49 protein-coding genes, 4 tRNA genes and 1 pseudogene (2 of these 54 running past the window's edge) are annotated in these 57,671 nt (G+C 44.6%); 37 read left to right on the top strand and 17 right to left on the bottom strand.

Annotated elements, in window-relative coordinates:
* The 5 genes from mltC to HOP38_RS14435 all read left to right on the top strand — a co-directional run.
* A protein-coding gene (gene mltC, locus HOP38_RS14455; RefSeq protein ID WP_124940294.1) for a membrane-bound lytic murein transglycosylase MltC crosses the window boundary here: on the top strand, window positions 1–630 show its 3' portion. The gene continues 504 nt to the left of window position 1, outside the view; only the last 630 of its 1,134 coding nucleotides appear in the window; the start codon falls outside the window, past its left edge; the stop codon is at window positions 628–630.
* A 125-nt stretch (window positions 631–755) separates the two neighbouring features.
* Window positions 756–831, top strand: a tRNA-Phe gene (locus HOP38_RS14450).
* 58 nt (window positions 832–889) lie between these two features.
* Window positions 890–965 (top strand) — tRNA-Thr (locus tag HOP38_RS14445).
* 7 nt (window positions 966–972) lie between these two features.
* Window positions 973–1,048, top strand: a tRNA-Phe gene (locus tag HOP38_RS14440).
* A gap of 55 nt (window positions 1,049–1,103) precedes the next feature.
* A tRNA-Asn gene (locus HOP38_RS14435) sits at window positions 1,104–1,179 on the top strand.
* Between the two features lie 259 nt (window positions 1,180–1,438).
* Here HOP38_RS14435 and HOP38_RS14430 read toward each other — a convergent pair.
* Window positions 1,439–2,761 carry a cation:proton antiporter gene (locus tag HOP38_RS14430; RefSeq protein WP_198558342.1) on the bottom strand — a complete coding sequence of 441 codons (1,323 nt, stop codon included), beginning with the start codon at window positions 2,759–2,761 and terminating at the stop codon, window positions 1,439–1,441.
* Between the two features lie 300 nt (window positions 2,762–3,061).
* On the opposite strand from HOP38_RS14430, the gene metH reads away from it, so the two are divergent.
* Window positions 3,062–6,739 (top strand): methionine synthase, encoded by a 3,678-nt coding sequence (gene metH, locus HOP38_RS14425; protein WP_198558341.1) that lies wholly within the window; start codon window positions 3,062–3,064, stop codon window positions 6,737–6,739.
* Window positions 6,740–6,803: 64 nt separating this feature from the next.
* Here the strand turns inward: metH and HOP38_RS14420 are convergent, their stop codons facing one another.
* Window positions 6,804–8,072, bottom strand: a complete 1,269-nt coding sequence (locus HOP38_RS14420) for an HlyC/CorC family transporter (protein WP_006075528.1) — start codon at window positions 8,070–8,072, stop codon at window positions 6,804–6,806.
* A gap of 104 nt (window positions 8,073–8,176) precedes the next feature.
* On the bottom strand, window positions 8,177–8,971 hold the full coding sequence (locus tag HOP38_RS14415) for a cytochrome C assembly family protein (protein WP_198558340.1): 795 nt from the start codon (window positions 8,969–8,971) through the stop codon (window positions 8,177–8,179).
* A gap of 172 nt (window positions 8,972–9,143) precedes the next feature.
* On the opposite strand from HOP38_RS14415, the gene ffh reads away from it, so the two are divergent.
* From ffh to rplS, 5 genes are all read left to right on the top strand, one after another.
* Window positions 9,144–10,523, top strand: a complete 1,380-nt coding sequence (gene ffh, locus HOP38_RS14410; protein ID WP_006075530.1) for a signal recognition particle protein — start codon at window positions 9,144–9,146, stop codon at window positions 10,521–10,523.
* A gap of 221 nt (window positions 10,524–10,744) precedes the next feature.
* A complete protein-coding gene (gene rpsP / locus HOP38_RS14405) occupies window positions 10,745–10,993 on the top strand; it encodes a 30S ribosomal protein S16 (RefSeq protein ID WP_031494887.1) in 249 nt (82 codons plus the stop codon).
* A gap of 20 nt (window positions 10,994–11,013) precedes the next feature.
* A complete protein-coding gene (gene rimM / locus HOP38_RS14400; RefSeq protein WP_031494889.1) occupies window positions 11,014–11,571 on the top strand; it encodes a ribosome maturation factor RimM in 558 nt (185 codons plus the stop codon).
* Between the two features lie 34 nt (window positions 11,572–11,605).
* Window positions 11,606–12,355, top strand: coding sequence for a tRNA (guanosine(37)-N1)-methyltransferase TrmD (trmD, locus tag HOP38_RS14395; RefSeq protein WP_038224311.1), 750 nt, complete (start codon window positions 11,606–11,608; stop codon window positions 12,353–12,355).
* Between the two features lie 42 nt (window positions 12,356–12,397).
* On the top strand, window positions 12,398–12,751 hold the full coding sequence (gene rplS / locus HOP38_RS14390) for a 50S ribosomal protein L19 (RefSeq protein WP_006074418.1): 354 nt from the start codon (window positions 12,398–12,400) through the stop codon (window positions 12,749–12,751).
* A 198-nt stretch (window positions 12,752–12,949) separates the two neighbouring features.
* Here rplS and yacG read toward each other — a convergent pair whose 3' ends face one another.
* From yacG to nadC, 8 genes are all read right to left on the bottom strand, one after another.
* Window positions 12,950–13,144: a DNA gyrase inhibitor YacG gene (gene yacG, locus HOP38_RS14385; protein WP_006074419.1), complete on the bottom strand. Its 195-nt coding sequence runs from the start codon at window positions 13,142–13,144 to the stop codon at window positions 12,950–12,952.
* 21 nt (window positions 13,145–13,165) lie between these two features.
* Window positions 13,166–13,906: a cell division protein ZapD gene (gene zapD, locus HOP38_RS14380; protein ID WP_031494891.1), complete on the bottom strand. Its 741-nt coding sequence runs from the start codon at window positions 13,904–13,906 to the stop codon at window positions 13,166–13,168.
* Between the two features lie 31 nt (window positions 13,907–13,937).
* The gene (gene coaE, locus HOP38_RS14375) at window positions 13,938–14,546 is read right to left on the bottom strand and encodes a dephospho-CoA kinase (RefSeq protein ID WP_088876263.1); all 609 of its coding nucleotides are present in this window, start codon (window positions 14,544–14,546) and stop codon (window positions 13,938–13,940) included.
* A gap of 2 nt (window positions 14,547–14,548) precedes the next feature.
* Entirely contained in the window at window positions 14,549–15,418 is an 870-nt protein-coding gene (locus tag HOP38_RS14370; protein ID WP_198558339.1) for a prepilin peptidase, read from the bottom strand.
* 42 nt (window positions 15,419–15,460) lie between these two features.
* Window positions 15,461–16,687, bottom strand: a complete 1,227-nt coding sequence (locus tag HOP38_RS14365) for a type II secretion system F family protein (protein WP_038224317.1) — start codon at window positions 16,685–16,687, stop codon at window positions 15,461–15,463.
* A gap of 10 nt (window positions 16,688–16,697) precedes the next feature.
* The gene (pilB, locus tag HOP38_RS14360; protein ID WP_198558355.1) at window positions 16,698–18,389 is read right to left on the bottom strand and encodes a type IV-A pilus assembly ATPase PilB; all 1,692 of its coding nucleotides are present in this window, start codon (window positions 18,387–18,389) and stop codon (window positions 16,698–16,700) included.
* Complete coding sequence (locus HOP38_RS14355; protein WP_198558338.1) at window positions 18,389–18,868, bottom strand: pilin; 480 nt, start codon at window positions 18,866–18,868, stop codon at window positions 18,389–18,391. Before HOP38_RS14355 ends, pilB begins: the two co-directional genes overlap by 1 nt.
* 241 nt (window positions 18,869–19,109) lie before the next feature.
* The gene (gene nadC / locus HOP38_RS14350) at window positions 19,110–20,000 is read right to left on the bottom strand and encodes a carboxylating nicotinate-nucleotide diphosphorylase (RefSeq protein ID WP_006074430.1); all 891 of its coding nucleotides are present in this window, start codon (window positions 19,998–20,000) and stop codon (window positions 19,110–19,112) included.
* Between the two features lie 135 nt (window positions 20,001–20,135).
* On the opposite strand from nadC, the gene ampD reads away from it, so the two are divergent.
* From ampD to lpdA, 5 genes are all read left to right on the top strand, one after another.
* Window positions 20,136–20,720, top strand: coding sequence for a 1,6-anhydro-N-acetylmuramyl-L-alanine amidase AmpD (gene ampD, locus HOP38_RS14345; protein WP_006074431.1), 585 nt, complete (start codon window positions 20,136–20,138; stop codon window positions 20,718–20,720).
* A gap of 384 nt (window positions 20,721–21,104) precedes the next feature.
* On the top strand, window positions 21,105–21,872 hold the full coding sequence (gene pdhR, locus HOP38_RS14340) for a pyruvate dehydrogenase complex transcriptional repressor PdhR (protein ID WP_006074432.1): 768 nt from the start codon (window positions 21,105–21,107) through the stop codon (window positions 21,870–21,872).
* A 56-nt stretch (window positions 21,873–21,928) separates the two neighbouring features.
* Entirely contained in the window at window positions 21,929–24,592 is a 2,664-nt protein-coding gene (gene aceE, locus HOP38_RS14335) for a pyruvate dehydrogenase (acetyl-transferring), homodimeric type (RefSeq protein ID WP_198558337.1), read from the top strand.
* 30 nt (window positions 24,593–24,622) lie between these two features.
* Window positions 24,623–26,488, top strand: a complete 1,866-nt coding sequence (gene aceF / locus HOP38_RS14330) for a pyruvate dehydrogenase complex dihydrolipoyllysine-residue acetyltransferase (RefSeq protein ID WP_198558336.1) — start codon at window positions 24,623–24,625, stop codon at window positions 26,486–26,488.
* Window positions 26,489–26,761: 273 nt separating this feature from the next.
* The gene (lpdA, locus tag HOP38_RS14325; protein ID WP_006074435.1) at window positions 26,762–28,189 is read left to right on the top strand and encodes a dihydrolipoyl dehydrogenase; all 1,428 of its coding nucleotides are present in this window, start codon (window positions 26,762–26,764) and stop codon (window positions 28,187–28,189) included.
* A gap of 101 nt (window positions 28,190–28,290) precedes the next feature.
* Here the strand turns inward: lpdA and HOP38_RS14320 are convergent.
* A pseudogene (locus tag HOP38_RS14320) lies at window positions 28,291–28,912 on the bottom strand (LuxR/HapR/OpaR family quorum-sensing transcriptional regulator).
* A 527-nt stretch (window positions 28,913–29,439) separates the two neighbouring features.
* Here HOP38_RS14320 and hpt point away from each other — a divergent pair.
* The gene (hpt, locus tag HOP38_RS14315; protein ID WP_006074437.1) at window positions 29,440–29,970 is read left to right on the top strand and encodes a hypoxanthine phosphoribosyltransferase; all 531 of its coding nucleotides are present in this window, start codon (window positions 29,440–29,442) and stop codon (window positions 29,968–29,970) included.
* 64 nt (window positions 29,971–30,034) lie between these two features.
* Here hpt and can read toward each other — a convergent pair whose 3' ends face one another.
* Entirely contained in the window at window positions 30,035–30,694 is a 660-nt protein-coding gene (gene can, locus HOP38_RS14310; protein ID WP_006074438.1) for a carbonate dehydratase, read from the bottom strand.
* A 232-nt stretch (window positions 30,695–30,926) separates the two neighbouring features.
* Here can and HOP38_RS14305 point away from each other — a divergent pair, with 232 nt between their 5' ends.
* The 5 genes from HOP38_RS14305 to hldE all read left to right on the top strand — a co-directional run bounded on the left by HOP38_RS14305 (window position 30,927) and on the right by hldE (window position 38,927).
* Window positions 30,927–32,573, top strand: coding sequence for a SulP family inorganic anion transporter (locus HOP38_RS14305; protein ID WP_088876255.1), 1,647 nt, complete (start codon window positions 30,927–30,929; stop codon window positions 32,571–32,573).
* 164 nt (window positions 32,574–32,737) lie between these two features.
* Complete coding sequence (locus HOP38_RS14300; RefSeq protein ID WP_038223002.1) at window positions 32,738–33,658, top strand: ABC transporter ATP-binding protein; 921 nt, start codon at window positions 32,738–32,740, stop codon at window positions 33,656–33,658.
* Window positions 33,659–33,663: 5 nt separating this feature from the next.
* Window positions 33,664–34,434 (top strand): ABC transporter permease, encoded by a 771-nt coding sequence (locus tag HOP38_RS14295; protein WP_006074443.1) that lies wholly within the window; start codon window positions 33,664–33,666, stop codon window positions 34,432–34,434.
* Window positions 34,435–34,525: 91 nt separating this feature from the next.
* Entirely contained in the window at window positions 34,526–37,375 is a 2,850-nt protein-coding gene (gene glnE, locus HOP38_RS14290) for a bifunctional [glutamate--ammonia ligase]-adenylyl-L-tyrosine phosphorylase/[glutamate--ammonia-ligase] adenylyltransferase (RefSeq protein ID WP_198558335.1), read from the top strand.
* A 121-nt stretch (window positions 37,376–37,496) separates the two neighbouring features.
* The gene (gene hldE / locus HOP38_RS14285; protein ID WP_198558334.1) at window positions 37,497–38,927 is read left to right on the top strand and encodes a bifunctional D-glycero-beta-D-manno-heptose-7-phosphate kinase/D-glycero-beta-D-manno-heptose 1-phosphate adenylyltransferase HldE; all 1,431 of its coding nucleotides are present in this window, start codon (window positions 37,497–37,499) and stop codon (window positions 38,925–38,927) included.
* Between the two features lie 65 nt (window positions 38,928–38,992).
* Here hldE and tolC read toward each other — a convergent pair whose 3' ends face one another.
* Window positions 38,993–40,306, bottom strand: coding sequence for an outer membrane channel protein TolC (tolC, locus tag HOP38_RS14280; RefSeq protein WP_038224336.1), 1,314 nt, complete (start codon window positions 40,304–40,306; stop codon window positions 38,993–38,995).
* Between the two features lie 236 nt (window positions 40,307–40,542).
* Here tolC and nudF point away from each other — a divergent pair, with 236 nt between their 5' ends.
* The 6 genes from nudF to parC all read left to right on the top strand — a co-directional run bounded on the left by nudF (window position 40,543) and on the right by parC (window position 47,459).
* A complete protein-coding gene (nudF, locus tag HOP38_RS14275) occupies window positions 40,543–41,166 on the top strand; it encodes an ADP-ribose diphosphatase (protein ID WP_088876252.1) in 624 nt (207 codons plus the stop codon).
* 9 nt (window positions 41,167–41,175) lie between these two features.
* On the top strand, window positions 41,176–41,622 hold the full coding sequence (locus tag HOP38_RS14270; protein WP_006074454.1) for a DUF1249 family protein: 447 nt from the start codon (window positions 41,176–41,178) through the stop codon (window positions 41,620–41,622).
* 28 nt (window positions 41,623–41,650) lie between these two features.
* Window positions 41,651–42,475 (top strand): 3',5'-cyclic-AMP phosphodiesterase, encoded by an 825-nt coding sequence (cpdA, locus tag HOP38_RS14265; RefSeq protein WP_198558333.1) that lies wholly within the window; start codon window positions 41,651–41,653, stop codon window positions 42,473–42,475.
* Complete coding sequence (gene yqiA / locus HOP38_RS14260; RefSeq protein WP_006074459.1) at window positions 42,475–43,062, top strand: esterase YqiA; 588 nt, start codon at window positions 42,475–42,477, stop codon at window positions 43,060–43,062. The genes cpdA and yqiA overlap by 1 nt, the downstream gene beginning before the upstream one ends.
* A 237-nt stretch (window positions 43,063–43,299) precedes the next feature.
* On the top strand, window positions 43,300–45,180 hold the full coding sequence (gene parE, locus HOP38_RS14255; protein ID WP_038224343.1) for a DNA topoisomerase IV subunit B: 1,881 nt from the start codon (window positions 43,300–43,302) through the stop codon (window positions 45,178–45,180).
* 2 nt (window positions 45,181–45,182) lie between these two features.
* Window positions 45,183–47,459 carry a DNA topoisomerase IV subunit A gene (gene parC / locus HOP38_RS14250; protein ID WP_006074464.1) on the top strand — a complete coding sequence of 759 codons (2,277 nt, stop codon included), beginning with the start codon at window positions 45,183–45,185 and terminating at the stop codon, window positions 47,457–47,459.
* Window positions 47,460–47,559: 100 nt separating this feature from the next.
* Here parC and degS read toward each other — a convergent pair whose 3' ends face one another.
* The 3 genes from degS to zapG form a co-directional block, all read right to left on the bottom strand.
* On the bottom strand, window positions 47,560–48,624 hold the full coding sequence (degS, locus tag HOP38_RS14245) for an outer membrane-stress sensor serine endopeptidase DegS (RefSeq protein WP_038222997.1): 1,065 nt from the start codon (window positions 48,622–48,624) through the stop codon (window positions 47,560–47,562).
* A gap of 241 nt (window positions 48,625–48,865) precedes the next feature.
* Window positions 48,866–50,233, bottom strand: coding sequence for a Do family serine endopeptidase (locus HOP38_RS14240; RefSeq protein WP_006074467.1), 1,368 nt, complete (start codon window positions 50,231–50,233; stop codon window positions 48,866–48,868).
* A gap of 115 nt (window positions 50,234–50,348) precedes the next feature.
* The gene (gene zapG / locus HOP38_RS14235) at window positions 50,349–50,807 is read right to left on the bottom strand and encodes a Z-ring associated protein ZapG (protein ID WP_038224349.1); all 459 of its coding nucleotides are present in this window, start codon (window positions 50,805–50,807) and stop codon (window positions 50,349–50,351) included.
* A gap of 140 nt (window positions 50,808–50,947) precedes the next feature.
* Here zapG and zapE point away from each other — a divergent pair, with 140 nt between their 5' ends.
* The 9 genes from zapE to HOP38_RS14190 form a co-directional block, all read left to right on the top strand.
* Window positions 50,948–52,051: a cell division protein ZapE gene (gene zapE, locus HOP38_RS14230; RefSeq protein ID WP_198558332.1), complete on the top strand. Its 1,104-nt coding sequence runs from the start codon at window positions 50,948–50,950 to the stop codon at window positions 52,049–52,051.
* A gap of 202 nt (window positions 52,052–52,253) precedes the next feature.
* A complete protein-coding gene (gene rplM, locus HOP38_RS14225) occupies window positions 52,254–52,682 on the top strand; it encodes a 50S ribosomal protein L13 (protein ID WP_006075739.1) in 429 nt (142 codons plus the stop codon).
* Between the two features lie 15 nt (window positions 52,683–52,697).
* Window positions 52,698–53,090, top strand: coding sequence for a 30S ribosomal protein S9 (gene rpsI / locus HOP38_RS14220; protein ID WP_006075740.1), 393 nt, complete (start codon window positions 52,698–52,700; stop codon window positions 53,088–53,090).
* Window positions 53,091–53,554: 464 nt separating this feature from the next.
* Window positions 53,555–54,145, top strand: a complete 591-nt coding sequence (gene petA / locus HOP38_RS14215) for a ubiquinol-cytochrome c reductase iron-sulfur subunit (protein WP_038224352.1) — start codon at window positions 53,555–53,557, stop codon at window positions 54,143–54,145.
* On the top strand, window positions 54,145–55,410 hold the full coding sequence (locus HOP38_RS14210; protein ID WP_006075655.1) for a cytochrome b: 1,266 nt from the start codon (window positions 54,145–54,147) through the stop codon (window positions 55,408–55,410). The genes petA and HOP38_RS14210 overlap by 1 nt, the downstream gene beginning before the upstream one ends.
* On the top strand, window positions 55,407–56,144 hold the full coding sequence (locus tag HOP38_RS14205; RefSeq protein WP_006075656.1) for a cytochrome c1: 738 nt from the start codon (window positions 55,407–55,409) through the stop codon (window positions 56,142–56,144). Before HOP38_RS14210 ends, HOP38_RS14205 begins: the two co-directional genes overlap by 4 nt.
* A gap of 88 nt (window positions 56,145–56,232) precedes the next feature.
* Window positions 56,233–56,868, top strand: a complete 636-nt coding sequence (sspA, locus tag HOP38_RS14200) for a stringent starvation protein SspA (protein WP_006075657.1) — start codon at window positions 56,233–56,235, stop codon at window positions 56,866–56,868.
* Window positions 56,869–56,874: 6 nt separating this feature from the next.
* The gene (sspB, locus tag HOP38_RS14195) at window positions 56,875–57,360 is read left to right on the top strand and encodes a ClpXP protease specificity-enhancing factor (protein WP_198558331.1); all 486 of its coding nucleotides are present in this window, start codon (window positions 56,875–56,877) and stop codon (window positions 57,358–57,360) included.
* 141 nt (window positions 57,361–57,501) lie between these two features.
* Window positions 57,502–57,671, top strand: partial view of a hypothetical protein gene (locus tag HOP38_RS14190; RefSeq protein WP_198558330.1) — the 5' portion only. The gene runs 82 nt beyond the window's last position; only the first 170 of its 252 coding nucleotides appear in the window; its start codon is at window positions 57,502–57,504; its stop codon lies beyond the right edge, outside the window.

Raw genomic sequence — 57,671 nt, 5'->3', positions numbered from 1 at the left:
TTTGCCGATTATCTCATTGCGAATAAATTAAAAACCAAAAACGTAGATTTTAAGAAAGCATACTACGTTGAGATCCCCATGGTAGCGGATCACTTTAAACAGCGCAGTTACCAGTATGCAGATATCGTACGCCGGGCTTCTAAGCGCTATGGCATCCCGGAAGATCTTATCTACGCGATTATAAAAACAGAAAGTAGTTTTAACCCTTATGCGGTGAGCTGGGCTAATGCCTATGGTTTGATGCAGGTGGTACCAAAGACTGCGGGTCGAGATGTGTTTAATCTTGTCAAAAACAAACCGGGAGAACCGACGCCAGAGTATTTGTTCAACCCTGAACAGAATATTGATACCGGGACGGCGTACTTCTACATTCTAAAAAATCGCTACTTGAAAGATGTTAGGCATCCACTGTCATTGGAGTACAGTATGATTTCCGCATATAACGGCGGGACGGGAGGAGTGCTGAAAACATTCCATAGTGACAGAAAGCGAGCGATGAACGACCTCAATTCGTTGCAACCAAATCAAGTTTATTGGGCGTTGACTAAAAAACACCCGAATGCCGAAGCGCGACGTTATTTGGAGAAAGTAACTAAATTCAAAAAAGATTTTAATGCTGGAAAAGGCTAATTTGTCCCGATCTGCGCAAAACGAATACGATTCGATGAAAAATGCAGCGCTTGAACGCTTTTTTGAAGTTTTTTTCAAAAAAGCGTTGACGGGAGACCGGAAAATCCGTTTAATAGCGCTCCGTTGCCCGGATAGCTCAGTCGGTAGAGCAGAGGATTGAAAATCCTCGTGTCGGTGGTTCGATTCCGCCTCCGGGCACCACAATTTGATATTGTTGGTGTTGATATAAATTAGCACGAGCAACGCAAAATAAAGTGTCGCCGACTTAGCTCAGTAGGTAGAGCAACTGACTTGTAATCAGTAGGTCACCAGTTCGATTCCGGTAGTCGGCACCATTTATTTGCCTCGATAGCTCAGTCGGTAGAGCAGAGGATTGAAAATCCTCGTGTCGGTGGTTCGATTCCGCCTCGAGGCACCATTATTTGGTGCTTAAGCAAATAGTGGTCTTAATGACCAGTGCTTACACAAATAATTCCCCCTTAGTTCAGTTGGTAGAACGGCGGACTGTTAATCCGTATGTCGCAGGTTCGAGTCCCGCAGGGGGAGCCACTTTAAAAAAGACCGCATCGAAAGATGCGGTCTTTTTGCATTTGCGCTCCTAAGCTTTGCAAGCTTGATGTCGCTGACCTAAGCAGTCCCGTTGTATGTCGCTACGAGTGCATGGTCAGTGGAGCCACTTATAAATAGGCCGTATCGTAAGATACGGCCTATTTTGCTTTTGATGTGTTTTAGTATTACTGCTTCACTACTATCTTCATAAAAAAGCCCCACCGATAAGGTGAGGCTATTGGTAGATATTAAAGACTCACTATTCTTGACGGGCGCTGGTTTGCTCTTGAGCCGCTTTCTTTGCCGCCATTTCCTTCTCTGCAAGCTTCGCTTTTTCAATCATAGGCGTAATGGTGGAGCCTTGGATAAGAATAGAGAAAACCACCACAGAGTAGGTCATTACAAGAATTATCTCTTTAACGTCGATAAGTTTGTCTTCGATAACCCAAATTCCCGATGGAATAGAGAGTGCCATTGCTAAAGCAAGACCGCCGCGTAGGCCTCCCCACGTTAAAATTCGAACTGACCAAGGGTTATAAGTGCGATAGCGTTTAAAGCCTACATAGGCCAGTGCGACACTTAAATAGCGTGCACCAAGAACCAGAGGAATAGAGAAGGCCATCAAAATCCAGTCTTCTTGATGGAATTGGAACAGCAGCATCGACATACCAATAAGTAAGAACAGTACGCCATTTAAAAACTCATCAACAAGCTCCCAGAAGTGGTCTAGGTGGTCTTCTGTTTCTTTTGAAAAGCCGATATAACGAGTCCAGTTACCGATCATAATGCCTGACACCACCATCGACAATGGGCCTGAAACATGAAGCACTTCTGCAAAAGCATAGCCGGCTGTTGGGATACCTATGGTAAGTAGTAGTTCCATAGAGTGGTCGTCGGTCGAGCTAATTAGGTAGTGGAATACTAAGCCTAAAACAAAGCCATATAAGATACCGCCCAGAGCTTCTTGTAAGAACAACATAGTCACGCTGCCGACAGTTGGTGTCTCACTGCCAAAAGCGATCGTAAAGAGAGTGACGAAGATAACCAGACCGAAACCATCGTTAAACAGTGACTCACCTTCAACCTGCGTTGAAACGCGTTCAGGCGCTTTGAGCTTTTTGACGATTGCCAATACTGCGATAGGGTCCGTTGGAGAGATAAGAGCACCAAATAGCAAGCAGTAGATGAGATCAAACTGAATGCCAATGACATTACAAAATCCATACAGCACAAAACCGATGAAGAAGGTCGAGAATAGTGTGGCACCGAGTGCGAGAACGGTGATTTCCCATTTCTGATCTTTTAAGTGAGGCAATTTAATACCCAAACCACCTGCAAAGAGTAAGAAACCAAGGATCCCTTGTAGAAGGAAGTCTTCAAAATCAATATCAGCTACGGTCTCTGTGGCAATCTCAGTAAGTTGAAACCAATCGTTTTGGCCAGCAATCAAGATGAGCAGCGACAGCATCATTGCACCAGCTGTGATGGCTATCGTAGTCTGCATTTTTCCTATCTTGCTGTTTACAAAGGCAATTAACATTGCCGCTGCCGACAAAAAACATAAAGTCTGATAAACGGACATCACTCCACCTAGTTTGTAAAAAAATGTTAATGGGATTTTGTGCTTCTCTTGCAGGAATATCAATCACTATTTTTGAATTCATTCCTCTTGTTTATAGATTAGAGCTTAATGAGGTAACTTGCGGATTTTTCTCATAACCGAAATGAAATTGTAGTCAGTGGATTGAATATAGAAGCGCTTGTGTCAGTCCTTTTAGTTAGATAACGTGGAAGATAATAAGACTAGAAAGATTTTTAGACGTCTAGATTTCTAAAAAATCTATGATACGATGACGGCATAAGCAAGGAATGAGGCAGTATCGTGGGAAGTAACGTAAGACAACAAATAGAGAGTCAGCTAAGGCAACGAATTCTACTGATTGATGGTGGTATGGGCACCATGATTCAGGGTTATAAGCTTGAGGAAGAAGATTACAGAGGTGAGCGCTTTGCTGATTGGCCGAGTGATCTGAAAGGTAACAATGACCTTTTAGTATTGACTCAGCCAGCACTTATTAAAGAGATCCATAGTGCTTATCTGGAAGCCGGCGCGGACATCTTAGAGACCAATACCTTTAACGCTACCACGATAGCAATGGCCGACTATGATATGGAATCGCTCAGCGAGGAAATTAACTACCAAGCGGCAAAGCTGGCTCGTGAAGCCGCAGATGAGTGGACGACTAAAACGCCAGACCGACCTCGCTATGTTGCTGGTGTACTTGGCCCAACCAACAGAACCTGTTCAATATCTCCCGATGTGAATGATCCTGGTTATCGTAATGTCACGTTTGATGAATTGGTAGAAGCGTACTCAGAATCAACACATGCATTGATCAAAGGTGGATCAGACCTCATCCTTATCGAAACTATCTTCGATACACTCAATGCGAAGGCGTGTGCTTTTGCCGTCGAATCTGTGTTCGAAGAGCTTGGCTATGAACTGCCAGTGATGATTTCGGGCACAATTACCGATGCATCCGGACGAACTCTTTCAGGTCAAACAACAGAAGCTTTCTATAACGCGTTACGTCACGTAAGACCGCTTTCCTTTGGCTTAAACTGCGCTTTAGGCCCTGATGAGCTTAGACAATATGTTGAAGAAATGTCGCGTATTGGTGAGAGCTTTGTTTCTGCTCACCCTAATGCAGGCTTACCTAACGCCTTTGGTGAATATGACTTGTCGCCAGAAGATATGGCAGAGCACATTGGTGAGTGGGCGCGCAGTGGCTTCCTAAACCTCGTTGGTGGCTGTTGTGGTACGACACCTGAGCATATTCGTCAAATGGCGAATGCCGTTGAAGGCGTCACTCCTCGTCCTCTACCAGAGCTACCTGTAGCTTGTCGACTATCAGGGTTAGAGCCACTGACGATTGAGAAAGACTCTTTATTTATTAACGTTGGTGAACGTACTAACGTAACTGGCTCTGCACGATTTAAGCGCCTTATTAAAGAAGAGCAATATGACGAAGCGTTAGAGGTTGCTCGTCAGCAAGTCGAAAACGGCGCGCAGATCATCGATATCAATATGGATGAAGGCATGCTTGATGCCGAGGCGTGCATGGTTCGTTTCTTAAACCTGTGTGCTTCTGAGCCTGAAATCTCTAAAGTACCAATCATGGTTGACTCATCAAAATGGGAAGTGATTGAAGCTGGCCTGAAGTGTATTCAAGGTAAAGGTATCGTTAACTCGATTTCCATGAAGGAAGGCAAAGAGAAATTTGTCGAGCAAGCGAAGTTAATCAGGCGCTATGGTGCAGCGGTTATCGTGATGGCGTTTGATGAAATTGGCCAAGCAGAGACACGTGAGCGTAAGCTAGAAATTTGTACCAACGCCTACAATATTCTTGTCGATGAGGTTGGTTTCCCACCTGAAGATATCATTTTTGACCCTAACATTTTCGCAGTGGCGACAGGTATAGAAGAGCACAACAACTATGCTGTGGATTTCATTGAAGCCGTTGCCGATATTAAACGTGACCTTCCACATGCCATGATTTCTGGTGGTGTGTCTAATGTCTCGTTCTCTTTCCGCGGTAACAACTATGTCCGCGAAGCCATTCATGCCGTGTTCCTTTATCACTGTTTTAAAAATGGTATGGACATGGGTATCGTAAATGCTGGTCAGCTTGAGATTTACGACAATGTGCCTGAGAAATTGCGTGAAGCGGTTGAAGATGTCGTACTTAACCGCCGTGATGATGGCACCGAAAGACTGCTTGATATTGCCGCTGAGTATGCCAATAAGGGAGTGGGCAAAGAGGAGGATGCCAGTGCACTTGAATGGCGCACTTGGCCGGTCTCAAAGCGTTTAGAGCATGCTTTGGTAAAAGGTATCACTGAGTTTATTGTTGAAGATACCGAAGAGGCGCGTGTTAATGCGTCTAAACCTCTGGAAGTCATTGAAGGGCCATTAATGGATGGCATGAACGTGGTGGGTGATCTGTTTGGTGAAGGCAAAATGTTCTTACCTCAGGTTGTAAAATCCGCTCGTGTTATGAAACAGGCGGTTGCCCACCTAGAACCGTTTATTAATGCAGAGAAACAAGCAGGTTCTTCAAACGGTAAGATCTTACTTGCGACAGTTAAAGGCGATGTTCACGATATTGGTAAGAACATCGTTGGTGTTGTATTGCAATGTAACAACTACGAAATCATTGATCTTGGCGTTATGGTGCCGTGCGAAACGATTCTTAAAGTCGCCAAAGAAGAGAACGTGGATATTATCGGTCTGTCCGGACTGATTACTCCGTCTCTTGATGAGATGGTCCATGTGGCAAAAGAGATGGAGCGTCAAGGCTTCACATTGCCACTGTTGATAGGCGGTGCTACTACATCCAAAGCGCACACGGCGGTGAAGATCGAACAGAACTACAGTGAACCCGTTGTTTACGTGAATAACGCTTCTCGTGCGGTTGGTGTTTGTACTTCACTGTTATCTGAAGAGCTTAAACCGGCCTTCATTGAAAAGCTTGATATCGATTATGAACGCGTGCGCGATCAGCACAACCGTAAAAAGCCAAGAACTAAACCGGTGACGCTTGAAGAAGCTAGATCAAACAAGGTGGCTATCGATTGGCAAAACTACACGCCACCAATTCCAGCGAAGCCGGGTGTGCATGTATTCGAGAACTTTGAGGTCGCAACACTAAGAAATTATATCGATTGGACCCCGTTCTTTATGACTTGGTCGCTGGTGGGCAAGTATCCTGCGATACTAGAGCATGAAGAGGTAGGTGAAGAAGCTAAACGATTGTTCCATGATGCCAATGAGTTGCTAGACCGAGTTGAACGTGAAGGCTTGCTAAAAGCAAGTGGCATGTGTGCCTTGTTCCCAGCGGCATCTGTCGGAGATGATATTGAAGTATACACTGATGAAACTCGCACCCAAGTTCGCAAAGTACTGCATAACTTGCGTCAGCAAACTGAAAAGCCTAAAGGGTTCAACTACTGTCTCTCTGATTATGTGGCACCAAAAGAAAGCGGTAAGCAAGATTGGATTGGTGCGTTTGCTGTAACTGGTGGTATTGGTGAGCGTGAGCTGGCTGACGAGTACAAAGCCCAAGGTGACGATTACAATGCGATCATGATCCAAGCGGTTGCTGATCGTTTGGCAGAAGCGTTTGCAGAATACATGCATGAGAAAGTTCGTAAAGAGATCTGGGGTTACTCAGCAGATGAAGCCCTGTCTAATGACGACCTGATTCGTGAAAAGTACCAAGGTATCCGACCAGCCCCTGGTTACCCAGCCTGTCCAGAGCATACGGAAAAAGGTGCGTTGTGGGAGTTACTCGAGGTCGAGCAAACTATCGGTATGTCACTGACTTCTAGCTATGCGATGTGGCCTGGAGCTTCTGTGTCTGGATGGTATTTCTCACACCCTGATTCTCGATACTTTGCAATTGCACAGATTCAACAAGATCAGGTAGACAGCTATGCTGATCGTAAAGGTTGGGATCAAACGGAAGCTGAGAAGTGGTTAGGGCCTAATATCAACTAGGTTGTTCCATTTGGAAGTAGAGAAAACGGCACCTTTTGGTGCCGTTTCTTTTAATACAGGTTGGTTATTTTTTGTTCTTTGGAAAAACTTTGACCATCTTGATACGGTTCTCTTCCAGTTCAACAATTTCCATTTGATGCTCTGCAACTTGAACACTCAGGTGGCTTTCAGGAATATCTTCCAAATACTCCAGCATTAAACCATTCAATGTTCTAGGGCCATCTGTTGGTAGGTTCCATTTAAGGCCTTTATTAATGTCTCGGATGTTGGCGCTGCCTTCGATCAAGAAGCTGCCGTCCCCTTGCGGCGTAATTTCATCAGAGAGTGTTGGCGCCATTGAAGTTGTGAACTCACCAACGATTTCCTCGAGAATGTCTTCTAGGGTGACTAGGCCATTAATATCACCGTATTCATCAACGATCAGTCCGATGCGTTCTTTATTACGCTGGAACTTTAGCATTTGCACGTTGAGTGGCGTCCCTTCAGGAATGAAGTAAACTTCATCAGCACTTCGGAGCAGGGTTTCTTTGGTGAATTCGTTTTTCTCCAACATTAAACGATAAGATTCACGTAGACGCAGCATCCCAACTACTTCATCAATCTGATCACGATACAGCACCACACGACCATGAGGTGAGTGGGTTAACTGACGAACAATTGATTTCCAATCATCATTAATATTGATGCCAGTAATCTCGTTGCGAGGGATCATAATGTCATTCACCGTCACATGTTCAAGATCGAGAATAGAAATCAGCATATCTTGGTGACGTCGTGGGATCAGCGAGCCAGCTTCATTAACTACTGTTCTCAGCTCCTCCGAGCTTAAATGATCTTCATCATTGTGATTAACGCGAATACCCAACAAGCGAATGAAGCCGTTAGTAATAAAGTTAACTAAAACAACCAGAGGAGACAGAACCTTCATCAGAATGGTCAGCAAGATACTGCTCATAAAAGAGACGCGTTCTGGATACAGGGCGGCGAGCGTTTTCGGTGTGACTTCGGCAAAGACCAAAATAATCAGAGTTAGTGCACCTGTGGCAATGGCGACACCAATATCACCATAAAGGCGTAAACCGATGACGGTGGCTATGGCTGAGGCGAGAATATTAACGAGGTTGTTACCGATGAGAATTAACCCAATCAACCGATCTGGGCGATTGAGTAAGCGCTCGACGCGCTTCGCGCCTTTGTGGCCTGTCTTAGAAAGATGTTTAAGTCGATAGCGGTTCAGAGACATCATCCCTGTCTCTGAGCCGGAAAAGTAGCCGGAAATTACAATTAGACCTGCAAGGATTGCAAACAAAATACCGGTCGAAATGTCGTCCAAAACTTCAAAATTCCTTTAGTTAATAGCTGGTTAATTAATGAACCATTTATACTGTGTTGTCAACGCGACATTCGTAGTGTGCTAAGTAGAGCATATCAAGCCATTTAGCTTAGTATGATTTCCCTAACGAATCGGCTACCGAAGTAAGCTAGAGTGAGCAAGGTTGCGCCTGCAACGGCAAACCAAGTCACTTTTTTGCCGCGCCATCCTTTGCGGTAATGTCCCCAAAGCAATACTGAGTAGATAATCCAAGCCAAGAACGAAAGTACACCTTTGTGAGCCTTGCCTTGAGCAAACATATCTTGAACAAACACAAAACCAGTAAGAAGCGTTGCTGTAAGCAGACCAGTGCCAATCAAAATGATCTTGAAAAGCTGTCTTTCAACCATCATTAAAGGTGGAAGATTAGGATTAATGGTCAGTGCTTTCTTATTCTTAAGCTTATGGTCAAGCCACGCTAATTGAATTGCGTAAAGCGCACCAATGGAGAGCGTAGAATAGGAAAAAAGTGCTAACGAAATATGAATCAGCAGTTTTGGATTATGCTCCAAGTGAGTAATAAACGCAGTTGGAACAAAAGCGGCGGCGGAGAGATTAATGGCGGCAAAGCCGTAAACCACAGGCAATAAGAACCAAATTCGCGTTTTAAGCATGGCAACGCTCATAAACAGCGAAATAATGAAGCCAATTAATGAAGCGACATTCAAGATGCTGAGGTTTTGTCCACTGCCACTTAAGATGAGATCACTGAGTAGCCACGCATGAAAAGCTAGTGCTAAAACCGCACTGACGAGAACAGTTTTTGTACGGATCCCGACCTGGTGGACCAAGCCTGGGATAATTGTAACGATGGCCAGCACATAAAGAATAGCGGCCGCAATTGCGATTAAACTGTCCATTTTTCCTAAAAAATCGATTGCTTAGAGCTGGAATTATACCCTGCATCGACTCAATGAGCCATGGCAGAAGTAAAAAGTATTGACTCGTATTTGATCTTGTTAGGTATGACTCTCACTGCTGGCTAAGGTATACTCACTACAATTGATCGCAATTTACAGCGAAGAGAAAGAAATGTTTGAGAATTTAACGGATCGTCTATCCAAAACGCTGAAGAATATCAGCGGCAAAGGTCGTCTGACCGACGACAATATTAAAGATACTCTGCGCGAAGTTCGCATGGCGCTTCTAGAAGCCGACGTTGCTCTGCCAGTAGTTCGAGATTTCATCAAAGGCGTAAAAGAGCGTGCCGTTGGTGTTGAAGTTTCTAAATCCTTAACTCCGGGCCAAGAGTTCATCAAAATCGTTCAAGCTGAGCTTGAGTCGGTCATGGGTGAATCCAACGAAGCACTGGACCTAGCTGCACAGCCGCCGGCGGTCATCTTAATGGCAGGTCTGCAAGGTGCGGGTAAAACGACCAGTGTTGGTAAACTCTCTAAACTGCTGCATGAGCGTGACAAGAAGAAAGTTCTTGTGGTGTCTGCCGACGTTTATCGTCCAGCTGCGATCAAACAGCTAGAAACACTTGCTACCGATATTGGCGTTGATTTCTTCCCTTCATCAGCAGATCAAAAGCCAATTGATATCGCCAATGCAGCTATCGATCATGCGAAGAAAAAGTTTTATGACGTATTGATTGTCGATACCGCGGGTCGTTTGGCGGTTGATCATGAGATGATGGATGAGATTAAAGATCTCCATTCAGCAATCAACCCAGTCGAAACGCTGTTTGTTGTCGATGCGATGACAGGTCAGGATGCCGCGAACACAGCAAAAGCTTTTGGTGATGCGCTGCCGTTAACGGGTGTCATCTTAACTAAAGTCGACGGTGATGCTCGTGGTGGTGCGGCGCTTTCTGTTCGTCATATTACGGGTAAACCAGTTAAGTTCTTGGGTGTGGGTGAAAAGACTGACGCACTAGAACCTTTCCACCCAGATCGTGTTGCATCACGTATCTTAGGCATGGGTGACGTTCTTTCTCTTATCGAAGATTTACAACGTAATGTTGATACCGATAAAGCAGAAAAGATGGCGAAGAAGTTCAAGGAGAAGAAAGGTTTCGACCTAGAAGATTTCCGTGAGCAACTTGGTCAGATGCAAAATATGGGCGGTATGATGGGAATGATGGACAAGCTACCAGGCATGTCTAACTTACCTGATAACGTTAAAGACAAAGTTGACGACAAGATGTTTAAGCAGATGGAAGCGATCATCAACTCAATGACAATGAAAGAGCGTCAACGTCCTGAATTAATTAAAGGTTCTCGTAAAAAGCGTATCGCTGCAGGTTCTGGTACTCAAGTGCAAGATGTTAACCGTCTCTTGAAGCAATTCACTCAGATGCAAAAAATGATGAAGAAGATGCAGAAAGGCGGCATGCGCGGAATGATGCGCAACATGCAAGGCATGATGGGTGGCATGGGCGGCGGCGGCTTCAATCCATTTGGTCGCTAGCCGTGGATTGGCTCAGGTTTCAGTCCCTTAAGTTTCAAACTGTTATCTGCGTCACACGAGAAATGCCAGCCAAAAACTGGTGAAAAAATAGCTAAACCCCTTGCAATGCCTCGGAATAAGAGTAAAATTCCGGGGCTTTATTTTGGCACGAGACCTCAGGTTACTCATTAGAGAAACACTTCTGAGGTCATTTTTATTATTGAGAAAGCAAAGAGGACGATATGGTAACCATTCGTTTGGCACGTCACGGCGCTAAGAAGCGTCCATTCTATCAAATCGTAGTAGCGGACAGCCGCAATGCAGCGACTGGCCGTTTCATCGAGAAAGTGGGTTTCTTTAACCCAACTGCTACTGGTCAAGAAGAAGGTCTACGTCTAGACCTAGAGCGCGTTAACCACTGGGTTGGTCAAGGCGCAACAGTTTCTGACCGTGTTGCTAAGCTAGTTAAAGACGCTCAAAAAGCGGCTTAATTATTAGTTTAGTTAGCAGTATGTCGTCGATGAAAGGTAAAGAAACTATGAGCAATACTCCCGAAAGAATTGTTGTAGGTAAATTTGGTTCTACTTATGGCATTCGTGGATGGCTTAAAGTGTTTACCTACACAGACAATCCTGAAAGTATTTTCGATTACAGTCCTTGGTACATTAGTCAAAAGGGCGAATGGGTCGAATTGAAAGTTGAAAGTTGGAAGCGCCATAACAAAGGTATGGTGTGTAAACTTGAAGGTCTTGAGGTTCGTGAAGAAGCTCACCTACTAACTAACTTTGAAATTGCAATTGATCCAGCTGTACTTCCTGAACTGTCAGAAGATGAATTCTACTGGCGCGAATTGTTCGGCATGAAAGTAGTGACCACAAAAGGTTACGACCTAGGTGAAGTAACCGACATGTTGGAAACGGGTTCGAACGATGTTCTGGTTGTGAAAGCAAATCTGAAAGATGCTTTTGGGCAAAAGGAACGGTTGATACCGTACCTTGAAGAGCAAGTGATCAAGAAAGTTGATCGCGAAGCTCAACGGATCGAAGTTGACTGGGATCCTGGATTCTAATCCTTAATTGGTAACTGAAAGAGCGAGAGAACAGATGTGGGTTGGCGTAATTAGCCTTTTTCCAGACATGTTCCGCAGCGTTACTGATTATGGAGTAACAGGTCAAGCGGTTAAAAAAGGTCTACTGTCGATTGAGACATGGAATCCTCGTGATTTCACTCACGACAAACATCGCACTGTCGATGATAGACCCTACGGTGGTGGTCCTGGCATGTTGATGATGGTTCAGCCATTGCGCGATGCCATTCACGCAGCCAAACAGGCATCACCGGGTAAGACGAAAGTTATTTACCTTTCTCCTCAAGGTCGCAAGCTCGACCAGATTGGGGTAGAAGAACTAGCGAAAAACGACAACCTTGTGTTGATTTGTGGACGCTACGAAGGGGTAGATGAGCGCATCATCCAAACAGAGGTTGACGAAGAATGGTCAATCGGAGACTTTGTGATGACAGGTGGGGAAATCCCAGCCATGACGCTAATCGACTCAGTCTCACGGTTTGTTCCGGGAGTACTAGGCGATTTTGCTTCAGCAGAAGAAGATTCTTTTGCAAATGGCTTACTAGATTGTCCACACTATACGCGCCCTGAAGTTCTAGACGATTTAGAGGTACCAAGTGTCCTCAAGTCTGGTAACCATAAGGACATTCGTCGCTGGCGACTTAAGCAGTCGTTAGGCCGTACTTGGCTAAGAAGACCGGAGCTCCTGGAAAACCTAGCTCTGACTGACGAACAGGAACAATTACTTGCCGAGTTCATAAAAGAGCATCGAGTTAATAGCAAGTAACCTATTTAATTTAGTATCAGTTTATTCTAGGAATTTAAGAACATGAGTAACATCATCAAGGCTCTTGAAGAAGAGCAAATGAAATCAGGCCTACCTAAATTTGCACCAGGTGACACTGTTGTAGTTCAGGTTAAAGTAAAAGAAGGTGACCGTGAGCGTCTACAGGCTTACGAAGGCGTTGTAATCGCTATCCGTAACCGTGGTCTTCACTCTGCTTTCACTGTTCGTAAGATCTCGAACGGCGAAGGTGTTGAGCGTACGTTCCAAACTCACTCTCCAATGGTTGATAGCATCGAAGTTAAACGCCGTGGTGCAGTACGTCGTGCCAAGCTGTACTACCTACGTGAGCGTTCTGGTAAGTCTGCTCGTATCAAAGAGAAACTTGCTAAGAAGTAATGCTATTTTACTAGCGTTCTCAAGTATTAAGCGGAGCCCAAGGGCTCCGCTTTTTTTATGTTTGAAGTTAACACCTTAGCACTTTTACTTATGTGTCCGGTTAGAACTGTTACCTATGAGCCCGGTCAGTACTCTTTGGTAAGATCCCTGTCTACGCAGGGATGATGAGAGGTAAGTGGTGGTAATTGCTGGACGAAGTTAGTAATTATCTTCTGACCAGCCATCGCTGTCAGACATATCTGGTGCGCCAGGAATGGTGTTCTCTTCGTCGGCCCACTCACCAAAATCAATCATTTGGCACTGCTTTGAGCAAAACGGGCGAAAAGGGCTGTCTTCGTTCCATACAACTTCAGCTTTACATTGAGGGCATGGAACAACGGTTGGTTTACTCATAGTGATTCCTGAGTGTTACTTTCAGCTGCAAACAGCTAATTCAAATTCAATATCATTAGGGTAGGCTTGACCTGATTCAAAGGCAATAAACTTCACTGCAAAGCGGTTTTTATGTCCTGAAATCATTGGGTAGACACCATACTCCATTGGAATGGTTAGACGAAGGATATTGGCTTCTTCAGCGTCACTTTGATAAAACCCAGAGCGGGCAATTTGCTTCTTAAAACGACCAGTCTCACGAGTGAGCTTCAGCCATAACTGAAGGGCATTCATAAGTGGTTTGACTGACGCTAACCAAGCTTCAGCATCATGCATACGTTTTTCAATCGGTAGATGTAACCAGTAATGCAATGACGGAAGATCGAAACAGCATGAACCACCCGGCAGTCCAAATCGTTGGCGGATTGCGCTGAGGAAGCGATCTTCTTTCAGAGATTGACCGAATCGTTCGGCCATCATTAAATCTTTATGTACACCATCTAGATCCCTTAAGATCGAGCCTAGCATTTCCTGATCGACGTCATCGACATTAAGCCATGCACGATAAGTTTGACGTTGCTTTTCAAGATCTTTAGCGAGTTCGCTTTTGAGCTGGATTTGTTCAAAGATCTCCAGTAAATCAAACAGTGATTTGAAGAAAATTTGATACTGATAATTATCTGAAAAAGACGAGGAGTGCTGAAGCTGTCTCAATAGAGATTCAACTCTTAGGTACATTCTTGTTTTTTCATTAAGAGGGTGTTCGAATCTATTTGTGATCATCTGCTAGCCTTTAAACGCTTCCCTGCTATTTTCACCGATTTTGTTCGCATAATGCTAGGTACTTTTGGTGTAATTCTGTGACTTGGGACAAAAGTTGAGCGTTATCAGTATTATTATCAATCACATCGTCAGCATGCAATAAACGAGTTTCTCGGTCTACTTGTGCTTTGAGTATAGAACGCACTTGTGACTCAGGCACCCCATCACGTGTCATTGTTCGGTAAATTTGTGTTTCTTCACAGACATCTACAACTAAAACACGGTCAGCCATAGTTTGTAGCCCATTTTCGATGAGAAGTGGAACTACGAACAGAGTATAAGGGCTGGTGGATGCATCCAGTTGTGATTGCATACGCTCTCTGATCATCGGGTGCAGCAAGTTATTTACCCAAAGCTTTTCGTCCTCGTTAGCAAAGATGCGCTCCCGAAGAGCACTGCGATTAAGAGAGCCATCTTCTTGAAGGATCCCAATACCAAAGTGTTGCGTTAAAGCGTCAAGACCTGCCGAACCTACTTCTACTACTTCTCGAGCAACAAGGTCTGCATCGACCAAATCAATAGCAAAGTTATCGTGAAAAAGGTTGGCAACGGTGGTTTTTCCGCTGGCAATACCGCCGGTAAGTCCAATAACAAATCCCATGGTTACACCCCTATATACGACTTGAGGTAGTATTGAATAATTTGCTCGCCCCACAAAGCGCTAATCCAACCAGCAATGGCGAGATAAGGGCCGAAAGGAAATGCAACATCAATCCCTTTCTTTTGCATTCGCAATTGAACGAGACCAAATAAAACCCCAACAACGGATGACATTAAGACGATCAAAGGCAAGTGTTGCCAGCCTAACCATGCTCCGAGAGCTGCCAGCAACTTAAAGTCACCGTAGCCCATGCCTTCTTTACCTGTTAGTAGTTTAAACAGCCAGAAAATGGACCATAAGCAGAGGTAGCCAGCCATGGCACCAATTACAGAATCCGTTAACGAAATTGGAGAGATACCTAATAATGCTAGTGCAATGCCCAACCACATTAGAGGTAAGGTAAGCTGGTCTGGCAACAGCATGGTATCGAAGTCAATGAAAGTGGCGCTGATAAGCACGAAGGTAAAGACGATTAACGCTAAGCTGTATTCGCTATACCCAAGTTGCCACGCTACGGTTGCACACATGGCTGCCGTCAGGAGCTCAATAAGTGGGTAACGAGCACTGATTTTATGACTGCAATGATGACACTTGCCCTTAAGTAACAACCAGCTGAGTACAGGAATATTATCGATAATTCGAATCGGTGTTTGGCATTTAGGGCATGCCGAGCGCGGCACGCTAAGGTTAAATTTATCTTCTGGAGGGGCAATTTTGTACTCAGGAAAGGCTTCGGCACATTCTTCGCGCCAACCTCGCTCCATCATTATCGGTAATCGATAAATGACGACATTCAAAAAACTGCCAACGATCAAGCCGAAGAGAGCCGCAAAAGCAGGGAAGAGCCAAGGATAATAAGAAAATGCGTCCATTCTTGAGTATGAAACCGTAAAATCAGTGAGTTATTGCCTATGTTAGCCTATTACCGACATTAAGTTAAAGATAGGTAAGTACATTGCAATCACTAACCCGCCAATTATTGTGCCAAGGAAGACAATAACCAAAGGCTCGATGATTGTTCCTAAGTTGTCTACGATGTTATCGACATCCGCCTCATAGATGCTAGCGATCTTATTGAGCATTTCATCTAACTTGCCAGTTTCTTCACCTATCATGACCATTTGCAGTACCATCTCAGGGAAAGCGAGACTGTTTCGCATTGCTAAATGAACAGGTACGCCCGCTACGACATGAGTGTGTATAGAAAAAATAGCTTGTTGAAAGTAAGCGTTCTCTGTTGTTCTTGCGCTCGCTTGTATGCCAGTGAGTATCGGTATTCCAGAACTAAAACTGGTCGCTAATGTTCGGCTAAATTTGGCAATGGTTGCTTTGGTAATGATGTCGCCAACAACGGGCAGTTTGATGGCTAATTTACTTATATATAATTCGGCAGTAGCATTTTTAAGGCTAATAAACTTAATGCTAGCAATCAATAAACCTAGAGAAGCAACGCTAACCAGTCCGTATGATTGGCTCCAGTTTGATAGCTCCAGCACCTCGGATGTGAACCAAGGTAAATTGGCATTGAACCCTTTAAACATCGATTCAAATTCAGGAATCACACTCGTGAGCATCAAATAGGTTACGGCACAAGAAACTATCAGCACCATACTTGGATATATCATGGCTTTAACGACTTTAGACTGCAGAGCATCATGTTTTTCACGATATGTTGCTAACCTATCTAACGTCACCGCAATGTTTCCGGACGATTCGCCCGTCGCAATCATATCGATATAGAAGCGGTCAAAATGTGTACTTAGTGCTTGTAGCGCTTGAGCGATAGGGACGCCACTCTCCACTCGGCTAGCGACCTGATTAAGGACCGATTTCATTTCGGCTTTGGAGTGGCTTTCAGAGATAAGCTTAAGGGCTTGAACAAGAGGAACTCTTGTCGTCAGCAAAGTAGCCAATTGCCTAGTGAATAGAGTGATGTCTTTGCGTGAAATCTTGTGGGTTAATCTGGTCCAAAACGAAATGCGATGGCGAGAAATTTTTCTGATATGGATTTGCTGCCGACCTAATTGATTTCTGACCTCCATTTCGGTTAAAGCAAGGATTTGCCCCTTTGCTTTTGCGCCAGATCGATCAACACCTCTCCAGCGGAACTTTCTTAATGGCATAGGAAGCGGGTTAGGCATAGGGGCATTCTCATTCGAAATAAAGGACACGCTGCAGTTCTTGGTAGCTTGTCAGTCCAAGAGTGAGTTTTTCAAGCCCCGCTTGTTTAAGTGTCATCATTCCTTGTGACACAGCGATGACTTCAAGATCTTGAATGCTGGCTTTCTGAAGAACGGCGGCGCTTAACTCGTTGGAAAAAACCAGCACTTCGTAAATACCGATACGACCCGAATAGCCTCTATTACATTTGCTACAACCAACATCATTGGCTTTGTAAATCCTCTGGCAGGAGGATATATCGAGACTGCGGAGCAGATCTTTACGGAGGTGATCTGGGCGCTTACATAAAGAGCACAAACGGCGAGCGAGCCGCTGCGCGATAATTAGCGAAAGTGAAGACACGATGTTGAAGCTCTCTATTCCCATATTTTGTAGCCGTGTAATGGTCTCAAGCGCGGAATTAGTGTGTAAAGTTGACAGAACTAGATGACCTGTTTGAGCCGCTTTAACCGCAATCTCTGCTGTGTCGAGATCTCGTATTTCTCCCACCATAACCACATCCGGATCTTGGCGTAAAAAAGTGCGCAAGGCTGCAGAAAAACCAAAGCCTATCTTAGGGTTAACTTGAACTTGGTTTATCCCATCTAGATGTATTTCAATAGGGTCTTCGGCAGTTGAGATATTTCGCTCTGGGGTATTAAGAAGTTTGAGTCCCGCATAGAGAGAGACGGTTTTGCCACTTCCAGTAGGCCCTGTCATTAACACCATTCCTTGAGGCTTGTGCAACGCTTGCAAGTAAAGAGCTTGTTGAGTGTCGTTATACCCTAATTGATCGATATCCAAACGGGCAGAATTTAGGTCGAGAATTCTCAGTACTACCTTTTCTCCCCACATGGTTGGCAGGGTTGATACACGGATATCCGTGGCGGAGTGGGGTGATAGTTTGAGTTTGATTCGACCATCTTGAGGAAGACGGCGCTCAGCAATATCTAGCTTAGCGAGAATCTTCAGGCGAGCAGATAGTCTGCGGCTTAATTGGATCGATGGCTGATGTGCCTCAATAAGAATACCATCACAGCGAAGTCGAATTCGGTACTGGTGTTCGTATGGCTCAAAATGAATATCGGACGCTTTCTTGCTGACGGCTTCTAATAGGATTTGGTGAATGAAACGGCTGACAGGCGAGTCATCCAGCATTAGCTCATCGCAATGCTCAAGTTCAATCTCATTCACTTGTACTAAGTTTGCCAGTTCGTGGGAGGTGAGTTCCTTAGTCTGTTGGCTCCATTGCTCTTGACCCTCTCCATAAATTTTGCGTATTGCGGCGTTTATGTCTTGATGGTTAGCCAAACCCAGTTCGATTTGTAATCCTGAGGCAAACTTAAAATCACTTTCTAACTGCGAGGGTGTGGGATCGCTGACCGCAACGGTTAGAACGTTGTCGCGCAGTGAAATAGGTAAGGCTTGGTATTGAGTTATGACGTCCCGTAAACCGAGTTGTTGGCACAAACTCGCATAGTCGTTGTCCTTTATCGACACTATTTGGAGTCCAAAAACGTCGGCTAGAACAGCAACAAGCTCTTGCGCCTGACAAAGGTTGAGCTCAGTTGCTCCTTCTGGAACAGAGCAACCAGATAGCATGGACAGGTCATATAACGCAGTTTCTTGCGTTTCATCGATGGCGTTAGCCTGTCTTAAAATAGATGGGAGAGTGGACGGGATCATTCAGGTACCGTTACTGAGACGCTTTCGGAATATTGACAGCCCTTTGGTAATACTCCGGATTCTTCCGTGGCAGTACTAATACATGCCCATCCGCCTTGAGCATTTCGTGCTAATGCCAATTTATAATTACTAACCGAAGGACTTGCGTCGGGGACTTGATCAAATGACAAAATGATATTGCCTGCACTGCTGACTCCAGCCTCGGCTTCAATGGCTTCAATAATAGCGCTGGGGAAACCTAATCGGTTTTTTAAGGCTGGTGTAGTTTCGGTATCAGGAAAGCTTCCTTGCTCAAGAGTGTACGCTTCGATATTGGTGCGAAGTCCCGATAAGGTCGCTAAAGCAGAGGCCGCCTCACTTTTTCCAATGTATTTTTGATATTGCGGTAGAGCGACAGCGGCGAGTACACCGATAACGGCAACCACAATCATCAGTTCGATTAAGGTAAACCCTTTTTGGTTAATTCCTTGGTGCATAGTGATTCCTCAGAGACGTAAAGCTTGAACATTAGAGGCATCACAGCTGACGTTGAAGCGACTAGATAAGCACTTACGAGGAGGCGTGGATAATTAAAAGCAGACTTGCAAAAAATGAGAATGGTGTTGCGGAGCAAGTGGCGATTTCGGGTGTAGAACTCTGGATTGGGTAATGCTGGAAATAAAAAAGCGAAGCTCAAATAGGCTTCGCTTTAGTAAGATTCTCTCATTGAGAAATAGACTAGTCTTTAAATCTCATCGACAAGTCCATTGCTTTCAAGTGCTTGGTCAAAGCACCCACAGAAATATAATCAACGCCAGTTTCCGCAAACTCAGCGATGGTGTCCATAGTGACATTTCCTGAGTTTTCTAAAGCAGCACGGCCAGCGTTAATCTCAACCGCCTTGCGCATCATGTCGGTGCTGAAGTTATCGAGCATAATGATATCCGCTCCTGCATCGATGGCTTGTTGCAGCTCTTCTAGAGATTCCGTTTCGACCTCAACTGGTTTGCCTGGATTAAGCTGTTTCGCAGTTTCAATAGCTTTAGTGATACCACCACAGGCAATGATGTGGTTTTCTTTAATTAAGTAAGCGTCAAATACGCCAATGCGGTGATTAAAGCCACCACCACAAGCGACAGCATACTTCAACGCACTGCGCAGGCCAGGAATGGTTTTACGTGTATCTAACAGTCGGCACTCGGTATGCGCAATTTTCTCAGCGTACTGCGCAACCACGCTGGCGCAGCCAGACAGAGTTTGGATGAAGTTCATAGCGTTACGTTCGCCGGTAAGCAAGACTCTCGCAGGGCCTGTTAGTGTGCAAAGCACTTGATTCGGTTCCACCTTGTCACCATCTTGGACATGCCATTCAATGACGACTTCACCACCAAGTTGCTTAAAGACTTCATCAGCCCACATTTGGCCACAGAACACACCGTGCTCACGAGTAATAATCGTTGCAACATTCTGAGTCTCAGCCGGAATTAAACTTGCAGTGATATCCGCTGTGGCATCTAGTGTACCACCGAGGTCTTCGCGTAGTGTATCTGCCACGGCACGAGAGATTTCTGCTGGTAGTTGCTGCTTAAGATATTCGAGGCGTTCTTGACTGTTATGTGTGTTCTTCATCGCTAAAACTGTCTTTGTGGGGTAACAAAGTGCGCATGATACTCTTGCTTGTGCGGAATTTCAGCATCAATTCTCGCATTTTCTTTGTTGTCGGATAAAATCATAACGACATAGAGGTAGATGGAGTCTAGATGTATGCGCAGTAGCAATACAAATGAAGGTAAACAAAGCTTGGAGCTTATTGATGCTCAAGGGTGGTATTGTCATGCGCGAATTGTCCCATCTCCTCACTATGATGTCCGAACAGACACTAGTGATATATCACTACTGGTTATTCATAACATCAGCTTACCGCCAGGCCAGTTTGGTGGCTCTTACATCGAAGACTTTTTCCTAGGCAAGCTCGACTCGTCAATTCACCCTTTCTTCAAAGTGATTGAGAACATGCGAGTATCTGCGCACTGTTTGATCCGACGTGATGGAGAAGTGGTCCAGTTTGTGCCATTTCTTGCTCGAGCCTGGCACGCAGGAGTATCGAGTTTTGCTGGCCGAGAGAAGTGCAATGATTACTCGATCGGTATTGAGCTTGAAGGGTCGGACTATGTGGCTTACACCGATGAACAGTACCTCAGTCTGCAGCGCCTAAGTAGTGCCTTGATTCAATCGTATCCATTAATTACTCAACCACGTATCACTGGGCATCAATATATTGCCCCGCTGAGAAAGAGTGATCCCGGTCTTGTTTTTGACTGGGCTCGATTTAGAAAATCATTGTCATAAAAAACCATTGTTCAATTACTGAGCGGTTGGGTTTTGCTGCAGATTTATTTTGTTATTCAAATTATTAATAACCCGGCCTTGGGTTATTCCTTCCTTTATTGATATTGGTCAAGTTTCCATGTCCGACAAAATGATTCCTTTGTTGTTGATTTATAAGTGTTTTTATAGCACGTAATTTGCCCGATAAGTTTCTTGTATGTAATTGGTCTGACCATGAGTGTTGATGTTTTAATCTATAAATGTTTCAGAATGGTTAATGCAAGGCCGGTTCTATGATTTGAATCAATTTTTCACTAGACATCGGTGTTTTAAATGTGTTAATTTTTACGCCAATTTGAAATTGGTAATACCAATTAACTTCGAAAGAAAAGTAGAATAATAAATATGGCTTATCAAAGGATTCGTCAGCCGAAACTTTCTGATGTGATTGAACAGGAATTGGAACGCTTGATTGTTGAAGGGACACTTTCAGCAGGTCAACAGCTTCCACCTGAACGAGAGCTGGCTAAACAGTTTGATGTTTCTCGACCTTCTATTCGAGAAGCGATTCAGCGCTTAGAAGCGAAGAAACTACTTACCCGCCGCCAAGGTGGAGGTACGTTTGTGAGCGAAAATATTTGGAAAAGTTTCTCGGATCCGTTGCTAGACCTTCTATCTTCCCATAATGAAACGCAGCTTGACTTGCTCGAAGCACGTCATGCTATGGAAGGGATTTCTGCTTATTTCGCAGCATTGCGTGGTACCGATGAAGATTTTGCTCAAATTGAAAATTGCTTAGGCACTATTCGTAAAGTACAAGAAACCGATGACATCGAAGCAGAAGCTGCAGCGGTCATGGCTTTTCTTGTTGCGTTAACTGAAGCCGCACACAATGTTGTTTTGCTTCATATCGTGCGAAGCCTAGCACCACTGCTAGAGCAAAATGTTTTACAGAATTTAAAGTTATTGCACCGCCGAAGTGAAGTGGTGGAGAAAGTCAGTAAACACCGAGCTAATATCGTGGAAGCGATTGTTTCTGGAAAGCCTGAAAAGGCACGTGAAATGTCTCATTCACACTTAGCTTATATCGAAGAAACATTGTTGGATTTGACTAGAGAAGAGTCTCGACGTGAGCGCTCTTTAAGACGAATTCAACAAGATAGTGATTCTTAAAACTAGAAACGCTTACTTTTATTAAGTAGATCCAACCAACAGAAGGAAAGATCGCCATGTCTGACATGAAGCATGACGTAGATGCACTGGAAACTCAAGATTGGCTACAAGCACTTGAGTCCGTTGTTCGCGAAGAAGGTGTAGAACGCGCGCAGTTCCTACTAGAAACAGTTCTAGAGAAAGCACGTTTAGACGGCGTTGATATGCCAACAGGTATCAACACTAACTACATCAACACTATTCCAGCAGCACAAGAACCAGCTTACCCTGGTGATACCACGCTTGAGCGTCGTATTCGTTCGATTATTCGCTGGAACGCAATCATGATCGTATTGCGTGCTTCTAAGAAAGACCTAGACCTTGGTGGTCACATGGCTTCTTACCAGTCTGCAGCAGCATTCTATGAAGTGTGCTTCAACCACTTCTTCCGTGCTCCTAACGAAACAGACGGTGGCGATCTAGTTTATTATCAAGGTCATATCTCACCAGGTATCTACTCTCGCGCATTCGTTGAAGGTCGTCTAACTGAAGAGCAGCTAGATAACTTCCGTCAAGAAGTAGACGGTAAAGGTATTCCTTCATACCCACACCCTAAACTGATGCCTGAGTTCTGGCAGTTCCCAACAGTATCTATGGGTCTAGGTCCAATTTCTTCGATCTACCAAGCGCGTTTCCTTAAGTACCTAAATGGTCGCGGCCTTAAAGACACTTCAGCTCAACGTGTTTACGCCTTCCTAGGTGATGGTGAGATGGATGAGCCAGAATCACGTGGTTCACTGTCTTTCGCTGCGCGTGAGAAACTAGATAACCTATGCTTCCTAATCAACTGTAACCTTCAGCGCCTAGATGGTCCTGTAATGGGTAACGGTAGCATCATCCAAGAGCTAGAAGGTCTATTTAAAGGCGCTGGCTGGAACGTTGTTAAAGTTATCTGGGGTAACAACTGGGATGCACTACTGGCGAAAGATACGTCAGGCAAACTACTACAGCTAATGAACGAAACTGTAGATGGTGACTACCAAACATTTAAGTCTAAAGATGGCGCGTACGTACGTGAGCACTTCTTTGGCAAGTACCCAGAAACAGCAGCACTTGTTGCTGACATGACAGATGACGAAATCTTCGCGCTTAAGCGTGGTGGCCACGATTCTTCTAAGCTGTATGCAGCGTATAAAAACGCGGCAGAAACTAAAGGCCGTCCTACAGTAATCCTAGCTAAGACAGTTAAAGGTTACGGTATGGGTGATGCAGCTGAAGGTAAGAACATCGCACACCAAGTTAAGAAGATGGACATGACTCACGTACTACACCTACGTGACCGTCTAGGTCTTCAAGACATTCTAACTGATGAGAAAGTAGCAGAGCTTCCATACCTAAAACTGGAAGAAGGTAGTGCGGAATACGAATACCTACACGCTCGTCGTAAAGCACTTAAAGGTTACACGCCACAGCGTCTACCTATGTTCACTCAAGAATTTAAAGTTCCTGAGCTAGAAGAATTCGCGCCGCTACTAAGCGAGCAGAAGCGTGACATCTCAACTACAATGGCATACGTTCGTACGCTTAATATCCTGCTTAAGAACAAGAACATTGGTAAGAACGTTGTTCCTATCATCTGTGACGAAGCTCGTACGTTTGGTATGGAAGGTCTATTCCGTCAGATTGGTATCTACAACCCACACGGTCAGGAATACACACCAGAAGATAAAGGCATCGTTTCTTACTACAAAGAAGCAACCTCTGGTCAGGTTCTGCAAGAAGGTATCAACGAGCTAGGCTCAATGGCTTCTTGGGTTGCCGCTGCAACTTCATACAGCACTAACGATCTACCAATGATTCCGTTCTATATCTACTACTCAATGTTTGGTTTCCAACGTGTAGGTGATATGGCATGGATGGCAGGTGACCAACAAGCTCGTGGTTTCCTACTAGGTGCTACAGCTGGCCGTACAACACTAAATGGTGAAGGTCTACAGCACGAAGATGGTCACTCGCACATCATGGCGAACACAGTACCTAACTGTATCTCTTACGACCCAACATTCGCTTACGAAGTTGCGGTAATTATGCAAGACGGTATCCGTCGCATGTACGGTGAGAACCAAGAGAACGTGTTCTACTACCTAACTGTGATGAACGAAAACTACGCAATGCCAGCAATGCCAGAAGGCGCTGAAGAAGGCATCCGTAAGGGTATTTACAAGCTTGAATCTTACGCTGGTGATAAGTCTAAAGTTCAGCTAATGGGCTCTGGTACTATCATGAACGAAGTACGTAAAGCAGCGACTATCCTAAGCGAAGAGTACGGCATCGCATCTGACGTGTTCTCTGTAACATCGTTCAACGAGCTAACTCGAGATGGTCAAGACGCAGAGCGTTTCAACATGCTTCACCCAGAAGCAGAAGCTAAAGTACCTTACATTGCACAAGTAATGGGTACTGAGCCTGCAATCGCCGCGACTGACTACATGAAGAACTACTCTGAGCAAGTTCGTGCGTTCATGCCTTCAGAGTCATATAAAGTACTTGGTACAGATGGTTACGGCCGTTCAGACAGCCGTGAAAACCTACGTCGTCACTTCGAAGTTAACGCAGGCTACGTGGTAGTTGCAGCACTAACTGAACTAGCGAAGCGCGGTGATGTTGAGAAGTCTGTTGTGACTGAAGCAATTGCTAAGTTCAACATCGACACTGAAAAAACTAACCCACTTTACGCTTAATACAGCGCTTAATTAGAAGGTAAATAAGCAATGGCAATCGAAATTAATGTACCTGACATCGGTGCGGATGAGGTTGAAGTTACTGAGATTCTTGTAAGCGTTGGCGACAAGGTAGAAGAAGAGCAGTCTCTTATCACTGTTGAAGGCGACAAAGCTTCTATGGAAGTTCCAGCGTCTCAAGCAGGTATCGTTAAAGAAATCAAAGTAGCTGAAGGCGATTCTGTTACTACAGGGTCTCTTATCATGATTTTCGAAGCCGAAGGTGCAGCTGACGCTGCACCTGCTCCTGCGGCAGAAGCGGCTCCAGCAGCGGCGGCTGAACTTAAAGAAGTTCACGTTCCAGATATTGGTGGCGATGAAGTTGAAGTGACTGAAATCATGGTTGCAGTTGGCGACAGCATCGAAGAAGAGCAATCTCTTCTAACGGTTGAAGGCGACAAAGCATCAATGGAAGTACCAGCACCATTCGCTGGTACTGTTAAAGAGATCAAAATCGCTACTGGTGATTCAGTATCTACTGGCTCTCTAGTGATGGTATTTGAAGTGGCCGGCACTTCGGTATCAGGCTCTGGCGCTCCAGCGGCAATTGAAGCTCCAGTGGCAGCGGCTCCAGCAGCGTCTGCGGCGAAAGAAGTAAACGTTCCAGATATCGGCGGTGACGAAGTTGAAGTTACTGAAGTAATGGTAGCGGTTGGCGACACAGTAGAAGAAGAGCAATCTCTAATTACTGTGGAAGGCGACAAGGCTTCAATGGAAGTTCCAGCACCATTTGCAGGTACAGTAAAAGAAATCAAAATTGCAGCTGGCGATAAAGTAACGACTGGCTCTCTAATCATGGTATTTGAGGTGGCCGGCACTCCGGCTCCAGTAGCGGCTCCTGCTCAAGCGGCAGCACCTGCTCCAGCACCAAAAGCTGAAGCTTCAGCAGCTGCACCTGCAGCAAACGATTTCCAAGAAAACAACGATTATGCACACGCGTCTCCAGTTGTTCGTCGTCTAGCTCGCGAATTTGGCGTTAACCTTTCTAAGGTTAAAGGTACTGGTCGTAAGAGCCGTATCCTTAAAGAAGACGTTCAGTCTTACGTTAAAGATGCACTTAAGCGTCTTGAGTCTGGTGCTGCGGCATCTGGCAAAGGCGGTGACGGCTCTGCTCTTGGTTTACTACCTTGGCCGAAGGTTGACTTCAGCAAGTTTGGTGAGACTGAAGTTCAGAAGCTTTCTAAGATCAAGAAGATCTCTGGTGCTAACCTACACCGTAACTGGGTAATGATCCCGCACGTTACACAGTGGGATAACGCTGATATCACAGCCCTAGAAGCGTTCCGTAAAGAGCAAAACGCTATCGAAGCGAAGAAAGATTCAGGCATGAAGATCACTCCACTTGTGTTCATCATGAAAGCTGTTGCAAAAGCACTAGAAGCATTCCCTGCGTTTAACTCTTCTCTATCAGAAGATGGCGAGAGCATCATTCTTAAGAAGTACGTGAACGTTGGTATCGCGGTTGATACGCCAAACGGCCTTGTTGTTCCAGTATTCAAAGATGTAAACAAGAAAGGCATCTACGAGCTATCTGAAGAGCTAATGGTAATTTCTAAGAAAGCACGTGCAGGTAAATTAACTGCGGCTGACATGCAAGGTGGCTGTTTCACTATCTCAAGCCTAGGTGGCATCGGTGGTACAGCATTTACGCCTATCGTAAATGCGCCTGAAGTAGGTATCCTTGGTGTATCTAAGTCTGAAATGAAGCCTGTGTGGAACGGTAAAGAATTCGAACCACGTCTGCAGCTACCTCTGTCTCTATCATACGATCACCGTGTGATTGATGGTGCAGAAGGTGCACGTTTCATTACTTATCTAAACAGCTGCCTAAGCGATATTCGTCGCCTAGTACTGTAAGATAACTTTCCCACTCTCGCTCCCCCTAATCAAAGGGGAGCGAGTGAGGGGAAAACAAATTAATACAACATTTCCAACGTGAATTGTTGTCTAGCTCACAGGCTAAATTGATTTACTTTTCACACCATTAACATCTCTGTAAAATGTTGGCGGTCTGAAATCATAATTGTTTAAGTTATTTGTTTAATAGAACGTCTGTTTAAAACGAAGTCTAAGCATATAAAAATCAATACCCACTCAGCCTGTTAGGGATAATGACTACAAGAGGTCAAAATGAGCAAAGAAATTAAAGCCCAGGTGGTAGTACTTGGTGCCGGTCCTGCTGGTTACTCCGCTGCATTCCGTTGTGCCGATTTAGGCCTAGAAACCGTTCTTATTGAACGTTATAGCACGCTTGGCGGTGTGTGTCTGAATGTGGGTTGTATCCCATCTAAAGCACTACTTCACGTTGCTAAAGTTATCGAAGAAGCAAAAGCGCTTGCTGACCACGGTATCGTATTTGGTGAGCCACAGACTGACATCGATAAGATTCGTCTATGGAAAGAAAAAGTTATTAACCAACTTACTGGTGGTCTTGGCGGTATGGCTAAGATGCGTAAAGTAAATGTGGTTAATGGTTTCGGTAAGTTTACTGGTCCTAACTCAATTGAAGTTGAAGGCGAAGACGGTAAAACGGTTGTTAACTTCGACAACGCCATTGTAGCTGCGGGTTCACGCCCTATTAAATTGCCATTCATCCCGCATGAAGACCCACGTATTTGGGATTCTACTGATGCGCTAGAGCTTAAAGAAGTACCAGGAAAACTGCTTATCATGGGCGGTGGTATCATCGGTCTAGAAATGGCGACGGTATATCACTCTCTGGGTTCTCAGATTGATGTTGTAGAAATGTTTGACCAACTTATCCCAGCTGCGGACAAAGATATGGTTAAAGTCTACACCAAGCGTATTAAGAACAAGTTCAACTTGATGCTTGAGACCAAGGTAACGGCAGTTGAAGCTAAAGAAGACGGCATCTACGTTTCAATGGAAGGTAAGAAAGCACCTTCTGAAGCTGAGCGTTACGATGCAGTGCTTGTGGCCATCGGCCGTGTACCAAACGGCAAACTGCTTGATGCAGAAAAAGCGGGTATTGAAGTAGACGAGCGTGGTTTTATCAATGTTGATAAGCAAATGCGCACAAACGTTCCTCACATCCATGCAATCGGTGATATCGTTGGTCAACCAATGCTTGCTCACAAAGGTGTGCATGAAGGTCACGTAGCGGCAGAGGTTATCTCTGGTAAGAAGCACTACTTTGACCCGAAAGTGATTCCTTCAATTGCTTACACTGAGCCAGAAGTCGCTTGGGTTGGTAAGACTGAGAAAGAAGCGAAAGCAGAAGGCATCAACTACGAAACGGCGACATTCCCATGGGCAGCGTCAGGTCGTGCAATCGCATCTGATTGCGCAGACGGTATGACTAAGCTTATCTTCGATAAAGATACTCATCGCGTAATTGGTGGTGCTATCGTGGGTACTAACGGTGGTGAACTGCTTGGTGAAATCGGTCTAGCGATCGAGATGGGTTGTGATGCAGAAGATATCGCATTGACTATCCACGCTCACCCAACGCTTCACGAATCTGTTGGTCTTGCAGCAGAAGTATTTGAAGGCACTATCACTGACCTTCCAAATGCAAAAGCGAAGAAAAAGAAATAATTTCTGAGTGAAGACAAAAACGGCCAGTATCATACTGGCCGTTTTTTTATAGATACTATTTAAAATCAAACCCTTAAGCATTTGTGCTCAAGGGCTGTTTTTTAGTGGCGGCTATCTTTCTCGTAGATGCAAACCATATCCATATAGCAGTCGGTCAACGACTTAATGGATTCACCATCACTACTGCGATTAGCTTCAACAAACAGTGAATAGCAAATACCGTGGAATAGGCTAGTAAGATGCTTAGTGTTGTGTTGAGAGCAGACTTCGCCACGTTCAATGGCTTTAATGAACATGTTTTCAATCAGTGCTTGGCTAGTTTTGTTCGATGAAACAAACAATGGCCAAACCTCATCGCGCGTAGATGTACTCCATTCAAACCATACCTTATTCCAGTGACAGTCTTCGATCACCATATCCACCACACCATCAAGAATGTTGGTTAGGTTTTCCTTTTATGTCGACATCAAGGTCAATGGTATTTGATAAGAAGTTGGAATACTGACAGACGACGTGGTTAAGTACTTCATCAACCAAGTCTTCTCGTGTTGGGAAGTAGTTGAATACCGTTGCGACTGAAACTTGTGCAATTTCTGCGATATCCGCGTGACCTCCACGACCAATGCCGCGTTTCGCGAATACTTCTAGTGCAATCTCCATAAGCTGTAACTTACGCTTTTGTGGAGATAAGCGAGTTCTAGGTCTTTTTACTATTGAGTCCATAATATTTCCTTGCCAACGTTGGTAGGGCTGGTAACTCTATGAGTACGTCCAACTGCGCCCTGTTTGTTATACAGAGTCAGAGATTTGGTCCAATATGAAAGCTGTTATACACAATAACTGGCATATTAATGTTAGTTTTTGGTTAACAATTTCCATTTTGGAAATCACATGCTCTATTTTTTCTTTTGTTTGATAAGTGTAATGGTGCATATGTGCTTTGGTCAATAGTCATACACTGATAATTTTCATAATTAGCATTAATTTACCTGCATATCACACTTTGCGCTGAAAGCGTCATATTCTTTCAACACTATGCGTTAACAAAGATTCGTTCTGGTTTATACCAACAGAGTAATTTGACGCCAGATTTTCGCCTGATTTTTATCCTGAGTCATAAAGTGATACCATACCGCGCAAATGTGAACGCTTGGTATTTCTTCACCAAAATAGTGTTGTCTGTTTTAGGAGGGGACTCACAGCTAGTGTTGCTGTGGTGACCAAGTTAACCAATCAACATCGAGATAGATATGAAACATACTGTTGAAGTCATGATTTCTGAGCAAGAAGTTCATGAGCGTGTAAAAGTGCTAGGTAAAGAAATTACTGAACACTACAAAGGTAGCGAAGATTTAGTTATGGTCGGCTTGCTACGTGGCTCTTTTGTCTTTATGGCGGATTTGGCTCGTGCCATCGAGCTTACTCACTCAGTAGACTTTATGACGGCATCAAGCTATGGCAATACCATGGAAAGCTCACGTGATGTGCGCATCCTGAAAGATCTTGATGATGATATTAAAGGTAAAGATATTCTGCTGGTGGAAGATATTATCGATACTGGTAATACCTTAAATAAAGTGAAAGAGATTTTATCGCTACGTGAACCAAAATCTATTCAGATTTGTACCTTGCTAGACAAGCCATCACGCCGTGAAGTCGATGTCGATGTTAAATGGATTGGCTTCGAAATCCCGGATGAGTTCGTAGTGGGTGTTGGTATCGATTACGCTCAGAAATATCGTCACTTACCATACATCGGTAAAGTGGTACCTCAGGAATAAATCTGGTCGTACAAACATAAAAAATGCCCATCTCTGTGAGATGGGCATTTTTCTAAATACTGAATTATTTTAGTACTTCGGTACTCAAAATTTTCGACATGGCAGCTTGGTAATTTACTTCAAGACTCTCTCTGCTTGAACAGCGAACACCGAGATCTTGCAACTTACCATCACCAATGCCATAGACCACACCATGAACTTCAACTTCTTGGCCGCGTTCCCAAGCGTTTTGCATAATGGTTGAGTTACCTAGGTTATACACCTGCTCAGCAACGTTAATCTCACAAAGCTTGTCACCCCACATGTCGCGTGGCAATTCACCGAGCCAGTTACGATGCTTTAAGTACAAATCGCGGATATGTAGAAGCCAGTTGTTAATGAGCCCAAGCTGTGGGTTATCAATAGCAGCATTCACGCCACCACAGCCATAGTGACCACAAACGATGATGTGTTTGACTTTTAGCACATCTACCGCGTATTGCACTACAGATAGGCAGTTAAGATCGGTATGAATGACTTGGTTGGCAACATTACGGTGAACAAAGAGTTCGCCTGAATATAACCCCGTTAGACGCTCTGCTGGTACTCGGCTATCGGAGCAACCAATCCAAAGGAATCCAGGGTTTTGGCCTTCCTCTAGCTTTGCGAAATACTCTGGTCTTTCGGAGCGAATTTCTTCAGACCACTTTGAATTGTTGTCAAAGAGTTGTTTGATTTCCGGCATGATACTTCCCTTCAATAATTCGAGATACTATACACAATGTTACAAATTGAATCTCGAAAAAAAAGTATCAAAATGTACTCATCTGACGTGTTCATGTACCTAAAATCAGTGACTTAACGATTCAGTGAAAAAAACTTATATCTTATGAAAATTGAATGGCCCTTATTAGTTATTAACTTATTGTCACATTTGTTAAGGTGAGGCAATTTTTTGGTTATTTTCAAGGATAGTAATGAAGTTAGGACGTCGTTTTGAAGATATAAACCTTAAAGGGGATGTATTTGGCGGGGTAACCACCGCGATTATCTCATTGCCACTGGCGTTGGCGTTTGGTGTGGCATCTGGAGCAGGCGCAGAAGCCGGGCTGTGGGGCGCAATCATGGTGGGGCTGTTTGCCTCTCTATTTGGCGGTTCTTCTAGCCTTATTTCCGAACCGACAGGCCCTATGACGGTCATCATGACAGCGGTATTGACAGCAATGATGGCTAAGTACCCGGAAACGGGGATGGCGATGACCTTCACTGTCGTTATGATGGCGGGTATTTTTCAAATCTTGCTTGGTACGTTAAAACTCGGAAAATACGTTACCTTGATGCCATACAGTGTTGTCTCGGGGTTCATGTCGGGAATTGGTGTGATCTTGGTGATTCTTCAACTGGCGCCACTATTGGGACAAGCCGCGCCAACGGGCGGCGTTATTGGGACAATCAAGGCATTACCTGAACTGCTGACCCATATCGACTTTTCGGAATTATTCCTTGGGCTACTGACGTTAGCGATTCTATTTCTGTTCCCTAAAAAATACCGTCAACATATTCCTCCGCAGCTTGTGGCGCTGGTGTTAGTCACAGTGATATCTATGCTGTTTTTCAGTAGTGAGAGTATTCGCAGAATTGGCGAGATTCCAGCAGGTTTGCCTTCTTTAGTCATACCGCATTTTAACGCCGAAATGCTGACTACCATGCTTATCGATGCGCTTGTACTCGGCACATTAGGCTGTATTGATACTTTATTAACGGCGGTTATCGGTGACTCTCTAACTCGTAAAGAGCATGACTCAGATAAGGAGCTGCGCGGCCAAGGGTTAGCCAACCTCATCGCAGGTTTGTTTGGGGCTTTACCGGGAGCGGGTGCGACGATGGGGACGGTGACCAATATCCAAGTAGGGGCTCGCTCTCCATTGTCTGGAGTGGTGCGGGCATTGGTGTTGGCGCTGGTGGTACTGGTAGCAAGTGGTTTAACTGAACCTATTCCAATGGCAGTGTTGGCAGGCATTGCTGTTTATGTCGGTTTTAACATACTGGATTGGAGCTTTATTCAGCGAGCACATAAGGTGAGTTTGGCCGGTATGGCGATCATGTACGGTGTTATGCTGCTGACTGTATTTGTAGATCTTATCGTTGCCGTAGGCCTTGGTGTGTTTATCTCGAATATCATCATTATCGAAAGATTGAGCCGTGAGCAAGCTCGTCAGGTAAAAGCGATCAGTGATGCTGATGACGACGATGTGCCGTTAAGTGAATATGAGCGAGAGTTGCTGGAACAAACCCAAGGTAAGGTACTGTTTTTCTACTTATCTGGGCCAATGATTTTTAGTGTTTCTAAAGCAATTTCAAGACAACACTCAAGTATTGCCGATTATCAAGCGATGATACTCGACCTTACCGATGTTCCTATGATCGACGTAACGGTTGGTCTTGCTCTAGAAAATGCCATCAAGGATGCCAAAGACGCAGAGTGTCAGGTGTACTTGTTATGTCCAAATACGCAAACTCGACAGCAATTGGATAAATTCCACGTTATTGACCTTGTTCCGGATGGCAATATCTATCAGCAGCGAGAACACGCATTGGATGCCGCATATAAGGCAACGGCTTAAAAGGGATAAAAAGCGAGTACTAACATACTCGTTTTTTTATAGCCAATTTATCACCACCACTTGAAAAATTGAGCCATCATCATCATGTGTAAGGGTATATTCAAACTTTTCGATATCATTGGAAATATCAAATTATTCCAATGATGCATTCTTCGGTGCAAATTATGATCGCATTAGAAATTGAGCAGTTAAGAAAGACCTATGCGGGTGGCTTTGAAGCGCTAAAAGGGGTGAGTCTTCAAGTTGAGCAGGGAGACTTTTATGCTTTGCTTGGGCCTAATGGTGCGGGTAAATCCACCACCATCGGTATCATTACGTCTCTAGTCAACAAAACATCGGGCAAGGTCTCGGTGTTTGGTCACGATATTGATAATGAACTTGAACTGGCGAAGCAACAACTTGGTCTGGTGCCACAAGAGTTCAACTTTAACCAGTTCGAAACCGTTGAGCAGATTGTTCTTCAGCAAGCAGGGTATTACGGTGTTGCTAAGGATGTGGCGAAGCAACGCGCGCAAAAATACCTCTCTCAGCTAGACCTTTGGGAAAAGCGTAGCGAGCGAGCACGAAACCTATCCGGAGGAATGAAGCGTCGACTTATGATTGCTCGCGCTCTAATGCATGAGCCCAAACTACTCATTCTTGATGAACCGACTGCTGGGGTTGATATTGAACTTCGTCGTTCAATGTGGGATTTCCTTAAAGAGATTAATCGACAAGGCATCACCATTATTCTGACAACTCACTACCTTGAAGAAGCGGAACTGCTTTGTCGCAACATCGGTATTATCCAACGCGGTGAGCTGATTGAGAACACATCGATGAAAGCTTTGCTTAATAAGCTGGATGTAGAAACGTTTATTCTCGATATTGACGCAAGCGTTGATATTCCTGAGCTACAAGGGGTTAAATCGCAAAATGTGGTGAATGGCTCTTTGGAGATAGAGATTGAGAAAACTCAGGGGTTAAACCACATTTTCACTCAACTTTCCGAGGCTGGTATTAAAGTGCTGTCAATGAGGAACAAAGCCAATCGACTTGAAGAGTTATTTGTTTCTATTGTGCGTAATCAAACGGAGGCAAACTGATGAATTTGTACGGTTTGTATTGGACGGCATTTAAAAGCCTTCTGACGAAAGAAATTAATCGCTTTACTCGAATTTGGGTACAAACCCTAGTACCGCCAGCGATTACCATGACACTTTACTTCATCATCTTCGGTAGTCTGATTGGTTCTCGAATCGGTGAAATGAACGGCTTCAGTTACATGGAATATATTGTTCCTGGCCTTATCATGATGTCGGTGATTACTAACTCGTATTCGAATGTTGCTTCGTCCTTCTTTAGTGCCAAATTTCAGCGTAATATTGAAGAGCTTCTTGTCGCACCTGTTCCCAATTACGTCATCATTGCTGGTTTTGTCATGGGCGGTGTTGTACGTGGCTTATTGGTTGGCACGATAGTGACTTTTGTCTCACTGTTTTTTGTTGATTTACAAGTTGAACATTGGGCAGTAATTATCGCGACTGTGTTTATGACGTCGGTGGTGTTCTCACTCGGTGGTCTTATTAATGCGGTGTATGCCAAGACCTTTGATGATATATCGATTATTCCCACTTTTGTTTTGACACCGCTGACATATCTAGGCGGTGTGTTTTATTCCATTAGCCTGCTTCCTGAGTTCTGGCAAGGTGTATCCAAAATCAATCCAATCGTTTATATGGTCAATGCTTTCCGTTACGGTTTCTTAGGTGTGTCGGATGTAGGGATTGTGACATCTTTTGGCGTACTCTTGGTGTTTATCGTGGTACTTTATGGAGTAGCCCATCATTTGGTGACTAAGGGTATTGGCCTTAGAAGCTAGAGCAAGATTCTAGCGTAATACACTGATATGTGATCAATGAAGTGGTAGCGGTAGCTGCCACTTTTTGTTTCAGTCGAGACAAGGACGACAAATGCAACTGCCTGCCGAATTACAACACGATGCTCAATCAGCGTTTGAGCGAATTCAACAAGCCTATTCTGACCTATCCCATTGGACTCCAGAGCGACAACAACAGCTAAAGTATGTCATGGCGATGAGCTGTTTCGTGGAAGAGTCACTACTGAAAGATGAAGGGCTGTTCGCGGAGCTACCTGACATGCTATCGCAGCAGAGTAGAGCTGAGGATTATCGGGTGCGATTGGCTACTCAACTTGAGGCTTGTGCTAGCGAAACGGAAGGTCATCGTGTTCTACGTCGATTCCGAAATCGTGAAATGACATATATCGCGTGGCGCGATTTTACTAGTGACTGGAGCCTAGAACAAAGCCTGCACCATCTTTCCATGTTAGCTGAAGCGATGATCTTTGAGACTTATCAATGGCAATATAAAGCGTGCTGCTTGGAATGGGGTACACCTTGCAACGCAGAGGGTGAAGCGCAGCCAATGTTGATTATCGGTATGGGGAAGCTCGGTGGCGGTGAGCTGAATTTCTCATCGGATATCGATCTCATTTTCACTTATCCAGAAAACGGTGAAACACAGGGGACGCGTCGCTCAATTGCTAATGCTCAATTCTTTACACGCCTAGGGCAGCGAATCATCAAAGCACTTGATCAGCAGACGTTTGATGGCTTTTGTTACCGAGTGGATATGAGATTACGCCCATTTGGTGAGAGTGGACCATTGGTGATGAGTTATGCGGCACTGGAAGATTACTATCAAGAGCAAGGTCGTGATTGGGAACGCTATGCGATGGTGAAAGCGCGTGTAATGGGCAGTGAGATGTATCCACAATACCAAGAGCTGCGTAAAATGCTGCGCCCTTTTGTGTTCCGCCGTTATATCGATTTTAGTGCCATCCAGTCATTAAGGCGCATGAAATCGATGATTAGTAGCGAAGTTCGCAGACGCGGATTAGGAAATAATATTAAGCTCGGACCAGGCGGTATTCGTGAAGTGGAATTTATCGCTCAAGTGTTTCAGCTTATTCGTGGAGGACGTGAACCGAGTTTAAGAGGTCGAGGGTTACTGGAAACGCTTGATGCAATCGACACTCTGTCTCTACTAGAGTCAGAAAATGTCCAGCAGCTGCGTTCGGCTTATTGTTTCTTGCGTCGGTTGGAAAACCTATTGCAAGCCATGGCCGATAAGCAGACTCAGACACTACCTGATAAGCCATGCGACCAGCTCAAATTAGCGTGTGCGATGCAATTTGAAAGCTGGTCTGCTATGATTCAAGCAACTGAGTTGCATATGCTAAATGTACATCAGGTGTTTGCTAACTTGATTGGCGAAGATGAGGACGAAGAAGACGCGAACCCAATCGCTAAGCACTTCCATGAGTTATGGGATATGGCGGATCGACCAGAAGTGATCGAACACTTGCTAGAGCATGATCTTCATGTGGAGAATCCAGCCAACAAACAGAAAACCATTCAGCAGTTTAAAGCGGATCTTGCCAAGAAAACACTAGGCCCTCGTGGGCGTGAAGTACTTAATCGATTGATGCCTAAAGTCTTTAGTGCCATTTATGCCCATAAAGATGCAGAGTTTGGTTTATCGCGAGTGCTGCATGTTCTGCATCGTATTGTGACTCGAACGACTTACCTTGAGCTATTGGATGAGCACCCAGCCGCACTTGTGCAGTTAGTGAGGCTCTGTACGGCAAGTCCAATGATCTCGGAACAGCTTGGACGTTATCCGATCTTGCTTGATGAGTTGCTTGATCCTGCGCATCTCTACAACCCAGTACCTCTTGAGTCCTATAAGACCGAACTACGGGATTATCTAGCTCGTATTCCAGAAGAGGATATGGAGCAGCAGATGGAGGCGCTGCGTCAGTTTAAACAGACCTGTATTCTGAGAATAGCGGCCGCCGATATTGCAGGCGTACTGCCTGTTATGAAAGTAAGTGATCATTTAACGTATTTGGCTGAAGCTATTGTAGAGGCGGGCATAAACCAAGCTTGGCAGCAAATGGCGGCTAAATATGGTGAACCAACACACTTGAAAGATCGTGGCAGCAAAGGTTTTGCCGTGATTGGCTACGGTAAAGTAGGGGGTTGGGAGCTAGGTTACAACTCTGATCTGGATATTGTGTTTATGCATGATTGTCCGGTAAGCGCGTACACCGACGGAAAAAAGGATATCGACGGTCGTCAGTTCTATCTTCGTTTAGCACAGCGCATTATCCACATATTCTCAACCAGAACAGCATCGGGAATTCTGTATGAAGTGGATACTAGACTGCGTCCTTCCGGCGCGTCTGGACTGTTAGTGAGTCCGACTGACGCCTTTGATGAATACCAGCATAATGATGCTTGGACGTGGGAGCATCAAGCTTTGGTCAGAGCACGTATGATATACGGTGATGCATTTCTGCAACACGCATTTGAAAACACCCGCGATGACGTCCTTCGGACCGCTCGTGATGAATTGACATTGAAACAGCAAGTGGTCGATATGCGAGAAAAAATGCGCGACCATTTAGGGGGTAAAAAAGCGGGTCGATTTATGCTTAAACAAGATGCTGGGGGTATTACTGATATTGAATTTTTAGCCCAGTATTTGGTGTTGCAATACAGTCATGACAAGCCAAAGCTGACACGCTGGTCGGATAATGTGCGTATATTTGAGTCAATGATGTCACAAGGTGTGATGGAAGAAGAGCAAGCGATGGCACTTACTCACGCCTACACCACATTGCGTGATGAAATTCATCATCGTAACTTGCTCAACTTAGACGCGGATGTTGACGATAGTAAGTTTACTCAAGAGAAAGCCATCGTCGTTGAAGCATGGAAACAGTGGCTAGGGTAATTCTTGCTTCAGCTTGGTATTGAAACGAAGAGTTGTGCTACTATCCATTCAATGGCTTAGCCAAAAGATTTAAGACAAGAGGGCATAATTAAGCCCTCTTACATCATATTGGAGTACAGAAATGAAACCCATCCTACCGAATTACAGCGACTCTGGCGTATTGATTGTCGGTGACCTTATGTTAGACCGTTACTGGTATGGTCCGACAGGGCGTATTTCTCCAGAAGCCCCAGTTCCTGTAGTAAAAGTAGAAAATAACGAAGAACGTCCAGGTGGCGCTGCCAACGTTGCTATGAATATCGCTTCGCTAGGTGGTCATGCACATACTATTGGACTTGTTGGTATGGATGAACCAGCAAAAGTACTGACTGAAACACTGACGTCGTTGAAAGTAACTTGTGATTTTGTTGCATTACCTAACTACCCAACTATCACCAAACTTCGTGTTTTGAGCCGAGGGCAGCAACTGATTCGTTTGGACTTTGAAGATAAGTTCGAGAATACCGATCCTGAGCTTGTACTCGCAAAGATGGATCAAGCGTTACCAAACGTGAAGTCTGTGGTGCTATCCGATTATGCCAAAGGTGCACTAGAGCATGTTCAAGCGTATATCCAGAAAGCGAAAGCCGCAGGTGTTCCTGTATTTATCGACCCTAAAGGGGCTGATTTCGAACGCTATCGCGGCGCAACATTGCTAACACCAAACATGGCGGAATTTGAGCATGTTGTAGGCAAAGTGAAAAGCGAAGAAGAGCTTATCGAGCAAGGTAATGCGCTAATTAAAGAGTTCGACTTTGAAGCATTATTGGTGACACGTAGTGAGCATGGTATGACTTTACTTCGTAAAGATCAGGAACCGTTCCATTTGCCAACACAAGCGAAAGAAGTGTATGACGTTACCGGTGCGGGTGATACGGTTATCTCTGTATTGGCTGCATCAGTAGCAGCAGGTAAACCGCTTGATGAGGCGTGCGCGTTGGCTAATGCAGCAGCTGGAGTGGTTGTTGGTAAGCTTGGTACATCAACACTATCTACTATTGAACTTGCTGAAGCGGTTCACGGTAGTCAAGATACTGATTTCGGTGTGATTAGTGAAGCTGCGTTGATTGAAGCGGTAGCGAAAGCGCGCTCTAAAGGTGAAACCGTCGTGATGACGAATGGTTGCTTTGACATTCTTCACGCAGGACATGTGTCTTATCTAAACCACGCTGCTGAACTGGGTGATCGCTTAATTGTTGCTGTGAACACAGATGAATCTGTTCGAGCGTTAAAAGGACCAGGTCGTCCGGTTAATCCAACTGATCGCCGTATGGCTGTTCTTGCTGGTCTAGGGGCTGTTGATTGGGTTGTACCATTCTCTGAAGAAACGCCACAACGCTTGATCTCAGAAGTGCTACCAAGTCTGCTTGTTAAAGGCGGTGACTATAAGCCAGAAGAGATTGCAGGTGGTAAAGAGGTAATCGCGGCTGGTGGTGAAGTAAAAGTACTGAACTTTGAAGATGGCTGTTCAACGACCGAGATCATTGAAGCTATCAAAGGTGGCCGAGGTTAATCCTTCCGTCAGCATAAACAAATAAAAAGGGACGCATCCGCGTCCCTTTTTATTTCCGTTAGCAATTACTTCGCTTTTTTAAGGCCAGCATTGATATCAACGATATCTTGCTCGCTTAATGTACCTACCGATTGACGTAGGTTCAGAATACTAATGATGTAGTCGTAGCGTGAATCAGAAAGGTTACTCTCGGCGTTATAAAGTGCCTGAGTCGCTTCTAACACGTCAACGATAGTACGAGTACCAACATCAAAACCGGCTTTAGTGGCTTCTAGTGCAGACTCAGCAGAAATCACCGTTTGCTCATAAGCGCGAATAGCACCAATAGAAGAGTTGATATTGTTGTTATTTGCACGAACATTCTTCACAACTGAGCGGTAAGTTTGCTCTAGCTGTTCACTTGCTTCAACGTATGCGAACTCTGCTTGTTTGGTTTGCGAGGTAATGTTGCCACCAGTGTATAGAGGTACTGATAGGTTAATACCTGCATTGAAAGCGTTACTTCCATCAAACTGGCTAGCTACGTTGTTATTGTTACGTTCGTTGCCGTAGTTGTAACCACCATCCAATGTTAGTTTTGGAAGGTGACCAGAACTTGCTAACGTGATGTTGTCTTTAGCAATGTCTTGACCGATACGCGCAGAAAGTAGATCTAGGTTCTTATTCTGGGCTTCTTCGAGGAAGAAAGTCACGGATTGCTCTGGACGTGCTGCGGAGAAGCGGTCGGTATCAAGAACATCGATGTTCTTGTGCTCTTGACCTGTAATTTCGCGAAGCGCTTCATATTGGTTAAGTAAGTTGTTTTCTGCAACAACTTCATCAGCCAACACTCGGTCGTATTGTGCTTGTGCATCGTGAACGTCAGTAATCGCTGAAAGACCTACCTCGAAACGTTGCTTAGTTTGCTCTAGCTGACGAGCAACCGCCGCTTTGTTAGCGCGAACCGATTCAAGGTTATCTTTTGAACGTAGTACTTCGAAGTAAGCTTGTGCAGTACGTAGGATTAGGTCTTGTTGTGCTGCAGCGTATTGTGAATCTGCTTGACGAGCCGTTTTCTCAGCACTGTCTAGAGTGATCCAACTAGTACGGTTATAAAGCTCTTGTGAGAACCCAACACCAGCACTCAGTTTGTCACTATCGGCAGTATCGATATCGCTTCTTACTGCGTTATAGCCAGCCGTTAAGTTAATTTGTGGCAACAGAGTCGCACGAGCAGAGTTAATGGCTTCAAATGCACGATCACGTTGTGCCGCAGCTCTTAGTAGCTGAGGATCGTTTTGTTTAGCTTGATCGTAGATTTCCGTTAGGGAGTCGGCCCATGCCGCTGCACTTACGCTTCCTAATGCAGCTGTGATAAATAATGGAAGCAGTTTTTTCATTTGTCCTAATCCTGCCTGATAATACTGATAAGGGTATGATTCACAGTTTAACTTAAAATGACCGTAATTCACTCGAAACTTTGCACTTTTTTACGCAAGCTCACCTAAAATTGCGACAAATAATTAACCAAAAGCAAATTTTATTTGAATTATTGCGTAAAAAGTTGAACCTTGTCGTTGGTAGAACCCCCTTTCCTTGAGTAGACTATAAGATTAACTTCAGCCAGAGGTCAGTGATGAAAGACTCTTTACAACAGCATGATAAGTTTACATCTGACGATGTAGAAATAATGTCAAAACAAACGGTGTTCAAAGGGTTCTTCGAAATGGTTCTATATCGCTTCAAGCATAGACTGTTTGAAGGCGGTTGGAGTTCCGTAATTGACAGAGAAATGTTAGTTCGCGGTGGGGCTGCTGCGATGCTGCCTTATGATCCTGTTCGTGACGAGGTAGTGTTAATTGAGCAAATCCGAGTTGGTGCCCTTGAACATGAAAACCCATGGCAGGTTGAGATTGTCGCAGGCATCGTTGACAAAGATGAAACGATTGAAGAACTGGTCCGTCGTGAATCGGTAGAAGAAGCTGGAGTAGAAGTTAAGGCATTAGTCCCCATCACTCGCTACTACCCTTCCTCTGGTGGATGTTCAGAACGCATCTCTGTATTTGTCGGGCATGTTGACGCATCACTCGCTAGTGGAGTCCATGGTCTGGAGACAGAGGGAGAGGATATACGAGTTTGCGTTGTGTCTCGTGAAGCGGCGTATCAGATGGTAGAAAGCGGTGAAATTGAAAATGGAGCTTCGATCATTGCATTGCAATGGTTAGAACTTAATTACCGCAAATTACAGGCAAATTGGTAGGAATTTTCTATGGTAGGCGTTGTCGATAGTAATACGTATCATGTTGATCTTGCGGAGCTAATGCGGATCTATGAAACGAATTACGCTAAATTGAATCGCTTGATTCCAACAACACCGACGGTTGGAGATGTCCGTTGCTACCAAGCGGCAAATTTGACCTATCAATTGGAAGTTCTAGAAGTGACGAAGTACACAACATTGGTCGAAATTTGCCAAGATGATGAGCTTCCTGTTTTTCCATTGCCTAAAATGACGGTACGGCTCTATCACGATGCTAGGGTCGCAGAAGTTTGCAACTGTGAGCAAACTTCACGAGTAAATGCGCGTTATGATTATCCCAACGCCAAAATGCTGCAAAAAGATGAAAAATTTCAGTTCAATCAGTTTCTAAGTGATTGGCTAACTTTTTGCTTAAAAAATGGAATTAGTCGAGCTCCGATTATGTATCGAAGCTGAAAGAATTTGATGTTCAGGTTTCTATATTTTGAAAACAACACCCAGTGATGAATCTCAGTTAAGTAGCGTCAGGTTGCTGCAATTGACCGACACGCATCTATTTGCGCCGCAAGATGGCTGCCTACTGAGTGTTAATACCCAAGAAAGTTTTAATGCTGTTGTGGCTGAAATAGTTGCACAAGGCACGCAATTCGATGCCTTGCTTGCGACTGGTGATATTTCGCAAGACCACACAGAAGCTTCATATGAGAAATTTGTTGCGGGAATTGAGCCGTTAGCTCTTCCTTGCTACTGGTTGCCAGGCAATCATGATTACAAACCTTGTATGAATAGTGTAGTGAGCTCACCGCTTATTCAAGATGTTACCCATGTTCTTCTAGGGGAGAAGTGGCAGGTAGTGCTGCTTGACTCTCAGGTTGTAGGAGTACCTCATGGTCGCTTGAGTGATAGTCAACTCGAGTTTTTAGACCGTATGCTTTCAACGCATTGTGACAAACATACCTTAGTATTGCTGCATCACCATCCATTGTTAGTGAACAGTGCTTGGCTCGATCAACACTCGCTAAAAGATGCGGATGAGTTTTGGAGTGTTGTCGAAAAGTATGACAATGTTCGCGCTGTGCTTTGCGGCCATATTCATCAAGAACTAGATGAAATGCATGGCGGAGTGCGTGTGCTGGCAACGCCTTCTACTTGTGTGCAGTTTAAACCGAACTCGAACGAGTTCGCGCTAGACGTCCGCTCTCCGGGTTGGCGTGAGCTGGAACTAAGAGAGGATGGTCGCTTGCACACCGAAGTGAAACGCCTTGCTAACGGCTCGTTTAGACCTGACTTCAACGCGGAAGGCTACTGATGACCAAAAAGAAGCCGCTGCTTTTATATATTCATGGTTTTAACAGCTCACCTCTATCGGTTAAAGCGCAGGTAATGTCGGAATATTGCCAGAAGCATCGTCCTGATATAAAAGTGTTAGTTCCGCAAATGCCTTGTTTTCCTCAACAAGCCGCTGAACTACTAAAGCAATTGATAGAGCGCTATCACAATGACTATCAAATTGCGTTAGTTGGTAGCTCTCTTGGTGGTTATTTGTCAACTTGGCTCAATGCTCATTATGGATTGAAAGCAGTGTTGGTGAATCCTGCTGTTAAACCCTATGAGTTGTTGCTTGATTTTCTCGGTGAGCAAGAGAACCCTTATACTCACGAACGTTATACCCTTGAGCATAAGCATATCGATGAGCTTAAGATATTAGATGTGCCAGTACTTAAAAAACCTGATGACTTTTGGTTATTGCAACAAGAAGGTGATGAAGTCTTAGATTATCGTCAAGCCGTGGCAAAGTATCAGCACAGTAAGCAAACGGTGGAAGCTGATGGAGATCATAGCTTTATAGGTTTTGAGCGCTATCCAGAAAGGATAATTGAGTTCTTAGCGCTTTAAAGTGGTGCTTTTTTCGTCTCTGCTTGAGGAGACAGTCATAAATTTATCCCCAACTTTGGCTTGAAACTTGACAACACTTCCTCAGAGCCAGAGTATGATGTGTCTGTACTTACGCGTAAGCCTTGGAAGTTTGTCATATTTTGACAGTAAAGTGTCTTCTAACAGGCGTGGTATAAAACCACAATCTCTATTTTTGCTGCTAAGTATCAATCTTTATTTGAGTAAAATTTCCGTATTATGACAGAACAATATAATGCTGGAGCCATTGAGGTACTCAATGGGCTTGAGCCAGTACGTCGCCGACCAGGGATGTATACGGATACAGTGCGCCCAAACCACTTGGGCCAAGAAGTCATCGATAACAGTGTCGATGAAGCGCTAGCCGGACATGCCTCTAAGGTACAAGTAATTCTGCACGCAGACCAATCTTTAGAAGTCATCGATGATGGTCGAGGCATGCCAGTTGATATCCACCCAGAAGAGAAGATTTCAGGCGTAGAGCTGATTTTTTGTAAGCTGCACGCGGGTGGTAAGTTCTCAAACAAAAACTACCAGTTCTCTGGTGGTCTGCATGGTGTAGGTATTTCAGTTGTAAATGCCCTGTCCAAGCGTGTTGAAGTTACTGTCCGTCGTGATGGTCAAGTCTATGAAATGGCTTTTGAAAACGGCAACAAAGTTGAAGAGCTGACCGTGACTGGCACATGTGGTCGTCGCAATAAAGGCACCAGTGTCCACTTCTGGCCAGACGCCAGCTATTTTGATTCGGCTAACTTCTCTGTTACGAGACTTATCAACAACCTACGCGCTAAAGCGGTGCTTTGCCCAGGTCTTGAAATCACCTTTACCGATAAGGTGAATAACAAGGACTATAAGTGGTTTTATGAGGATGGTTTAAAAGACTATCTGGCAGAAGGCGTAAAAGGTTATGCGGTTCTTCCTGAGCAACCATTTACTGGCGAGTTTTCCGCAGAAACTGAAGCGGCAACGTGGGCAGTAATTTGGCAGCCAGAAGGCGGTGAGATGATCACCGAAAGCTACGTCAACTTGATCCCAACGGCTCAAGGCGGTACGCATGTTAATGGTCTTCGCCAAGGTTTGCTTGACGCAATGCGCGAATTCTGTGAGTTCCGTAATTTATTGCCTCGCGGTGTGAAGCTAACTGGTGATGACGTGTTCGAGCGTTGTTCATACGTTCTCTCTATCAAGATGCAAGACCCGCAATTCGCTGGGCAGACTAAAGAGCGTCTCTCTTCACGTCAATGTGCAGCGTTTGTATCTGGTGTCGTTAAAGATGCGTTCAGCTTATGGCTAAATGAAAAGCCTCAGCTAGCAGAACAGTTAGCGGAAGTCTGCATTGCCAATGCGCACCGCCGTATGCGAGCGAGCAAAAAGGTCGTGCGTAAGAAGGTGGCTTCAGGCCCAGCGCTTCCGGGTAAGCTTACAGACTGTTCGCAACAAGATCTAAATCGTACAGAAATCTTCTTTGTGGAAGGGGATTCTGCGGGTGGTAGTGCTAAGCAAGCACGTGACCGTGAGTTCCAAGCGGTGATGCCATTACGTGGTAAGATTCTCAATACTTGGGAAGTGTCTGCGGACCAAGTGCTAGCATCGCAAGAAGTACATGATATCTCGGTAGCACTGGGCATTGACCCTGACACCGAAAATCTTGACGGGTTGCGTTACGGTAAAGTCTGTATCCTTGCCGATGCGGACTCGGATGGACTTCACATTGCGACACTGTTGTGTGCTCTGTTCACCAAGCATTTCCGTTCTCTCGTTGCTGCTGGCCATGTCTATGTAGCGATGCCTCCTTTGTATCGTATCGACTGTGGCAAAGAAGTGTTCTATGCCCTAGACGATGATGAAAAAGATGGCATTCTTGAGCGCTTAAGTAAGAAGAAAGCGAAAATTAATGTACAGCGATTCAAAGGCCTGGGTGAAATGAACCCGCTTCAACTTCGCGAAACTACGATGGATCCAAACACTCGTCGTCTGGTTCAGTTGACTATTGATGACGATGAAGCGACCGACGAAATGATGGATATGCTGCTAGGTAAGAAACGAGCAGATGATCGCCGTAGTTGGCTGCAAAACAACGGTGATATGGCTGAGGTATAACAATGTCCACTGAAATGTCTTTTGATGGCGTAGAACAACTGCCTCTGCGAAAGTTCACCGAAGACGCCTATTTGAATTATTCAATGTACGTCATTATGGATCGTGCATTGCCTTATATTGGCGACGGCCTAAAACCAGTTCAACGTCGTATTATTTATGCGATGTCAGAACTTGGTTTGTCAGCCGCAGCCAAGTACAAAAAGTCTGCTCGTACCGTTGGTGACGTTCTAGGTAAATATCACCCGCACGGCGACTCGGCTTGTTATGAAGCTATGGTATTGATGGCTCAGCCGTTTTCCTACCGTTACCCATTAGTTGATGGTCAGGGGAACTGGGGTGCGCCTGACGATCCTAAGTCATTCGCTGCAATGCGTTATACCGAAGCAAAACTGTCTAAGTTCGCGGAAGTCCTGCTAGGTGAAATTGGTCAAGGCACGGTTGAATGGCAACCAAACTTCGATGGCACCATGAAGGAGCCAAAGATTCTTCCCGCTCGTTTACCGCATATCTTGCTCAATGGTATTACCGGTATTGCCGTTGGTATGGCAACCGATATTCCGCCACATAATGTTCGTGAAATTGCGGATGCGACCATTCATCTTATCGACAATCCTAAAGCCGATTTGCCGCAAGTGATGGACTTTGTTAAAGGTCCAGACTATCCAACGGAAGCGGAAATTATCTCGCCAAGTGCTGACTTAGAGAAAATTTATCGTACCGGTCGTGGCAGCGTGAAGATGCGCGCTGTATGGCATAAAGAGGGCTCTGATATTGTTATCACTGCCTTGCCACACCAAGTTTCGGGCGCAAAACTGCTAGAGCAAATTGCCAACCAGATGCGTGCTAAGAAGCTACCTATGGTCGATGATCTGCGCGATGAATCAGACCATGAGAACCCGACTCGTATTGTCGTGGTGCCACGTTCAAACCGCATCGATTGTGATCAGCTAATGAACCACTTGTTTGCATCGACCGATCTTGAGAAGAACTTCCGAGTTAACCTCAATATGATTGGTCTGGACAATCGTCCACAAGTGAAAGGTTTGGTTCAAATCCTATCTGAATGGATTCAATTCCGTCGCGAGACAGTACGTAAACGCCTTCAATATCGCCTAGATAAAATCCTAGCTCGTTTGCACATCTTAGAAGGTTTGTTGGTCGCGTATCTAAACTTGGATGAAGTGATTGAAATCATTCGTACCGAAGACGAGCCGAAAGCTGTGCTTATGGAACGTTTCGGAATCACAGATATTCAAGCTGATGCTATTTTAGACACCAAACTTCGTCATCTTGCTAAGCTTGAGGAAATGAAAATCCGTGGCGAGCAAGAAGAATTAGAAAAAGAACGTGAGAAGCTAGAAAAACTTCTGGGCTCTGAGCGTCGCATGAATACTTTGCTCAAGAAAGAGATTCAAGCGGATGCAGAGAAATACGGCGATGACCGCCGCTCGCCAATTGTTGAGCGTGCAGAAGCAAAAGCAATGACCGAGCGAGACCTTGTTCCTAGTGAACCAATTACGGTTGTACTGTCTGAAAAAGGCTGGATTCGTCATGCTAAAGGGCATGACGTGGATGCTAGCAGCTTGAACTACAAAGCTGGTGATAAGTATCTGGCCAGCGCGCGAGGTAAGAGCAACCAGCCTGCGGTATTCCTGGGCAGTGATGGCCGAAGTTATTCGCTTGAGTCACATTCGTTGCCATCAGCAAGAAGTCAGGGCGAACCAATTACTGGTCGTTTGAACATTAATGCTGGCACGAATATTCGCCAAGTAGTGATGGGTGAAGAGTCTCAGTTATGGCTTGTGGGGTCTGATGCAGGCTATGGCTTCGTTTGTAAGGGTTCAGATTTGCTTTCTAAGAACCGTAGCGGTAAAGCACTTGTCACGCTTCCACAAGGAGCTGAAGTGATAACGCCGTCAATGATCGGTGACCTAGAGTCAGACGAGATTCTTGCCATCACTAACCAAGGGCGTATGCTACTGTTCCCGATTAAAGACTTACCTCAACTTGGTAAGGGTAAAGGGAACAAGATCATCAACATTCCTTCCGCCAAAGCGAAAGCCCGAGAAGAGTTTGTTTCGCACCTTATGGCATTGCCACAAGGCGCGACTATCACGCTCTATGCAGGTAAACGCAAGCTCGGCTTGAAGCCTGCCGACTTAGAGAACTTCCGTGGTGAGCGCGGTAGAAGAGGTGGTTTGTTGCCTCGTGGATTGCAGCGTGTCACGCGCATTGAAGTCGACTCGGGTGAGAGTGCCTCAGAAGAAGTTCAAGAATAACTCGAACTTTACGACCAAATAAAAAAATCTCCGAGCTCGCTCGGAGATTTTTTTGAGTTCAAAGGATTAATCCATAGTCTGGTCGTTAAACGAATCCCTTTTACTCGCGAGTATCTTCGCCTACTGTAACAGGTACGGTAAGCTCTTTGCCATCACGAAGTAGCTTAACGTCAACGGTGGTGCCAGGTCTTAGATCTGTTACTAAATCTAGCACTCCCTGACGTCCATTGAGTTTGTTGCCATCTATCATGAGGACGATGTCTTGAACTTTGATTCCTGCTTTTGCCGCTGGGCCTTCAGGGTCTAAGCCAAGAACAATAATACCGCCAATATGTTCATTTCCTAGTAACCGAGCGGTTACCGAGTTAATGTCCTGCCCATCGATACCAATATAACCACGAATCACTCGACCATCGGCAATAATCTTTTCCATGATTTTGCTGGCTAACTGGTAAGGAATTGCAAAAGAAATACCATAGGTTTCAAGGTCGGTTGCTTGTTGGAAAGAAGCTGTATTAATGCCAACTAGCTCACCAAGTGTGTTGACTAGAGCGCCACCTGAATTACCTTGGTTTATCGCTGCATCTGTCTGGATGAACGCTTGAATTCCTCCGGCACTAATAGAAGAGCGCCCTGTTGCCGAAATAATACCAAAAGTAGTGGTTTGTCCCAGGTTATAAGGGTTACCAATCGCTAAGACAACATCGCCAACTTTAGGGGAATAATTGGGGTTGAGTGGGATAACGGGTAGGTTACCACCTTCAATGCGTAGAACCGCAATATCCGTGCGCTGATCTTTACCAACCAGTTGTGCTGCTGCCACTCGGCCATCTTGCAGCGCGACTATGATTTGGTCGGCATTCGCGACCACATGATAGTTGGTAATGATGTAGCCTTTGTCGCTAACAATAACGCCAGATCCCAGTCCTTGTGTGGATAGAGTGGTGCGGTCATTTTCTTTATATTGCCGACTGTAGATATTCACAACCGCAGGAGCGGCTTTACGCACTGCTTGGTTAAATGAAATCTGTAGGCTGCTATTGTCTGCAGGTTGAGCAGTCAAGTTTTGAGGTATGATGTTCTGTCTTAGAGAAGGGACTGCCAATAGCACTAATAGTGCGGTTACTAGACCCATAGATACCGATCGGATTAGAAAATTCAGCATCATTTCCTCTATTCAAACGCAAAAACCGATGTCGTTAACGTGTTCTTTCAATGACTTCTACTTTGCAAGCATAGTATTGAGAGGCGACTCAAACGAGTTGATTTCATGATATTAACTAAAAAACTCGTGTACATGAAACGACAGCTATAAAGCCAGAGGATATCATTTAAAACTTAAATAATAAAAGAGCAGCCCTAATCAGAGCTGCTCTTTCACTTAGAATTTACAATTTTGTGAGCTTCTAGCGTACAACTAAGTAAATGCTTCGGTCATCACGCTGGATATTGAGAGCTAAAACGCCAGGTTTCTTCTCAAGTATCTTACGTAGTTCGCCAACATTTTTCACTCGAGTACGGTTCACTCCGATAATGATATCACCTTGCTCAAGTTGATATTGAGCAGCTGGAGACCCTTCTGCTACCGATTTCACTTTGACCCCTTCAACAGGGTCGCTCTTATCAGTGTTTGCGAATTCTGCGCCTGTTAGCCCTTCATGAAGTTTATCGGCCTTGGTAATGGTTTTAGCAGCTTCAGTAAGGGTGACATTAAAGGATTTTTCTTTGCCATCACGTATAATGCCGAGCTTAACCGTTTTACCGGCACCAAGCGTTGCCACTTTGGCTCTGAGCTCGCTGAAGGTCGAGATCTTCTTACCGTTAACAGACACAATGATGTCACCCGCTTCAAGTCCAGCTTTATCTGCTGCGCTGTCAGGGACAACTTGGCTTACGAAAGCACCTTTACTGGAATCGTAACCTAGGGCTTCCGCAAGTTCCGAAGTGACTTCTCCACCTTGAACACCCAGCATACCGCGTTTCACTTCGCCAAACTCGATGATTTGTTCGGTTAAGTTCTTCATCATATTTGAAGGGATTGCGAAGCCTATCCCGACGTTACCGCCGTTAGGACCAAGAATCGCGGTATTGATACCGATGAGTTCACCTTTTAGGTTAACTAATGCGCCACCTGAGTTACCACTGTTAATTGCAGCATCGGTTTGAATGAAGTTCTCAAAATTTTCTAGATTTAGTCCACTGCGACCCAATGCGGAGACGATACCAGAGGTAACAGTTTGTCCCAAGCCAAACGGGTTACCGATTGCTACCGTAAAGTCACCGACGCGCAGTTGATCTGAGTCGGCAATTTTGATTTCTGTGAGGTTTTTAGCGCCATCAACTTTTAGTAATGCCACATCTGACATTTCGTCACCACCGACAAGCTCAGCATCGTACTCTTTACCGTCATGAAGTTTAACGCGGATGTCTTCTGCGCCATTGATGACGTGATAGTTAGTAACGATATAGCCTTTGTCAGCATCTACGACAACACCAGATCCTAACCCTCTAAAAGGCCTTTCTTGTAATTGCTCGGTTGGGAAGTCAGGGCCGAAGAAAAAACGGAATTGCTCAGGCAAACTTTGACGGGAAACCTGAGTACCTTCAACAGCAATACTAACAACTGCGGGCGTAACTTGCTCTAGCATAGGAGCAAGGCTTGGAAGTTGTTCGCCATCGACAGATAAAGGTAAAGCAGCGGTTGCAGGTAGTGGGGCGATGATTGAACTCAAGCTTAACGATAGAACAGTTAATGCAAGCAATGGTTTTTTCATCATAAAACTCCTCTATGGATCAGTAAGGGTTATGACTCAACGAATTCTATAAAGTTCACTTGGGGTGGTGAATTAGCCAGCAATTTGTGCAATTGCTGGCCAGTAGATGAGGATGTTACGAAGCTTTAGCGGTGACGGGCTCTTGTGAGACAGCTTCTGGAGCTTCAATCACTTCCTTCTTCTCTTCTCTAAGAAGTCCTGTAGCGCCATTAACGTAATCCTTTGGCGGTTCTTCTGTAGTGTTAACATCGTTTATCGTTTCTACATTGTGTTCAGCAATCTTTTTGACAAACGGGTTATCTTGCTCGGGTAGGTTTGGCAGCAGTTCCGAAGAGGTCTTCGCCATGTGTTGATAAAGCTTAGTGTAGTCTTTCCCCAATGTATCAAGCATTTCAGCGGTTTGTGCGAAATGATCAGACAATTCTTGACGCTGTTGCTCCAGTGCAAACTTCGCGGACTCAAGGTCTTTTTGGATGGTCTTTTGTTTCTTGTATTGTGGAGTAGTCAGTCGAGAAATCACAATTCCTAGAATAGCACCAACTAGCAAGCCGACAATGGCATATATCCAAGGCATAACAGCTCCTTTATAATGTTTATTAACATGTGCGTTACCAAGCGGTTACACACGTCGTTTAGCCATGTTACTATGAGAATTCAAGCCAATAAAGCAAAATACGCTAATAATAACAGTTGGATCAGTGTTGCGAGTTATCCATGACGCCCATAGAAAAATACAATAATGATATTGAAACAAATGGTTTCCAAAGCGACCCCGCGCAGAGGGCTGCCGTTGAAGCCTTAGACAGTTTGCATCATGAGTATGTCGATTATTTGAACTTCGAAGCCCCTGCGTTAAGTATGATGCAGAAGCTGCTAGGAAAATCACCCGAGCAAGCTACTCCGCCACAAGGGTTATACTTTTGGGGGGGAGTAGGTCGAGGGAAAACCTATTTAATGGACGCATTTTTCGACAGTCTGCCGACGTCTCAAAAGATGCGAGTTCATTTCCACCGTTTTATGTATCGAGTTCATGATGAGCTAAAGCGCTTAGGTGATGTGCAAGACCCTCTAGAACAGGTCGCAGATACGTTTGCTTCGGAAGCGAAAATCATATGCTTTGATGAGTTTTATGTTTCTGATATCGCGGATGCCATGATTCTCGCCACTTTATTGCAAGCTCTATTTAAGCGTGGTGTTGTACTGGTAGCAACGTCGAATATTCCTCCAGAAAACCTATATCGAAACGGTTTGCAGCGTGCAAGGTTCCTTCCTGCTATTACTATGATTCAGAAAAACTGTAATGTACTGAACGTCGATAGTGGTATTGATTACCGTTTGAGAACATTAGAACAGGCAGAGATCTATCATTACCCGTTAGATGCCGCTGCGCATGCCAATCTCAAGCGTTATTTTGGTCAGTTAGTAACAGAGGATCGAGTTCAAGAGCAATCAATAGAGATTAATCATCGAGACATCGAAGTGATTGCCTCTGCCGATGATGTGCTCTACGCCAGTTTTGCACAGCTTTGCCAAACCATGCGCAGCCAAAATGATTACATCGAGATATCGAGAATTTATCACACTGTATTGCTGGCTGATGTTAAGCAGATGGATGCTAAGTTAGATGATGCAGCAAGGCGCTTTATTGCCTTAGTTGATGAATTTTACGAGCGAAGAGTAAAACTTATCATTTCTGCTGAGGTAGCCCTTGAGTATATCTATACTGAAGGTCAGCTGGAGTTTGAATTTAAGCGCTGTATTTCGCGATTAACGGAGATGCAAAGCCATGACTATTTGGCATCAGAGCACTTAGCTTGAGGTTTTTACCAATTTTGTCCAAAAAATAGATGATTTTTTCTTCGAGCTTCTCTATAATCCTGCGACCCACCGTTACTGCAGGCTAGTTTCTCTGAAACAAATAGCCGAGAGTTTCAACACTCGAAGGGGTGATGTATGGGCTCTTAGACAGTGGGAGCGAAAGCTCCTTAAGTGTAAATTTAATTAACGGGTTATTATTAGCATGAAAACTTTCGTTGCTAAACCAGAAACTGTAAAACGCGACTGGTACGTTGTAGACGCTGAAGGTAAAACTCTTGGCCGTCTAGCAAGTGAAATTGCATCTCGCCTACGTGGCAAACATAAAGCTGAATACACTCCACACGTTGACACTGGTGATTACATCATCGTTGTAAACGCGGAGAAAGTTACTGTAACTGGTAACAAGGCTAAAAACAAAGTTTACTACCGTCACTCTGAGTTCCCAGGTGGCCTAAAATCAATCACTTTCGAAAAGCTGATTGATCGTAAGCCTGAAATGGCTCTTGAGCTAGCGGTTAAAGGTATGCTACCACGTGGTCCTCTAGGCCGTGCTATGTACCGTAAGCTTAAAGTTTACGCTGGCGCTGAGCACAACCATGTTGCTCAACAACCACAAGTACTAGACATCTAATCGGGGATTTCGAAAATGGCAGAGAATCAATACTACGGCACTGGCCGTCGCAAAAGCTCAGCTGCTCGTGTTTTCATCAAACCAGGCACTGGCAACATCGTAGTTAACAAGCGTGATCTAGAAACTTACTTCGGTCGCGAAACTTCTTGCATGGTAGTTCGTCAGCCTCTTGAGCTAACTGAACTAACTGAGAAGCTAGACCTATTCGTTACTGTTAAAGGTGGCGGTATTTCTGGTCAAGCAGGTGCTATCCGTCACGGTATCACTCGCGCGCTAATGGAATACGATGAGACTCTACGTCCTGCTCTACGTGCAGCTGGCTACGTTACTCGCGACGCTCGTTGCGTTGAGCGTAAGAAAGTTGGTCTACGTAAAGCACGTCGTCGTCCACAGTTCTCTAAGCGTTAATTTTCTCCTTATCGAGAAGATTATGCTTTCCAGTTTCGACTGGATTGTGGATCAAAAAGCTCAGCCTTATGGCTGGGCTTTTTTGTTTATTGCGTTTATCTAACCTCTGAAAATTGCTCAACTCCTCATAACAGACTGTCCTTTTCCTCCCTTTTGTGAACTAGCAAGCGATTTCCTGCTATAGATGTTACGAAAAGGTAGCTTTATCTTGTCAAAAAGTAGGGTTTTCTTTATCATTTGCTATCAAATAAATACAACAAAAATTTGTACTTTGTTAGCCATGCTCTGCTGGTCGGAATCGATGTCTGAGCTGACTCAAGTAGCCAAAATAATAAACTAGATTTGGCTCGTTCAATTCAAGGAAAATAACCCAAGGAATGGTTCCCCGTAAGGTTATTTAACATGAAAGAGCAACTTGGATTCGCTCGGTATTGACCCAAAGGAGCAAATGGGAGAAATGTTGGATGAGCAATGCGCCTTTAAATAACGGTCGCAGGCGTTTCCTAACTGCTACAACTGCGGTTGTTGGTGGTCTGGGGGCAGCTGCAGTCGCCGTTCCTTTTATTAAATCTTGGAACCCAAGTGCCAAAGCTAAAGCTGCTGGTGCCCCTGTAGAGGTGGAAGTCAGTAAGCTCGAAGAAGGCCAAATGGTCCGTGTCGAATGGCAGGGTAAGCCCGTTTGGATCGTACGTCGAGCTCAATCAGTTTTGGACAACCTGACTACTATCGATGGTCAGTTACGAGATCCTAAATCTGTTGAAGAACAGCAACCTGAATATGCACAAAATGAATTCCGCTCAATTAAACCTGAGTATTTTGTTGCCGTCGGTTTCTGTACCCACCTAGGATGTTCACCTACTTATCTACCAGACACTTTTAGTGAACAAGTTCAAGGTGTACGTTCTGGATTCTTCTGTCCATGCCACGGTTCTAAGTTCGACATGGCGGGACGTGTATTCCAGAGTGTTCCTGCGCCACTTAACCTAGTGGTCCCTAAACATATGTATTTGAGTGACACGAAAATACTCATTGGTGTTGATGAGGGGGATGCATAATGCAAGCGTTACTTGATTGGGTAGAAAAACGTATACCAGCAATGAATGCTTATAAAAAGCATTTATCTGAATACCCGATGCCAAAGAACTTTAATTTTTGGTATCTATTTGGCTCTCTAGCCATGCTTGTCCTGGTTAACCAAATCCTTACAGGCATTTGGCTAACTATGAACTACGTACCTTCTGGCGAAGGTGCATTTGCATCTGTTGAATACATCATGCGTGATGTGGAATACGGTTGGCTACTTCGTTACATGCACTCTACGGGTGCTTCAGCATTCTTTGTTGTCGTATATCTTCACATGTTCCGTGGCCTGATTTATGGGTCATACCAAAAGCCTCGTGAGCTACTGTGGGTATTCGGCATGCTCATCTTCCTAGTATTAATGGCAGAAGCTTTCATGGGCTATCTATTACCATGGGGACAAATGTCATACTGGGGTGCTCAGGTTATTATCTCACTATTTGGTGCGATTCCTGTTATTGGTGACGACCTTACTCTTTGGATTCGTGGCGACTACATCATCTCTGGAGCGACGCTCAACCGCTTCTTTGCTCTGCATGTTATTGCTCTGCCTATCGTGCTACTTCTTCTTATCGTTTTACACGTTTTAGCACTTCACGAAGTGGGTTCGAACAACCCTGATGGTATCGAGACTAAGCTACCGAAAGGCACAATGGGCGACGATTATAAGACGCAGTTTAAGTTCCACGATTACTACAGCAAGAAATATGACATCATCGATTCCATTCCATTTCACCCTTATGGAACTGTTAAGGATATGGTGGGTATCGCAGGTTTCTTCTTCTTGTTCTGTTACGTGTTGTTCTTCAATCCAGAAATGGGCGGCTATTTCCTTGAGCCACCTAACTTTGAAGCAGCAAACCCTCTGAAAACGCCTGAGCATATTGCTCCTGTATGGTACTTCACCCCGTTCTACGCGATTCTTCGTGCTGTACCGGACAAGTTACTGGGTGTTGTTGCAATGGGACTATCGATTGTATTCCTATTCCTATTGCCATGGTTCGACCGTTGTAAAGTACGCTCTTATCGCTACAGAAGTAAGATTCACCTACTGAACATCATCCAGTTCACCATCAGCTTCATTGCTTTGGGTATTCTTGGTGCGCTACCTGCAACACCAACGTATACGCTGCTGGCTCAGATCTTCAGTTTAGGTTACTTCATGTTCTTCGTTCTGTTGTACTTCTACAGTAAGAATGAAAAAACTAAGCCATTACCAGAGAGGGTGACTTTCAAATGAAAAAGTGGATTGTAGTACTTTTCGCATTGCTACCATCTCTAGCGCTAGCTGCTGGTGGTAATGTACATCTAGATAAAGCAAACAACGATCTTAGTGACCAAGCATCACTTCAAAATGGCGCAAAGCTGTTTATGAATTACTGCTTTGCATGTCACTCGACGCAATATCAACGTTATGAGCGTGTCGCGAATGACTTAGGTATCCCAGTAGATCTCGCAAAAGAAAACCTTGTTTTCGACCCAGAAGCGAAGATTGGTGATTTGATGGTAAATGCAATGCCACAGAAGCAAGCTGCGGCTTGGTTTGGTGCTGCGCCACCTGATCTAACACTTGTTGCACGTGTTCGTGGTGTTGATTGGCTATATACCTATCTGCGTTCATTCTATGTGGACCCAAGCCGTCCATTTGGCGTGAATAACGTTACGTTCCCGAACGTAGGTATGCCACACGTTCTTGAAGAGCTTCAAGGCATTCCAACTCCAATCTATGAGACACAAGTTGTTGATGGTCAAGAAGTCCAAGTGGTTGTTGGTACAGAAACTGATGGCCGCGGTGAACTGAGTTCGAGTGAGTATGATGATGCCGTTCGAGACTTGGTGAACTTCCTAGAATACTCTGGTGACCCAGTGAAACTTGAGCGTCATGCGCTAGGTTGGTGGGTGATGGGTTTCCTAGTCATCTTCACTATTGTCGTAGTGTTGCTCAAGAAAGAGTATTGGCGTGATGTTCACTAATTGTGCTATAATCTCGCGCTAATTCCAAATTTGTTCACAATGGAGGCGTTGCCTCCATTGTTTTTTTGTAAGTATCCCGGAGGGCTCCATGGCTGTAGCTGCCAATAAACGTTCTGTGATGACTCTTTTCTCAAGTGCTACCGATTTATATAGCCACCAGGTTCGAATCGTTCTAGCAGAAAAAGGTGTCAGTGTTGAAGTTGAGTTAGTGGATGAAATGAACATCCCTGCTGAGCTTGCTGAGCTAAACCCATATAAGACCGTTCCTACTTTGGTTGATCGTGAGCTAGCCCTTTACGATTCAAAGATCATTATGGAATATCTTGATGAGCGTTTCCCTCATCCACCACTTATGCCTGTTTACCCAGTTGCACGTGGTAATAGCCGACTAATGATCTACCGTATTGAGCGTAACTGGTACACGCTTGCGGAGAAAGTTATGAAAGGTTCTGCAGAAGAATCTGAGGCGGCTCGCAATAAACTACGCAATGATCTTCTGACTCTTGCACCGATTTTTGCTGAGTACGAATACTTCATGAGTGAAGAATTCAGCTTGATCGATTGCTACCTAGCACCACTACTATGGCGCTTACCTGAAATGGGTATCGAGCTAATTGGTCCTGGATCTAAAGAGATCAAAGTTTACATGAATCGTGTATTTGAACGTGATTCATTCCTTGCTTCACTGACTGAAGCTGAACGTGAGATGCGTTTGGTTCGCTAAGTGACCATGGATATTGAAAAAATGACACCTCGCCGACCATACATGCTGCGTGCATTCTATGATTGGCTGGTGGAAAATGATCTAACACCACATATTGTTGTCGATGCAATGTTGCCTGGTGTTCGCGTTCCTCAAGAGTTTATTCAAGATGGTCAAATCATCCTGAATATTGCTCCTAGAGCAGTAGGTCAACTCGAATTAGGCAATGAAGCGATTACCTTCCACGCTCGATTTGGTGGCCGACCACACTCGGTCATCGTGCCTCTCTATTCTGTACAAGCTATTTATGCTCGTGAGAATGGTGCTGGAACAATGTTCGAGCCAGAAGATGCTTATCTTTCAATTGAGGAAGAAGATATTGATACAGCACCATCGGTTGGTTTGACAGTTGCTTCAGATGCTTCAGTAGAAGAGGAAGCAAATGAATCAGAGGGTGATGATAGTCAGCCTCCAAAACCTAAAGGCAGACCAAGCCTACGTGTTATCAAATAAAAAAAGCTGCCAAAGGCAGCTTTTTTTTAATACTTAAACGAAAAATAATAAAAGAAAATACTGGCTCTGATGTATTCGCTAGTTGGAATAAAAGCTGATAGAGTAAATTTATACCAGCTGATTATTGTACTAGGTGTGGTCATGTATGCTCAAGTAATTAAAATGCCAAGAGATCTCCAGAGAGACTTATTCGATCACTCTTCTGAGTTCTTTGAACTCGCAAAAGCGATTAAATATCTTATTAGAGGGAAACTTCTCACTAAAGTTATTGCTATCCAAGAAAAGTTGATTTGGATTGAAGTAAATTTTCT

Source organism: Vibrio mediterranei (assembly GCF_013364395.1).
GTDB classification, from domain to species: domain Bacteria; phylum Pseudomonadota; class Gammaproteobacteria; order Enterobacterales; family Vibrionaceae; genus Vibrio; species Vibrio mediterranei.
This window is presented reverse-complemented; position numbering and strand designations above follow the sequence as displayed.

Excerpts from the sequence above, each read along its gene's own strand:
- HOP38_RS14430 (WP_198558342.1), bottom strand. The coding sequence starts at position 2,761 with ATGTCCGTTTATCAGACTTTATGTTTTTTGTCGGCAGCGGCAATGTTA.
- HOP38_RS14415 (WP_198558340.1), bottom strand. The coding sequence starts at position 8,971 with ATGGACAGTTTAATCGCAATTGCGGCCGCTATTCTTTATGTGCTGGCC.
- ffh (WP_006075530.1), top strand. The coding sequence starts at position 9,144 with ATGTTTGAGAATTTAACGGATCGTCTATCCAAAACGCTGAAGAATATC.
- rpsP (WP_031494887.1), top strand. The coding sequence starts at position 10,745 with ATGGTAACCATTCGTTTGGCACGTCACGGCGCTAAGAAGCGTCCATTC.
- rimM (WP_031494889.1), top strand. The coding sequence starts at position 11,014 with ATGTCGTCGATGAAAGGTAAAGAAACTATGAGCAATACTCCCGAAAGA.
- trmD (WP_038224311.1), top strand. The coding sequence starts at position 11,606 with ATGTGGGTTGGCGTAATTAGCCTTTTTCCAGACATGTTCCGCAGCGTT.
- rplS (WP_006074418.1), top strand. The coding sequence starts at position 12,398 with ATGAGTAACATCATCAAGGCTCTTGAAGAAGAGCAAATGAAATCAGGC.
- yacG (WP_006074419.1), bottom strand. The coding sequence starts at position 13,144 with ATGAGTAAACCAACCGTTGTTCCATGCCCTCAATGTAAAGCTGAAGTT.
- zapD (WP_031494891.1), bottom strand. The coding sequence starts at position 13,906 with ATGATCACAAATAGATTCGAACACCCTCTTAATGAAAAAACAAGAATG.
- coaE (WP_088876263.1), bottom strand. The coding sequence starts at position 14,546 with ATGGGATTTGTTATTGGACTTACCGGCGGTATTGCCAGCGGAAAAACC.
- HOP38_RS14370 (WP_198558339.1), bottom strand. The coding sequence starts at position 15,418 with ATGGACGCATTTTCTTATTATCCTTGGCTCTTCCCTGCTTTTGCGGCT.
- HOP38_RS14365 (WP_038224317.1), bottom strand. The coding sequence starts at position 16,687 with ATGCCTAACCCGCTTCCTATGCCATTAAGAAAGTTCCGCTGGAGAGGT.
- HOP38_RS14355 (WP_198558338.1), bottom strand. The coding sequence starts at position 18,868 with ATGCACCAAGGAATTAACCAAAAAGGGTTTACCTTAATCGAACTGATG.
- nadC (WP_006074430.1), bottom strand. The coding sequence starts at position 20,000 with ATGAAGAACACACATAACAGTCAAGAACGCCTCGAATATCTTAAGCAG.
- ampD (WP_006074431.1), top strand. The coding sequence starts at position 20,136 with ATGCGCAGTAGCAATACAAATGAAGGTAAACAAAGCTTGGAGCTTATT.
- pdhR (WP_006074432.1), top strand. The coding sequence starts at position 21,105 with ATGGCTTATCAAAGGATTCGTCAGCCGAAACTTTCTGATGTGATTGAA.
- aceE (WP_198558337.1), top strand. The coding sequence starts at position 21,929 with ATGTCTGACATGAAGCATGACGTAGATGCACTGGAAACTCAAGATTGG.
- aceF (WP_198558336.1), top strand. The coding sequence starts at position 24,623 with ATGGCAATCGAAATTAATGTACCTGACATCGGTGCGGATGAGGTTGAA.
- lpdA (WP_006074435.1), top strand. The coding sequence starts at position 26,762 with ATGAGCAAAGAAATTAAAGCCCAGGTGGTAGTACTTGGTGCCGGTCCT.
- hpt (WP_006074437.1), top strand. The coding sequence starts at position 29,440 with ATGAAACATACTGTTGAAGTCATGATTTCTGAGCAAGAAGTTCATGAG.
- can (WP_006074438.1), bottom strand. The coding sequence starts at position 30,694 with ATGCCGGAAATCAAACAACTCTTTGACAACAATTCAAAGTGGTCTGAA.
- HOP38_RS14305 (WP_088876255.1), top strand. The coding sequence starts at position 30,927 with ATGAAGTTAGGACGTCGTTTTGAAGATATAAACCTTAAAGGGGATGTA.
- HOP38_RS14300 (WP_038223002.1), top strand. The coding sequence starts at position 32,738 with ATGATCGCATTAGAAATTGAGCAGTTAAGAAAGACCTATGCGGGTGGC.
- glnE (WP_198558335.1), top strand. The coding sequence starts at position 34,526 with ATGCAACTGCCTGCCGAATTACAACACGATGCTCAATCAGCGTTTGAG.
- hldE (WP_198558334.1), top strand. The coding sequence starts at position 37,497 with ATGAAACCCATCCTACCGAATTACAGCGACTCTGGCGTATTGATTGTC.
- tolC (WP_038224336.1), bottom strand. The coding sequence starts at position 40,306 with ATGAAAAAACTGCTTCCATTATTTATCACAGCTGCATTAGGAAGCGTA.
- nudF (WP_088876252.1), top strand. The coding sequence starts at position 40,543 with ATGAAAGACTCTTTACAACAGCATGATAAGTTTACATCTGACGATGTA.
- HOP38_RS14270 (WP_006074454.1), top strand. The coding sequence starts at position 41,176 with ATGGTAGGCGTTGTCGATAGTAATACGTATCATGTTGATCTTGCGGAG.
- yqiA (WP_006074459.1), top strand. The coding sequence starts at position 42,475 with ATGACCAAAAAGAAGCCGCTGCTTTTATATATTCATGGTTTTAACAGC.
- parE (WP_038224343.1), top strand. The coding sequence starts at position 43,300 with ATGACAGAACAATATAATGCTGGAGCCATTGAGGTACTCAATGGGCTT.
- parC (WP_006074464.1), top strand. The coding sequence starts at position 45,183 with ATGTCCACTGAAATGTCTTTTGATGGCGTAGAACAACTGCCTCTGCGA.
- degS (WP_038222997.1), bottom strand. The coding sequence starts at position 48,624 with ATGCTGAATTTTCTAATCCGATCGGTATCTATGGGTCTAGTAACCGCA.
- HOP38_RS14240 (WP_006074467.1), bottom strand. The coding sequence starts at position 50,233 with ATGAAAAAACCATTGCTTGCATTAACTGTTCTATCGTTAAGCTTGAGT.
- zapG (WP_038224349.1), bottom strand. The coding sequence starts at position 50,807 with ATGCCTTGGATATATGCCATTGTCGGCTTGCTAGTTGGTGCTATTCTA.
- zapE (WP_198558332.1), top strand. The coding sequence starts at position 50,948 with ATGACGCCCATAGAAAAATACAATAATGATATTGAAACAAATGGTTTC.
- rplM (WP_006075739.1), top strand. The coding sequence starts at position 52,254 with ATGAAAACTTTCGTTGCTAAACCAGAAACTGTAAAACGCGACTGGTAC.
- rpsI (WP_006075740.1), top strand. The coding sequence starts at position 52,698 with ATGGCAGAGAATCAATACTACGGCACTGGCCGTCGCAAAAGCTCAGCT.
- petA (WP_038224352.1), top strand. The coding sequence starts at position 53,555 with ATGAGCAATGCGCCTTTAAATAACGGTCGCAGGCGTTTCCTAACTGCT.
- HOP38_RS14210 (WP_006075655.1), top strand. The coding sequence starts at position 54,145 with ATGCAAGCGTTACTTGATTGGGTAGAAAAACGTATACCAGCAATGAAT.
- HOP38_RS14205 (WP_006075656.1), top strand. The coding sequence starts at position 55,407 with ATGAAAAAGTGGATTGTAGTACTTTTCGCATTGCTACCATCTCTAGCG.
- sspA (WP_006075657.1), top strand. The coding sequence starts at position 56,233 with ATGGCTGTAGCTGCCAATAAACGTTCTGTGATGACTCTTTTCTCAAGT.
- sspB (WP_198558331.1), top strand. The coding sequence starts at position 56,875 with ATGGATATTGAAAAAATGACACCTCGCCGACCATACATGCTGCGTGCA.